Consider the following 57,671-nt stretch of genomic DNA (forward strand, 5'->3'; position numbering starts at 1 on the left):
TTACCATTTGAAGTAAGTGGAAACTTCTCTAATAAAACATACACACTCGGAACCATATACTCTGGTAATACTCCTTGCAAATACTCCTCTAATTCTCTCGACTCTATACCTGTTGGACTCGTGTAATAACAAACTAGGTACTTGTCATTTTCTGATCCTTGTACCTGAACCACACTCTGGGCTACCTTTGAGTAAGATTCTACCTGATTGATAATCTCTCCTAACTCTATACGGTATCCGCGAATTTTAACCTGTGTATCTTTTCTGCCTATAAATTCTATCGTACCATCTGCCAACCATCTCGCCAAATCTCCAGTACGATACATCGTTTCCCCTGCTCTGAACGGGTTTTTTATAAAACGTTCAGCAGTTAGCTCTGGTCTGTTTACATACCCTTTAGCAACTCCTAAACCTCCTATATAAAGCTCTCCTATTGAACCTTTAGGTACTAAATTCCCACTAGTATCTAATATGTAAACATGAGTATTGGATAAGGGGTATCCAATTGGAACATTACTTTTTTGATTTAAATTATAGTCATTTAAAAGTAAGCACGTAGAATCTATCGTTGCCTCAGTAACTCCATAACTATTATAAATCTTAATTTTATTTCCATACTTTTCTTGTAGACCTTTTGCATCATTCAAGCTTAAAATATCAGAACCAATAATGACCGTCTCTAAGCTTGAAATGTTTAATTTGTTTGTATCAGCAAACTCTAAAAAGGGAACTAAAACTCCTGGTGTAAACTCTACAATATTGATGTTGAACTTTTTAATTTGCTCACTAAGTCGTTCTGGTATAAAATCTTCCACTTTACACAATACCATTTGTCCTCCAAAAAGTAATGCTCTACAAAAATCTCCTATGAATACATCAAATGAAAAATTTGCCATTTGTAACAGCTTTGTATTTTCATCTATTTTATACAACTCCTTCCACATATATGCTTTTTCACAAAGTGCTCCATGAGTTATTTTTACTCCTTTCGATTTTCCTGTAGTACCAGAAGTATAAATGATATAGGCTAAATCATCTTTGGCAACTTCTTCTAGTCTTTCTGTTACTTCAATTTTCTTATTAACATGTTGCTCAAAATCTTCATCAATAACAAATGCTTGAAAACTTTCTGGTAGCTCATTTACACAGTCTTTAGTCGACAGTACCCAAGGTGTTTTTAACTCTTCCAAAATCGCTGCTATTCTTTCACTTGGAAGCATTTTATTGATAGGAGCAAAAACTCCACCTGCTTTCAATATTCCAAGCATATATATCAACGCTTGAGGGCTTTTCTCTACATAAACGGGTAAAATAGTTCCTTTTTCTACACCTTTCTGTTTAAGATATAATGCTAAAGCACTAGATTTCCTCCCTAATTCTTTATAAGTTAAAACCTCATCTTCATAGATTACAGCTATATTACCTGGGTGCAGCTTTTCTTGTTTTTCAAATAATTCCAATACGGAAGTTTCTTCATACACAATAGTGCTAACTCCTTCTCCTAAGTCTTTTATTAACGTACTCTTTTCCTCATTTGTTACGATATTTAACTCGCCTATTGATTTATTAGGTGCTGATAAAATTGATTTTGTTAGTTCTTTAAAATGTTCTCCAAACCTTATGATAGTTGCCTTATCAAACAAGTCGGTTGAAAACGTAATATTAAACAAGAGTCCTTTATCCCATTTTAAAGCTGTTAAATCTAAATCATACAAAAGAGAAGCAAATTGGTTGTTGTAACCAAGCACCTTATCGCTTTCCATACCCACTTCACTCTCAAAATCACTTTCTTCTTCTTCTTGAAGTGTTAACATGACTTGAAACAATGAAGTACGACTTTGGTCTCTTTCTTTTTCTACACGCTGAACTACTTTTTCAAAAGGCACATCTTGGTACTTAAACGACGTAAGAACTTGACTTGTTAGTTTTTTAAGGTAATCTTCATATGTACTGTTTTCATCAATATCACTTTTTAAAGCGATACTGTTTACAAAAAAGCCTATTAAATCTGCTATTTCTTCTTGAGAACGATTGGCAACTGGAGTACCTACACATATACTTTTTTGTCCTGTGTAACGATGCAGTAATATTTTATAAATTGATAATAAAATAATGAAAAGTGTTCCTCCATGCTGTTTAGCCAATGCTACTAGCTTTTCAGTCGTTTCTTTGTCTAATTGAAATTTATGATGGTCTCCTCGTGTACTTTGTATTAAAGGTCTTGGAAAATCGGTGGGAAGCGATAATGGCTCTAAGTTAGACAGGCTTCTTTCCCAAAACTTTAATCTTTCCTCCAATATATCATCTTTCAAGTAATTTCTCTGCCAAATAGCATAATCTGCATATTGAATAGGGAGCTCTTTAAACTTTAAAGAAGTACCTTCTGTATACTCTTTATAAAAAGCTTGCATTTCATTAGCCAGTACTACCATTGACCAACCATCTGATGCTATATGGTGCATGATTAAAACCAACATGTAGTCTTTTTGATCAATGTGAAGAACATTGGCTCTTAACATATAGTCTGAATCTAGCTGAAATGGCTTTTTCATCAAGTCTTTAATCAAACTTTCAAGCTGATCTTCCTGAGTACTTACATATGAAATTTCAAAACCATCTGCTTCCATTACTTCCTGATACCCTACCCCTTCTTCTTCTTTAAGAACTGTTCGCAATATTTCATGTCTATTTATCAGTTTTTTGAAAGCATACTCAATACCTTCTACATTTATTTCTTCTTTAAAACGAAGAATGATAGGCATATGATAATTCAATGTTCCTTGAAGCTTATCAATAAACCAAAGTCGTTCTTGAGAAAAAGATAATGGAATTTTGCTAGGACGAGTTCCTACTTTTATGGCATGATTCTGATCTTGTTTTATTTCAGAGATATCATCCATAAAAAATTGAATAATGTTTTCTTTATTAGAGCGTATATCATTCAATATTGATGCAGGGATTGTTGTATCTTTCTTTTTACGAAACTTTAATTCTCCATTATCTACAAAGAGTTTTATTCCATTCTCCTTAGCTTTATGAATAATATCAAGAACTATATTGCTTTCCATAGTGATAATTAGTGTTAATAGTTAAATACACTCTTATTTAGAATAAGAGTGTATTCTATGTAATTGTTTGAAGGTACTACAGTACTCCTTCTTCAAAATTTTCAGTTAGAGAGAAATCTTCCATATCATCCTCATTGTCTTTTTCTTCTATGGCTAGATTTAAAACTTTAGCAAGTTCATTTATTGTTCCATATTTAAAGACTGTATTAAAAGGAATATCTAAATCTAAAACTCTTCGAATTCTTGCTATAAATTTCATTATACGAAGTGAGTTAGCTCCTAGTTTAAAAACATTATCATGAATACCTATCTTTTCAATACCAAGTATTTCTTCCCAAATTTGAACAAGTTCTTTTTCTAAGTCTGTTTGAGGTGGTGAATACGTATTGGTTAATTGAGCATTCGGTTCTGGCAGAGCTTTTTTATCAATTTTACCACTAACTGTTATTGGAAATTCTTCTAAAACTACAAATGATTCTGGAATCATATAATCAGGAAGTTTCATTGTAAGATTGCTTTTAACCTTATCAACATCTATTAAATTTCCTTTTATATAAGCTATCAACTGTTCATCTCCGTTTTGTTTTTTAACCAAGACTAGTGATTGTCTTACTTCAGGAAAAGTATTTAACGTTGCTTCAATTTCTCCCAACTCTACTCTATTCCCTCGTATCTTAACCTGATCATCAATTCTTCCTAGAAACTTTATATTTCCATCTTGTTGCCATAAAACAAGATCACCTGTTTTATACATTTGCCCTCCATTTATAAAAGGGTTTTCTACAAAACGTTCTTTCGTTAAATCTTTTCTATTTAGGTAGCCTAAAGCCAAACCTTTTCCTGAAATACAAAGCTCTCCAGGAGTACCTATTGGTTGAATCGTATTTTGTTTATCTAATACATAAACATTTACATTAAACAATGGGGTTCCTATAGACACAGAGGTACTTCCTTCTTTCATATTTTCGGTAGAATACCACGTGCTGTATATGGTTCCTTCAGTTGGGCCATATATATTTTCTAAAGCTATCTCAGTGTTCAAGCTATTAAACCTTTCTACTAAATTTACGGGAAGAGCCTCTCCTGCTAAGAAAATATATTTAAGACTTTTAATGTTTTCTATTCCTATATTTTCTACTTCATCTAAGAATACCGAAAACAATGAAGGTCCAAAGTTTATGTGAGTAACTTTATGTTCGGCTATAATTTTAATAATTTTTGCTGGTTCTTTGCTCTCTGCTCTTGGAAGTATTGTTAATGAACCTCCTCCTTTATACCAGCCAAATATTTCCGAAATAGATACATCAAAAGAATAATTTGTTTGTAATAAATAAGAATCTTTCTCTGTAATTGGATACTTATGGTTCATTGCCGAAAGTAAATTCACCACAGCTTGATGGGATATCATTACTCCCTTTGGTTTTCCTGTTGATCCAGATGTATAAATAATATAAGACATCCCTTCTGGAACAGACTGATTCTCAAAGCTATTGTTCTGCTCATAAATTGTTTGTAAATCCTTTTCTAAGTTTACTATATTTATGCTAGGCTCACTTATACCTTTTACATACTCATTTCTTGTAATGATAAGGTTAAGTCCTGAATCTTCAATAATAGAAACTATTCGTTCGTTAGGGTGTTTTATATCTAGTGGCAAATAAGCTGCCCCAGCTTTTAATATTCCATAAAGTATTGGAATTAAATCCAATTCTCTATCAAGATATACTCCTACTACATCTCCTTTTTTTACTCCTTTCTCTTGAGTTAAATATACCGCTACTTGATTAGCTTTTTGATTAACCTCTTTATAGGTAAGCGTTTCTTCTTTGTAACGAATTGCTTCTTTATTAGGTGTTTTTAATACTTGATCTTCAAATAAAGATATTAATGTTGCTTCATTATCAATCGCAAGTTTCGTATCGTTAAATGCAGTAAGTAATTGTTCTTTTTCTTTTTTACATACAACACTATTATTAGACATTGGAGCATTAATATTACTTATAAACATTTGTAATACATTCGTAAAATGTGTTCGTAATTGCTCTAATAAATAGGTATCTACTATACTTGTTGAATAAGTAAGCACCAGCTTAAACCCTTGATTATGAGCAAACATAGAGAAATTCAACAACGTATTCTCATTCATATAGTTATCAAAACCTAATTCTACATCTTCTTTTCCTTTGCTTTCTTCATCTTCAATCATATCATTAAAGACTCTAAAATCAATATAGTTGAATGATGTATCATATATAGAATTACTTTCTTGACTATGCTCACCAATGGTATCCAAGATCTTATAAAAAGGCATACGTTCATGGTGTTTTAACACTCTTAATTTTTGTTCAATAAAGTGGATATAGTCTTTCCATGTCATTTCTTCTTTGAACTGTGCTCTGAAAGGAACCGTATTTAAAAAACATCCTAATAATTCTTCACCATCTGGAACAAGAGGCCTATTATTTGTTATAATTCCTACAGTAATATCGTTGCTATAACTCAGCATTTTCATTGTATAAACATAAGCGGCAAAACACAAATGTTTAAAACTTGTATTGTGTTCTTTTGCTACTTCTTCCAGTTGTTGTCTTAGAGCCACTCCCATATCATACTTGTTGTGCTTGTATTCATGAGGTAATCCTGTAGGTTCAAATTGTAAGCGAGTATAATCTTCTAGTTCTTCTTTCCAATAGTGCTGGCTAGCGGTACTCTCTAATGCTACCATTTCTCCTAAAATTTGATCTTTATATGTACTCTTTAGATTTTCAGGAGTAAATGTTGGATCTTTTAACAATTGAAAATATGTATTGTTAAGCTCAGTCATGAAAGAAGATAAGCTCCATCCATCAAATAAAGAATGGTGCAAATCAAAAAGTAAGAATTGGAAATCGTCTTTTATCTTTATGATATTCATTCTCCACAAAACAGAAAAAGATAGTTTTGTTGCTTTTACTCTTTCTTCCTGCATCTTATTGTGAATATAATTTTCCTGCTCTTCTGTTGATAGTTCTCTAATATCTACAAAATTAACTTCAGGAGTAATCTCTTTCTTTACAATATGAGCAAAGTGTTCTAAATCAAATATTTTCCTTAGAGTGTCATGCTTTTTTATTAAAAGATTAAGTGCTTGTTTAAAAACTTCAAAATTGAAGTCTTTGAAAGGAAAAGGATAAATATTTTGTTCATGATAAAGAATTTCATGAATATCGTCAGAGTTTCGCTTTAGAGAATGAAACACCATTCCTTTTTCTATTCCATTCATTGGATACACCTCTTCATACGATTCTAAAAATGTATTACGAGATTTATAATCTTCTTGAAATGAATCTAATTCTTCTATTGCTAATCTCAATGCTTCTTCTTGTTCTTTATGGTCTACATCTAATACCGCTTGTGACAATTCTAAAACCGTTTGATGCGTATATAAATCAGCGATGGTTAAAGAAGACTGCAACAATTTATTAATTTCAAAAATTAATCCTATCGCTTTTAAAGAATCTCCCCCTAGGCTAAAGTAATTATCATTCACTCCTACTTTTTCCACAGCTAATATTTGCTGCCAAACTGCTACAATTATTCTTTCAACATCATTAGAAGGAGCTTTATAACTAGCTTGTAACAAAGCCTTTGGTTCTGGCAATTTTCTTACATCTATTTTATTATTATGTGTTTGTGGAATCTCATCAATCTGCATAAAATAAGAAGGTACCATGTATCCTGGAACTCGTTGGCTAAGGTACTGTCTAAGCTTCTCTACATCTATTTGTGTTTTTGCAAGAAAGTAAGCACATAAAAACGTATCTCCTTGCGATTCTTTCATAATGACAAATGCATCTGTTACTTCCTCATGTGCTGTCAATTGGTACTCTATTTCACTAAGCTCAATTCTATGCCCTTTTAATTGTACTTGATGGTCTGTTCTTCCGATATATGATAACTCTCCATTTTCTTCTAATCGAGCCAAATCACCAGAGCGATATAATATATCATTAGCTTTGTAAGGGTTTTTTATAAAACGCTCATTGGTCAATTCTTTTTTATTCATATAACCTCTAGCAACTCCTAAACCTCCTACATAAATTTCACCTGTTACCCCTTGAGGCACCAAGTTTTGATCACTATCAAACAAGTACATAAGTGTTGTTGGTATGGATTGTCCTATGTTACTAGTTCTTTTAAGCATCTCCGCCTCTTTGATTTCTTTGAATGATGTATGAACAGTAACTTCTGTTATACCATACATGTTAATAAGTTTTGTAGCTGGATGTGTTGTATGCCAAGAACTCAATTTTGAAGGAGTTAATGCTTCTCCACCAAAAACAACATAACGAAGGCTTGATGCCACTTTTTTTGACAATTCACAAGCTTTTATAAAACTATAAAAGGCAGTAGGTGTTTGACTTAAAACGGTTACTTTATGCGCTAAAACTTTTTCTAAACAAATAGTCGGATCCTTTGTTTCTTGTGAAGAAAGTACGATTAGTTTTCCTCCGTATAATAATGCTCCATACATTTCCCAAACACTAAAATCAAAACAGTGATTATGAAACATCGTCCATACATCGTCCTTGTTAAACTCAAACTGTAACTTACTATTTATCAACAGCCTTATTACATTCTTATGCTCTAACATTACTCCTTTAGGCTTTCCTGTAGTCCCCGAAGTATAAAGGGTATAACAAAGATCATCTGGAGAATTAACATGCTTAGGATTAGCAACTAATTCACTAATATTTACTATGGTATCCCATACAACAAGGTCGCACTTTTCTGCAATTATCGAGGCATGTTCTGATTTTGTAACTACCAAGTTTAGTTCGCTATCCTCTAAAATATAGCTAGTACGATTTAAAGGGTAATTTACATCTATAGGTATATAACAGCCCCCTGCTTTTAAAATTCCTAACATTGTAATGATTGCATGATGGCTTTTCTCCATATACAAACCAACCTTATCACCTCTCTCAACCCCTTTTTCTAATAATGAATATGCTACTTTATTCGCTAACATATTTACCTCTTCGTATGATAGAGCTTCATCTTCAAAAACTATGGCTGTATTTTTGGGGTGTAAAGAAACTTGCTCTTCAAAAATAGATACAAGAGTTTTTTCTTTAGGGTATTCAATATCACTATCTACATAATCATTAACAGATAATAAGTATTTTTTTTCTTCTTTAGGTAGAATTGCATTTTTATCAATTAGGTCATCTGCATGAGAAATAAATTGATTTAGTATATTTTTATAATATAAAAATAAGCGTTCTGAAAGAAGTTCATCTAGTACTGTTGTAGAGTAACAAATAGTTAATAGAAACCCTTTTGATTCTGCATTAATATTAAAATCGAAAAGCGTGTTATTATTCATAAAACTTTCGAAAACATACCCTAACTTTTCAGTATGTTCTACTTCATCATCATTCATTAAGCCTTCTAAAACTCTAAAATCTGTGAAGTTAAATGATGTGTCAAAAATGGGATTACTTTCTTGACTTTCTTCCCCTACAGCCTCTAGAACCTTATAAAAAGGCATTTTCTCATGATATTTTAATTCTCTTAGTTTTTGTTCTACAAGCATTATATATTCACTCCAAGTACAGTTTGAAGGCACTTTAGCTCGAAAAGGAATTGTATTTACAAAACATCCTAGTAACTGCTCTCCATCTATGGTTAAAGGACGATTATTAGTAACAATACCTACCGTAATATCATTAGCGTAGGTTAACATACGCATTGTATAAATATAGGCAGCAAACGTAAGATGTTTGAAACTTGTTCCATATTTAACGGCTATGCGTTCTAATGAACTTCTCATTTCTGTACCCAAATCGAACTGGTTCATTTTGTATTCATGTTGCAACCCTGTACTTGGAAATTCTAAACGTTGGTACCCCGCTAATTCTTGCTTCCAATAAGATACACTCGCTGTTTTACTTACCGCAGAAAGTTCTTCTATAATATGATCTTTGTAGCTACTTTGTAATTTTCTAGGGAGGTAGTTTTTATCTTCAACCAGCCTAAAATATACACTATAAAGCTCTGATATAAAAGATGATAAACTCCACCCATCAAACAAAGAGTGATGAGAATTGAACATGAGTAAATGAAAACCTTCTTTTACTTTTATAATGTTTATACGCCATAGAAGTGACATGGAAAGAACAATTTCCTTATAACGCTCTTCATACATCTTCTCTTCTACAATCTTATACTTTTCCTCGTAAGATAATTTCTCGTTTGAAATATCCATATAGTTTATTTCTGGAGATACTTCTTTTAAAACTATATGTGCAAAATTTTTAAGATCGTAGATTTTACGTAGTGCATCGTGCTTTTCTAAAACCAGCTTTACTGTTTTTTTAAATGTGTTTAAATCAAAGTTCTCATACGGTATAGGATATACTTTTTGAATGTGATAAACATGTCTGTCAACATCTTTCATTGAATAAAAAACCATTCCTTTTTCTACCCCATTCATAGGAAATACTTCCTCATAGTTGTCTAAAAAACGGTTATGTTGTTTGTATTCTTGCTGAAAAGCTGATAGTTCTAATTCTGCTTGTGCTATAAACTTTCTGTTTTTTTCATCCTCTTTCTTGTCTAAAAGTAAACTTAGTTCTTTAATTGTTTGATGAGAATGCAAATCTGCAACTGTTAATGAACACTTAAATTTTTTATTAATTTTTGAAATAATTCCTATTGCTCGTATAGAATCTCCTCCCAACCCAAAAAAATTATCATTTGTTCCTATTTTGGATAGTGATAATACATCTGACCAAATATTTACCATAATTTCCTCTTGATAATTTTCTGGAGCCATGTAACTTTCTCCGATCATTTTTATCGGATCGGGAAGCTTCCCATAATCAACCTTATCATTTGCAGTTAAAGGCATAACATCTACTTGAACAAAAAGAGTTGGTACCATATAGTCTGGTAGCTTTTCTGATAAAAATTCTTTTAACTCTTCTGCTGATAGTTGAGTTTTTGCAACATAATAGGCACATAAATTTTGATCCGTTTCTTTATTACTTCCTCTCACCATAAGAGCAACTTGGTCGATAAAGTGATGCTCCATCATTTGGAATTCTATTTCTCCTAACTCTATTCTAAAGCCTCTAATTTTTACCTGGTCATCAATACGTCCTTTAAATATCATTTCTCCATCTCTTGACCACATTGCCAAGTCTCCTGATTTATACATGTAAGTTCCTTCTGAAACGGTATTTGGAATAAACCTCTGTGCTGAAAGTTCCTCTTTATTTAAATATCCGAGCCCTACGCCTTTTCCAGATATGTAAAGTTCACCAACAACTCCTTTAGGAACAGGTTTCAAATTGCTATCCAACACGTAAGTACTCATGTTAGCAATAGCTTTACCTATAGGAACTGAAACAGATTTTTTACCTGCGTTAAACTCATAAACCATACAGCCTACAGTTGTCTCTGTTGGCCCATATTCATTATAAATTTTCACACTCCCTCCAAATTTACTATCAATATCTTTTGCTAACTGATATGTGAGTTCCTCTCCTCCAACAACAAGCCTTTTTATATTACTGGTTGCTAAGCTTTTTGATAATTTATCACTGATATTTATAATTTTTAAATGAGAGGGTGTTAATTTGATCGTATCAACTTTATTATCAAGAATAATTGATTCTATAGTTGCCTCCTCTTCAACATCTTTATAAACTAACACCTTTCCTCCTGTAACAAGAGGAATAAAAATTGACGTTATAGTAAGGTCGAAAGAAAAAGAAGTATATAGAGGGAATGTCGCTGGTTCTCCATGCACATAATGTTCAGATGCCCATCCAATATAATTTAATAATGAGCTATGGCTAATCATTACTCCCTTTGGGTTTCCTGTTGAACCAGAAGTATAAATTACATAACAAAGGTCAGATAACGCTTCTTCTCTTTTAGGCAGCTCTTTAGACCAATCACTTTCTTTGAATTGATCTATAAATAAAACTGTTTTAGATTTCACTATCTCAGTAGTATTAGTACTAGTGGTTATTACTACTTTTATGTTACTGTCTTTTATAATATATTTTATTCTATCCTCTGGATAATCTACATCTATTGGTAGGTAAGTTCCTCCTGCCTTTAATACAGCTAAAAGACTTATAACAGCCTCTGTACTTTTATCTAGTAAAAGTCCTACTAAAACACCTTTCCCTACTCCTAATGCTTGTAGCTTATGTGCTAATTGATTAGAACGTTCATTTAACTCTTTATAGGTTAAAGTTTCCGTACCTGATACTAAAGCTGTGGCTTCTGAAAATTTTAACGCTTGATTTTCAAATAGCGAGATAATTGTTTTTTCATCAAAAAAATGTTTCGATTCTCCCGTGCTTTCACTTATAAGCTCGATACTTTCTGATGTTGATAGTAAGGCTACCTCAGATACTTTAAGTGAGGTATTAGTTGTTACTTGATTAATAACCTTTTTAAAGTACTGAGAAAATTCTTTTATTGTTTGCTCTGTAAATAAATCTAAAGCATATTCAAATTTAAACAGGAGTCCTTCATCTCCTTCAAAAGCAAATAAACTAAGGTCTACTTTTGAGGTATTATAATGCTTGTGCTCATATAATTTTATTTGTAATGAATCTATTTCCGAAGTGTCTTTTTCTATATTCTGAAGGATAAATAATGTATCAAATAATGGGTTATGGGCAGGGTTTCTTTCTAAACCTAAATCGTCAACCAAACGTTCATAAGGATAAGACTGGTTATCAAAACAACGTATCGTTTTGTTGGATACTTCACTAAGATAATCTTTAAAGCTTTTTTCTTGTTCAGGAAACAAACGCAATGCTAAGGTATTAACAAACACACCTATTATTTTTTGTAAATCTGCATGTGTTCTTCCAGCCACTGGAGTTCCAATGATAATATCTTCTTGATTACTTAATTTAGATAATAAAATACTATAAGCTGATAATAGCACTGAAAATAATGAAGTGTTATGTTGCTTAGCTAACTCTTTTAATGAGGCTGTTTCTTCTTTAGATACTTTAAAATAATAGGTACCTCCTCTATACGTCTTTTCTGTTGGTCTAGGAAGGTCTGTAGGAAGGTTTAGCAAGGGCAGAGTGCCTGAAAAATCATTTCTCCAAAAATCTCGTTGAGAAGCTATTGACTGTTGATTCTCTTCACTTAAATACCAATTGAGATAATCTCTGTATTTGACAACTACCTTTGGAAGATCATTCCCTTTATATAACTGTATGAAATCGTGAATTAGCACCTCTTGCGAAGTACCATCTGAAATAATATGATGTAAATCTACCAACAATATATGTAGGTTTGGATTAATTGTAATTAAACCTACACGTAATAAGGGTCCTTCTGAAAGGTCAAAAGATCTTACAAATTTTTCTATAATACCCCCTACTTCAGCTAAAGAAGCATCGTAATATTCTACCTCAAAATTAACTGTTTCTAAAATTTCTTGCTGAGGGTTGTGTGCTGAATCTAAACTAAAAACAGTTCTTAAACTCTCGTGGCGATTGATTAAGTTTTTAAATGCTGTTGATAACTTCAATTTATCGAACTCTCCATGAATTTCATAAGCTTGTGGTAAATTATACACCAATGAATCTCCAGTTAGATCGTCTGAAATAAACATACGCATTTGAGCAGAAGTAAGGTTAAATATCTTTTCTTCTGTACCCTTGGGAATACTAAATACCGCTGCTTTTTTCTCTTGAATACTATTTACATAGGCCATTAACTCAGATTTATTAGCCTTTATTTCTTCTATTAAAGAATTATTAGAAAAAGTTTTCGGTACACTTATTTTTAAGTTATCGTTAACAACACGTATATCTATGTTTTCTTGTTTTAGTTTTAAAATCAGTTCTTCCATAATAATTAGGTAAAGTGTTTATTTGGTATTTTAATAGGTAGTTTAGTTGGAGTAAAAAGTTATATGTCAATTTCTAGTTTTGACTCTTCTGACATGGTTGATGAGCTTTCTTTAAGCCATTGTTTAGCCTCTATAAATTTTGCTTGTTGTTGTATGGTTGCCTGTTGAAATGTTTCAACCAATGTAATTGGTACTTCAAAGTTTTTTTTGATATTATTGGCTATTTGTATTGCCATCAGAGAATGCCCTCCTAAAGTAAGAAAGGAAGCATCTGTACTAATTTTTTCTTTCTCTAGATTTAGAATTTCTGACCAGATAGTTAGCAACTTCTCTTCTGTTTTATTTTCTGGAAGCTTATGCTCTTCAGTTACATTTATTTCTGGGTCTGGAAGTATTTTTTTATTTAATTTGCCACTGGTTGTTAATGGCAATTCTTTTAATTCAACATAGTAAGAAGGAATCATATACTCTGGTAACTTGTTTGATAAGAAATCTCTTATGTTACGCATATCATTATTTTCCTTTACAACACAATACGCTACCAAACAAGGTTCGTTTTTATATTCTCTAAGATCAACAACTACTTCTTTTACCGCATGAAAACTTAAAATGCTATTTTCTATATCTCCAAACTCTATTCTATAACCTCTAAGTTTTATTTGATCATCTTTTCTTCCTACGAACTTAAGATTACCATTTGGTAACCACATGCCTAGATCTCCTGTTTTGTATACTTTTTCTTCTCCTCTAATCCAATTTTTTCTAAACTTTTCCCCTGTAAGTTTTTCTTCTTTGAGATACCCATGTGCTACACCATCTCCGGCAATTATAAGCTCTCCTATGATTCCAATTGGCATTAAATTTCCATATGCATCAGTAATATATACGCGTTCGTTAGGCAATGGTTTTCCTATAGGAATAAATGCTTGTTTTTCTATTTCTTTTTTAAGTAATGGATAATAGGTAGAGTCAACACAAGTTTCTGTTGGACCGTACATGTTAAAAATTTGTATTTCTCCATTTACTTTTTTGAAAAAGTGCGCTATTACTTTTTTAGGAAGTTCTTCTCCCGCTAATATCCAAACTTTAAATTCTTTGAATTGGTAGCCTTCCTCTAATTCTCTAACTAATAACCTAAAGTGTGTTGGAGTTCCGTCGGAAAGTTGGATGTTATTTTTTTCGTAAAAGTTTAATAAGTTATTCCCTGCAGAACATTCTTCTTGGCTTGCGATATATAAACTATGCCCTTGTAATAATGCTCCAAATATTTGCTGAATAGAAGCATCAAAAACATGAGAAGCTAGCATTGCAACTCTTAACTGGCTTGTTAAATTATGATATACTTTTTCTTTAAGTCCATTAACTAGGTTAATAACACTCTTATGAGATACCATTACCCCTTTAGGAGTTCCTGTAGACCCAGAAGTAAAAATACAATACGCTATCTCTTCTACCAATCCATTCGACTCTATATTATTTGGTGACTCGCTTGTTATTTCTGGCGTATTTATATCCAATACTTTTCCATGAAAACTAAACGAAGTTTTTAAAAGCTCTTGATGAGTTAATAGTATTTTAACTTCTGCTTTTTGCAGTATATAATCAACTCTTTCTTTTGGAAACTGAGGAGACATTGGAAGATACGTACCTCCTGCTTTTAAAATTCCTAATAATCCTATCATTGTCTCTATAGACCGATCTAGGTATACCCCCACCATTTCATTGCTACGAAGACCTTGTTTTAATAAGTAATTTGCTAATTGATTTGCCTTGGCGTTTAATTCTTCATAAGTTAACTCACTTTCCTTATATTTTATCGCTAAAGCCTTAGGCGACTTAGAAACCTGTTCTTCAAATAATTTATTTAATTTTTTGGTATAGGTTTGCTCTTTAGGCTGCTCATTAAACAATTTTAATTCTTGTAACTCCTCTTCTGTGGTAAGCAAACAATCTTTTAATTGTTTATCCTTTTGTACTAATATTGTCTTTAATAATATAAAATAACGCTTGGCTATCTCTCTTATATAATTAAAATTATAACAATCAGAATTACACTTAATTTCTAAAGAAAGTTCGTTGTTTGCACTAAAAATAAATTGCAAATCTGGGTAATTCGATTGACTAAAATTATCCACTTGTATTTGTTTTAAGTACATACCGATTTTTGTAGCATTCAACTTTTTATTCCAAACATCATCTATTAATGAATTTTCATTCTCAAAATCGGCCTTTAAACAACTTGTTAGCTGTATTAACAACGCTTTCAATGTTAACTTGTTTGTGTTTGAAATTCTAACTGGAATGGTTTTCTTAAATACCGAGCTTTCTTCCTTTAAAGAAAAGAGAGGAGTACAAATAAGAGCTTCACTTTTACTTGTTATTTTTTGAATAAGTACTCCCAAAACTGATAGTAATACCATGTATTTTGCTTTATCAGAAGGTGCTATATCATGTAGTAATTTTAACAGTTCTTCTGTTGCAAAAATCTTATCTTCTTTATACGTTGTTGCTTCTGAAAATTCTTCCTTGTTTTCTTCATTGAAATACGCTTCCAACTCAAAACCTTTTAATCGCTTTTCCCAGTAATTATTTGTATTCATTGTAGTAATTATCCTTAAAGGTTTTAGAAATAAAATATAGTTTTCTACCCTAACAATGAATTTTCACTGTTAGCGTACTTTTATTTTACTTAAATATTTTGTTTTTAAAAGTTGAACGAGATTTCGTCCATTATTTGATTGAGCTCAACTTCTTTCTTTGTATAAGCATGGATTTCTCCATTTGGATTGTTTCCTAATTGTAGTAGTATAGATTTAAATTCTTTTACCAATGCTAAAGCATCTTTTTTATCTAAATAGCTCTTTGCATACTTGAGTTTAAAGTTTAACGTTTCAGGCATTTCAAAGACTTTCATTTCTAAAGGGTAGTTAGAAATTTTTGTATTTATTTCATAAAAATTAATAGGATATTCTTCAGAAGATGCATTTACTTTTGTCATATCTTGATAATTAAATAAAACATCAAACATTCTATTATTATGTTCTTGTTTTTGTTTACTTAATTCTGCCTTGATATCAATTAAACTATATTGTTGTTTACTAGTTGCTTCTATAAAAAACTCTTTTAATTTCAACGCGTAGTTTATAAAAGGAAGGTCTTCTAAAATGGAATGTCTAATAGGTAGCATATTTACGAAAGTCCCCACTATATTTTCAGTTTCTTCTTGAACCCTTCCTGAGGAAGTTATTCCTATTACCATGTCTTTTTGGCCTGTAGCTTTTAACAATAGTAATTGCAGTGCTCCAAATATTCCTGTAAAAACTGTGATGTTTTCATTAAACAACGCATTTATAAAATGTTGAATTGCTTTCTTGTCAATATTGAACTCTATATGTTCTCCTGCTTTATCTGCTTCTTTCTCTGGTACTAAAGTTGAAAATAGATTTAATTTAGGAACTTCATCTTTAAATTTATGCAACCAAAAATCTTTTAATGCATCAAAATCTTTTTGATTTCTGAATTCGTTTTCCCATTCAGCATAGTCTTTATATGTATAATTTAATGGTGCTAGCTCTCCATTCATATATAAAGTCATAAACTCTTTATGAAGTATTTGTTGAGAAACCCCATCTGAAGCTATATGATGCAGATCTACAATAAGGTAAAAACTATCTTCTGTTTTAAACAACCCTGCTCGTAACAATGGTGGATTACTAAGGTTAAATGGCTTAATAAAAGCCTCTATTTCTTTATCTAGGTTTGCCTTTTTTATATCCTTCTGTGCTAAATGAAAAGCTATTTCTTCATGTATTTTTTGTCCAAATGTATTTCCATTTATTGCGAATGAAGTTCGCAAACTTTCATGTCTTAAAATTATTTTCTGTATGGTTTCTTCTACTTTCCTTGCCTCAATATCCCACAGTATTTCCCAAACCATAGGCATATTATAATCGATCCCTTGTTTGTTCAATTCATAGTTATAATAAATTGTTTTCTGCGAAGAAGATAAGTTATAATAATCTTTATGTGCTGCTTTTTTTATTGAGTAAACACTTTCTGTACCTTTACTTAAGCTAGCAATTAAAAGAGCTTGCTTTTGAATAGTTAAATTTTTAAACAAGTCTTTTAATGTCATACGAACACCAAATTCAGAATATAATTTTCCTATAAGTCGCATTAAAGTTAATGAGCTTCCTCCTGCACTTTGAAAGTTTTCATCTACAGAAATAGTTTTATCTCCTAAAATGGTTTTCCAAACCTTCAATATTCTTAATTCATAATCATTTTTAGGCGCGACAATTACTTTTTTCTCTTCATTCAATATCAATGTTTTAAAATCTATTTTCCCATTAGGCAGTAACGGGAACTCATTAACTTCAATAAGTGATGAAGGAATCATATAATTTGGCAGGTGATTTTTTACATAGTCATAAACCTCATCTTTTACCTCTTTTTCTTTAAAAAGTTTTTCCTTAATATAATATGCTATCAATTGCTCATCGTTTGATGTATCTTTTGTTACCACAACATTTTCTACTAGTGGACTTTCAACTAAGACATTTTCTATTTCATCAATTTCAACACGAATTCCTCGTATTTTAATTTGCCTATCCGTTCTACCTAATAGTTCTATTGTATTATTTATAAGTCTCCTTGCAAGATCTCCTGTTTTAAATGCTATTTTTTCTGCTGATGTTCCTTCATTTAAAACAATAAATTTTTCTTTGTTAAGTACTTCGTCTTTCAAATACCCTTTAGTAATATAGGGTGAACTAATATAAAGCTGTCCGGATACCAAGGGACCACAAGGCATAAGGTTATTATCTAAAATCAACACTTCTGTATCATCTATAGGACTTCCAATAGGTACTTTTCCTTTAGACACATCTGAAGGTTGAATCTCATAACAACAACGAATCATGGTTGTTTCGGTTGTTCCATAAAGGTTTACTAATGTAATTCTATCATCAAATACCTCATACCATTTCTTCAACTCGTATGGAATAATCTTTTCTCCAGACAAAAGTACATATCTAAGTTTTGCATAGTTTTCAAAAGAAAGGTTATGAGAGTTAAACACCCTATAAACACTAGGTACACAGTGTATAATTGAAATTTCTTGTGAATCTATCCATTTTACCATTTTTTCTGTAGTAAAAAAATCTTCTTCTTTAGGAGGTACGCAAATCGTTGCTCCATTGAATAAAGGAGTAAAAACATCTCTTAAAAAGGCATCGAAATACGGACTTATAAATTGACTAAATCTATCAGATTCTTTTATCGTGAATTTTTTTGTTTCCCATTGTAGGAATTGAAGTAAACTTTTATTCTTACCTATAATTCCTTTAGGCTCTCCTGTAGAACCAGAAGTAAAATAAACATACAATGCGTCTTCTGCATCGTACTGAGGTGTTGTTATCTCATACGTTTTAGCATAGACGGTCTTAAAGTCTGCTTTAGAAACTGTTTCGTATACTCTCGATAGGCTTGTTATGTCATTTGCTACTAAATAAGACAGTTCTAATTTTGATACCATGCCTGCCAATCGTTTCTCTGGTAATTCTCCATTCATCGGTACAAACACACAACGAGCATTCATTATTCCTAGCATTGCACTAACCATATCGGTTACTGTTGTTGCTTGGATTCCGATGTAGGCACCTTCTGGTACATTTTTATCTTGTAGATATCCAGTAATTTTATTGGCCTTATCTAATAATTCAGCATACGTAATAGTACTTCTATTTTCTTCAATAGCTATTTGTTGGCTATTCGTTAATAAGCTCCTACACAGTGCTTCTTGAATAATCATAAATTATAGTTTAGGTTGTTATAGTTTAAGTTGAAAAGAATTCTAATTCTCAATAAAATTATCGAGAAACATTCCAAAAGTGGTAACGATGAGAAGTAAGTCCATTTCAAAAGGTACATTAACAGTAAATCCTTTTTGACTATATATTTTTTTCAATCGTTCAATTTCATCAGGATTAAAAAATCCTTGTCTTTTAATTCTATCATAAGAAAGAATATCTGATACATATTCTTTGTTGTGTTGTAATAAATAGGGGCTTCCTGGGGCTACAAAACCAAACTTCTCTCTTTCACATACAGCTTTAGGAACAAACTTAGCTGCCATTTTTTTGAGAATATATTTCTCAACAAAATCTTCACTTAATTTTAAAGTATCAGGAACCTTAGTTGAAAATTCAACGATATTCTTATCTAAAAAAGGGAATCGAACTTCTATAGAATTTGCCATTGCCATTCTATCTCCATGATCAGAGATTAAATGATCTGTTAATCGAAGTTTGTAATCTATATACGCTCTTTTATTTAACAAGCTCCTATTTGCAATACGTTCTGGGTTAATTATAGGATGATTTAAACAGTTTACTTCTTCATAAGCTGTATTTAATGAGGATGAATAAAGTTGTTTTTTAACTTTATTATGCTTCATAAAATCCAACTCATAATAAAATGATTCATCTCCCCATAATTTTTTTCGTATAGCTTTTTCTTCTCTACTGGTATCATTTACCAGCATACTCATTTCTCGCATTTTATCAAACCTAAATCCTACATACCCTGCAAAAAACTCATCTGCTCCTTCTCCTGAAAGAATTACTTTAATTTTCTCATCACGCACTTTACTAGATAAATACAGAGAGGCTGTATTATAGGTTTCTTTAACAGGACATTCACTATGGTAAACAGATTTTTTCAATCTACTAGCAATATCATTAAAGTAAAACGTTTTTTTATTTAAGTTAGAATTCCCTGCATTGGCAACTATGTTTTGGTAAAATGATTCTGAAATTTTGGCATCAGGAAAATCAATAGAAAATGCTTCTTTTCGAATATTAGGAAGTAATTGGTTTATTTTCATTCCTATCATTGAAGAGTCCAACCCACCACTTAAATAATACCCCGTGGGTACATCTGAACGTAAACGTAAGCCTACCGCTGTTTCAAACAGTTCTTCTAGCTCTTCTAGGTATGAGGCTTCTGAACGTCCGTTCATTTTTACTTCTCCTTCAGGATAAATAAGGTCCCAATATTCTATATTTTTAATCTGCCCCTCTTTGGTAACTTCTAAATAATGACCATTCTCTAAGCTTTTAATTCCCTTAAACATTGTTCTTGGACTTATAAGCCCTGCAAAAGTCATTACCTGATCTAAGCCAACTGGATCAACCGATGTTTTTACTTTTGGATACTCTAGAATTGCTTTTATTTCTGATGCAAATACAAATGTATCATCAACAAAAGTGTAGAAAAAGGGTAAGATTCCTAAATGATCTCTTACACAAAACATCGATTCTTTTCTAGTATCGTATAAAGCAAAGGCAAATTGCCCATTTAGTTTATCTAACAGCTTCATTCCATACTCTTCATAAAGATGAACTATTACCTCTATATCTGTATTTGTACTAAAATGATGCCCTTTATTTCTAAGTTCTTCTCGCAACTCTACGTAATTAAAAATTTCTCCATTACAAATAAGGATTAAAGATTTATCTTCATTAAATACAGGTTGCATTCCGTTGTCTAACCCAATTATACTTAATCGGTTAAATCCAAAGGCGACATTTTTATAAAGTAATGTATTTTGCGCATCGGGTCCTCGATGAAATATTTTTTTATTCATCTGTTCAGCAACATACTTATCTTCCTGATTTAGCGCTCTCGTAAAGTTTATGAATCCGTTAATTCCACACATAAAAGGTGCTTTAAATTATATTTATTTTAGGTCTAGGTTAAATTGATGTGGTTGTGACATTGCTGTAAGAATGGTACGCTTTCCATCATAGGGACGTCTACTATGAGCAAACATCATATTGTCTAACAATAAAAAATCATTCTTTTGCCAAGGAAAACTTATGGCATGCTCTTTATAAAAGTCTTTGAATTCTTGAATTACTTCATCACTAATTTCGCTTCCATCTCCAAAATAAGTTACAAATGGTAAATCTTTTTCTTCGAAAAACTCCAACACCATTGGATCGTATAACGACTTATGACCAAAGTACATATGATTAAACCAAACTTCTTCATTAGTTATCGGATGTTTTTGAATAGCAGGAAGTACCCATTGAATTCTCAAGTGATCATCTCCTACCCATTCATATCCTATTCCATTATCATCTAAATATTTATTAACTTGATTTTTATCTTCTGTTTGATAAATCGTTCTCCAATCTAAGCCTACTCCTGGTATGGTATTTCTAACGTATTTTACTCCTTTTTTTCGAAAGGCCTCTAAAGTTTCTTCTTGTAAGTAATTAAATAACTTACGTTCATCTGCAATGGGGGTTTCTCCTTCTACATCTGGTGGTACTAAACAAAAAAATGCAATTAACCTATTGAATGTTTTTGAATATGAATTCTCTGTATGCATATGAATCTCTTGGTCTTTAGGGTGACTTGTAGAGGTATATACATTTTCATAAACTTGATCTCTTGGAGATGTTCTGTTTTTGTACTCTAACGGATCTCCTGCAAATACTTTAAACATTGTATTAAAATCTGCTGCTCCTTCTATAGTAAATCCTCTTAACAATACTGCCCCATTTTTTAACAGCAGTTCATTAACACTCTCCTTTGCTTTTTTTGCCCACTCAATACCATTTTCATTATTCTTTGCGGTTATTGTAACAGGACAAACTCCTATTTCAGAACTTATTTTCACCTCTGCTCCTAATGCAGTTGATAGATCTTCTGTTGACACAATGGTTACTTTCTCCATAATATTATTGACTTTTAGTAATTAATTTGTTCTTTAATAAAGCTTTCTGACTGTTCTAGTTTAATATCTTTAATCGCTTGCTGAGGATTGTTGATAATAGTCATTAAAATATTGTAATAGAAATTCATAAAAACTTCCATCGTACTATTACTATATAAATTGGGGTCATAAATAAATGCAATACCTATGGTTTCCTCTTTTTCTCTTACTTCTATTTTGAATTCATAATCTTTTCGTGAACTTCTTTTACTTTTAAGAGGAAGGTGTTCAAAAGCATTGGTTTTATCAGAAGCTATTAACAAAGTATTCATAAAAGCAAAGTGTACCTTAATCATTGCTCTTCCTCCAATACTTCCGTCTTTATGTAGTTCTGAAACTAATTGGTCGTATTGATAATCTTGATTATCATAAGCTTCTAATACTACTTTTTTAATTTCAGACAATAAATTAAGGTAAGAGGCTTCTGGCTGTATTCTAAATCGTAATGGTAAAACGTTCACAAATGTTCCAACTATTGTATTGAGTTGATTATGTGCTCTACCTACGATATCTGTTCCAATAATTATATCATGGTTTCCAGAAATTTTAGACAACAAGATGTAGTAAGCAGATAGTAACAACATGAATTCTGAAACCTCAAATTCTTTAGCTGCTTTTGTTAATTCTTGATACTTTTCTACATTAACATAAATTTCTTTTTCTTCTGCTTCTAAAAACGCTTTCTTCTCAGACGAATCAATATCAGTAGGCAGATCTAAATACGGTAACTCTCCAGAAAGCTGATTAAACCAATAATTTTTCTGTTGCTCAAGCTCAGCTCCCATATCTTGCATCCAATGTGCGTAGTCTACATAACGTAGTTCTAAATCTTCCAATGTATTTTCTTGATACATATCGATAAAATCATGAACTAGGATGTTTACAGAAGTTCCATCTGCTACAATGTGATGAATATCTATGAAAAGTAAATCTCCTAAATCACTATCTTTTAATAGACCTGCTCTAAAAAGAGAGTGACTTGTAAGCTCGAACGGACGGATAAAACTTAAAAATGCTTCTTGTGCGTTATCATAATTTTCTAGGTTCAGAATTTCCAGTTTAAATTCTTCTGCTCCATAAATTTTCTGGAAGATTCCTTCTTCTGATAACACAAAACCTGTTCTTAAACTTTCATGTCGCTTTACTAATTGTCGAAGTGTATTTTCTAACTTTTCTTTTACAACTTCTCCATTAATTTTAATTGGAATAGAAATATTAAAGGCTACGCTTCCTTCGTGCAGCATCTGCTGATAAAACATTCTATTTTGAGCAGGAGATAGTAAGTACAACTCTTTCTCACCTATGTTTTTAATTTGTTTTGTTTCTTCTTTTGGCTGAGTATTTTTTATTATTTGAGATAACTCAATAATCGTTGTATGCTCAAAAATATCTTTCAACTTTAGCTTTACTCCAAATTCTTTCTGAATACCAGACATTAAATGGAAAGCTTTAATTGAGTGCCCTCCCAATTCAAAAAATGAATTTGTAATCCCTATGTCTTCTGTTGAAATTTTTAATATTTCAGACCAAATTTCAATTAGTTTTTCTTGTGTTTCATTTGTTGCTACCTCTACAGTTGTATTAATTAACATAGGTTCAGGTAACATTTTTATATTTAGTTTTCCATTCACATTTAATGGAACGGTAGTTATAGGAATAAAGAAAGAAGGTACCATATAATTAGGTAGCACATCTCTTATAAAAGCTCTTAATTCAGCTACATTTATTTCTTCTTTTTCAATATAATATGCACAAATGTATTGCTCATTTTCAGCATTTTGCCTAACAACTACTACCGCTTCTGTTATCCCTTTATAATTGAGAATGTTTTGCTTAATATCGTCTAATTCAACACGTATTCCTCTAATTTTTACCTGTCGGTCTATTCTTCCTAAAATCTCAATTGTGTTTGTTCTGTCTTTTTTTCCAAGATCTCCTGTTTTGTATAAAATATCTTGTTCACCATCTCCATAAGGATTCTTTATAAATACTTTGTTATTTTCTTCAGGAAGATTTAAATACCCTAAACTTCTATAAGGTGTACGAATGTAAATTTCTCCAACAACTCCTGCTGGGCATACGTTTAAAGACGAATCAAGTATTACAAACTGAGCTCCTATTATTGATTTTATTGGAATATATTTCTTGTCCTTATCTTCTGGTTGAATTAAATAGTAGCCTTTTGCTAATGTTGTTTCAGTTGGACCATAAATATTTACTAACTGTACTTTATCTTTAAATTTATTGAACCAGTTTTGTAGTTCGAACGGAACAATTTTTTCACCTGCAAGTAGAATATACTTAAGTTTAGTGAATAATGACTTCTCTACGCTTTGGGTATTGAATATTTTAAAGAAACTAGGCACACAGTGTATTAATGAAATTTCATTTTCATCTATCCAAGAGCTCAATACGTCTCCTGTAAGGAGTAAATCTTTTTCTGGAATACATATAGTTGCTCCGGCACATAGCGGTACAAATACATCTCTTAAGAACACATCAAATCCTGGGTTTGTAAATTGGCTAAATCGGAAAGAATCATCTATACCAAAAGTGTTTATTTCCCATGAGATAAAGTGCTCTAATCCCTTATTTCTTCCTATAACACCTTTAGGTTTCCCTGTAGATCCTGATGTAAAATAAACATACACAGGGTCATTTAATTCGTACGTTCGTTTTTCTACCAGTGTTTTTTCTTCAGTTTCTAAAATGAATGGAATATCTAAATAAGTAGCCTTTGTGGTTCGTTGAAGCTTTTCAATTGAACCCATCTTTTGATCTGTTAAAACATATTGGCTTTGTGTTTGCTCTAAAATTGAAGATAATCGTTCTTGAGGCAACCCAAATTCCAAAGGAACAAACGCTAGTTTGGCCTTTAAAACTCCTATCATTGCGGCAATTAGAAGATGACGATCTTCACACAATATTCCTACATAAGTATTTTCAGGGATTTTAGCTTCTATTAAAGAGTTTGCTATTTTAGTGGACTCTTCTTCTAATAAAGCATAACTAATTTCCGCCCCTTTGTACACGATTGCACATTTAGTAGGGTTGTTATTTAAACCAATAGATAATGTTTCTTGAATTGTTTTTTCTATAATTCCTTTGCTAAGGTCTTTACGCAATTCATCTTTTACTTTTTGTAATTGATTACTTGAAAGTATCTCTAGATGTAATATTGGCTTTTCTTCCTCTTTAATAATTGCTTCTATACTATTTCTAAAGGCACTTATTAACTCTTTTATCAGAACTTCTTCATAAATATTCTCATTATAATCAAACAGAATTTCTGTTGTTTCAAATGGTAATATTTTTATGTTCAAATTATAGTTAATTTGTACTTCACTTTGTATGCTGGTTACCTCAAAGCCCGTTTGTTCTTTAGTATTATTGGCAACTTGTTTTCCTATGGGGAAGTTTTCAAAAATTAAAATATGATCTAAAAGGTCTCTTCCTAATTCACTTAATGCTTGTATTTCTGATAAAGGATGGTACTGATATTCTTCACTCTCCAAAGCATTAAGTTGTACCTTTTTCAATACATCCTCTATATTTTCTCCTTCTTCAAATCGAATTCTTACAGGAATTGTATTGATAAATAAACCAAGCATGTTCTCTATTCCTGCCAATTCTGCAGGACGCCCAGAAACTACTGATCCAAACACAACATCTGTAGTTGTATTGTATCTGCTAAGTACCATTGCCCAAGCTGTTTGTATTAGTGTATTAAGACTAACTCCGTATTTTCTCGATACATTATGCAATGTTTTGGTTTGTATTTCATCTAAAACAAAACCATCACTTACTTGGTTGTACCCTTCTCTTTTAACTTGCTTTTGAGGAAATGTTGTAACTGTATCAAACCCTGCTAAATATTTTTTCCAATAATTAGCTGATACTTCTTTTTCTCTTTTTTGTAACCATGAGATATAGTTTACATAAGGAGATATTTCTGGCAACTTTATTGGTTTACCATTTATGAATTGTTCGTAAACCTCTTTAAACTCATTTACAATGATTCCCATACACCATCCATCCATAAGAATATGGTGATAACTCCAAATAAACGCAAATGATTTTTCTGTAGTTTCAAGTACTGTTAAACGCATTAAAGCACCTTTTGTAAGATCGAACTTTCTAGCTTTGTCTTTTGTTTTGTACTTTTCTAACACTTTTTCTTCACTACTATTTGCAACCTCATCAATAATTTTCACATATGTAAAATCTAGTTGCTGATGATTCTTCACAAACTGTAATGGTTGGTCTAGACCTTCGTGAAAGAAATTTGTTCGTAAAATATCATGACGTGCTAGTAAGTACTCTAAAGTATCGGACACTGTTTTGATATTTACATCCCCCTCTATATGACATGTTACTTGTTCAAAATAATTTTCAGACAAATCATCATATATTGAATGGAAGAACATTCCTTCTTGCATTGGTGAGAGTAGATATGCATCTTGTAAATCATATCGTTTTTGCAGATTTGTTACTTCGGAAATACTTAATTTATTATATGTAAGATCTGAAGGGGTTACTTCTTTCGTTTCCAAATGCATACAATAAACAATCGTCTCTTCTAAACATTTTTGGTAAGACAGCATCAGAGATTCCATTTCAACAGCATCAAATTCTTCTTCTCCATATGTTAAGCGTATTTCTAATTGTTTTGATGTAACAATTCCTGTTATTTCAACATCGTAAGGTCTCTTGCTTTCTAATGCAACATCGTCACCTGAAAGTCCATCTACTATTTCAAAGCTTTTTCCTTCTATATCAGTATCAAATTGCCCTAGGTAGTTAAAGCTAATCTGAGCTTTATTTTCTTCAACACTATGCTCTTCTTCAAGGTATGTAAGTAAAAGATAGTCCAAACCACCATTTGGAACCCCGCGAAGCGTTTCTTTTGTTTCTTTAATATGAGACTTTAAATTTTTATGAACATGGAAACTTACAGGATATATAGTCGTAAACCATCCTACCGTTCTATCTATTTTAACATTAGATATACTCTCTTCTCTACCGTGGCCTTCTAGATCAATCTTTAATAAATCGATACCGAACTGGTTTGCGAAAGCTTTTGTAAAGCTCGCCAAAAGTATATCGTTAATTTGTGTATTGAACGGTTTATGAACATCTGTAAGTAATGTTTCGGTCAACTCTTTGTTAAGAGAAAAACGAATACTTTGAGCCTTTTTATAAGTATTAGAAACAGTATTGTTTTTGGGGATTTTCACAAAAGGTTTCTGCATAACTTCCTCCCAATATCCTTTTTGTTTTTTAAATTCATTAGACCTTTTATAAGTCTCAAGCTTATCTGCCCAAAGTTTAAAAGAATCGCTCTTTAATGGTAACGCTAATGCTTCCTTGTTTTTAATTTGCTGATGAAGCGTTTCCATATCTTCAAATAAAATACGCCAAGAAATACCGTCAATTATTAAATGATGAATAATTACAACTAAGTAGGTTCCTTCATCTGTTTCAAAGTATCCTACTTTAAATAATGGCCCTTCTTGAAGAATTATTTCTCTTTGAAGTTTATTACTTTCTGCTAATATTAACTCTTGGAAGTTTCCTTGACTCTTGAAGTTTTTCTCTTCTATCTCTAATGTTATTGTTTCTTCAATTACCTGTTTTTTATGTGCCCCATCATCTACAAATTTTGTTCTTAAAACATCGTGATGTTCAACTAACTTTTGAAATACTTGTTTTACTTCATTTAAAGTTATTCCGTCGTTGAACTTTAAGGCTACAGATTGATTGTAGTGTTGAGAATTAAAATCAGACTCCTTAAAGAACCATTGTTGAATACCTGTTAAAGGCACCTCTCCGACAATTTTTGATTGATCTGCTATAACCTCAATAGATTGAATGGCTCTTGCTTGTTCAATAATTGTAGGTAAAGTCATGATTGTTTTAACTGGTAATTCTTTTCCTAATGCTCTTAGACGAGAACTAATTTGTACCGATTTTATGGAATCTCCTCCTAATGAAAAGAAATGATCTGTTATTCCTACATGGTCTATTCCTAATACAGATTTCCACACATTAACTAATACCTTCTCTTCTGAAGATGTTGCTAAAACATAGGCTGATTTTATTGTTTTTGCTGTTTTTAACAACGCCTTTTTATCCAGCTTTCCACTAGCATTTAATGGCATTTCTTCTAGTGCAATGTATTGACTAGGGACCATATACTCTGGGAGGTTATTTACTAAATATTCTCTAAGATTTTGTTCATTTACTTCTTCATTTGAAACATAATAGGCCACTAAGTTTTTTTGTTCTCCGTGTTCTTGAACAAGTACAACTCCCTCTTTTATTGGTGAATATTTAACCAAATAATTTTCTATTTCTCCTAGTTCAATTCGATACCCTCTTAGTTTTATCTGATCATCAATTCTTCCTAAAAACTCTATATTTCCACTATCAGACCAGCGTACCAAATCTCCTGTACGGTACATTTTTTTACTAGTATCAAATGGATTTTTAACAAATTTACTTTCAGTTAAATCAGCTCTATTGAGGTAACCAAGTGCTACTCCTTCTCCTGCAATACACAATTCACCTGGAACTCCTATTGGTTGCGGATTATTAAAAGTATCTAAAACATAAAGCAACACATTGCTAATAGGTTTTCCAATAGGTACATTTACAGAATTTTCATTTCCTGTTGTTGTGTACCAACTACTATAAATGGTACCTTCTGTAGGCCCATAAATATTTTCTAGTGAAATATTCGTTTTTAAAGCATAAAAACGTTTTATAAGGCTTAATGGAAGTGCTTCTCCTGCTAAGAAAATATGTTTTAAGCTTTTTATTACCTCTAGAGAGTTATTCTCTATTTCCTCAAGGAAAACAGCAAATAATGAAGGCACAAAATTAACATGAGTAACTTGATTTTCTTGTATGGCTTTCATCATTTTTAACGGTTCTTTTTCTTCGCCTTTTGGTAAAATGATTAATGTACCTCCATCAAGATACCATCCAAATAACTCAGCTACAGACACGTCAAAAACATAATTTGTTTTTAATAAATAACTATCTTTAAATGTTAGCGGATACTTCTCTTGCATAGATTGCACTAAATTCACAACTGAATGATGTGCAACCATAACTCCTTTTGGCATTCCAGTTGATCCTGAAGTATAAATCACGTATGCTAAATCATTTGAAGACACCTTCAGTTCTATCGTACAAGCCTGATTTAAAACTAAATTTTCTATTGTTTCATAGTATATTTTCTCTGTAGAAACAGTAGCTAACTCCGCTTCAAACTTTTCTATAGAAAGTAGCAGTCTAACTTTCGAATCTTTAATAATTGTTTGAATTCTTTCTATAGGATTATTGGTGTCTAAGGGTAAGTATGCTGCCCCAGATTTTAAGATTCCATACAGTAAGGGTACAAGAAGTAAATCTCGCTCTAAATACACCCCAATTAAGTCTCCTTGATTTATGCCTTTTTCACTAATTAAATAATTGGCTATTTGATTTGAAAGAGCATCCAACTCACCGTAAGTCATCTCTTTACCCTTATAATACAAGGCAGTTTTATTTGGATTTTTTGCTACTTGCTCAACAAATAGCGACATAATTGTTTCATTTGGAGTGAACTCTAAATGAGTATTGTTAAAACCAGTAGTTAGCTGTAACTTTTCTTCATTAGACAAAATTTCAACTTGCCTTACTTTACTGTTTTTAGAACTCGTTAAAATTTCATGCAACACATTTGTTAAATGCTCACTAATTTTTGAAATAAATTCTTTTGAAAATACAGCATTGTTATATAAAAACTTAAATCGTAGATCTTTTCCCGGTACAACTACTAGCGTTAAGTCATAATTGGTTTCTTCAAAAACCTGAGATTCTTCTATCGTAAAAGGAGCTTTCTCATTACCTAGATTATTTGGTAAGTCTTTATTACTTACGGGTAAATTTTCAAAGACTATGATATGATCTAATAAGTTTCTTCCTAATTCACTTATTCCTTGAATTTCTGCCAGAGAATAATGTTGATATTCATCGCTTTCTAATGCTTTCTTCTGTGTATTTGCTAGAAGTTCACTAACTGTAGTGTCTTCATTATAACTAATTCTAACAGGAATGGTGTTGATAAATAATCCTATCATATTTTCCACGCCCTCTATTTCCGAAGGACGTCCAGAAACCACTGTTCCAAATACTACATCTCTTGTATTGTTATATCTTGACAATACAATACCCCAAGAAGTTTGAATTATATTATTTAACGTAACTCCCTGTTCTCTAGAAAGCGTTTGTAACGATGTTACTACTTCTGAACTTATATAGTGTTCATAAACTGCTTGTTTATTTTTTTCTTGAGATTCATTACCTTTTTTCGGAATAGTTGCTAAGGTGTCATAACCTGCTAAGTAAGTACTCCAATAGTTAGATAGTTTAATTTTATCTCTTTTTTCTATCCATGAGATGTAATTTGAATACGGCTTAACAACAGGTAATTCAATACTCGTTTTATTTGTGAAGTGTTTATACACTTGTTCAAATTCTTGTAATAAAATTCCTATACACCATCCGTCCATTAATATATGATGATAACTCCATATAAATTCAAATGATGTGTTACTTATTTGTAATACAGTTAAGCGAATTAACGAGCCTTGTAAAAGGTTAAATTTATTGTTTCTGTCTTTAATTCTATACGCTTCTATTAGCTCTTCTATTTTTTCTCCATCCACACTTTGACGCATATCTATTAGAGAAAAATCGAATTCTTCTTGATCTAAAACTATTTGCAGAGATCTATCAAACTCATCTGAAAACACCGTTCTTAAAACATCGTGACGCTTTAACAAGTAGTTGAGTGTTTTGCGTACTACTGATATATTTAATTCTCCTTCTATTTTACAACTTACCTGTTCGAAATAATGAGATGTTTTTGGGTCTAACAAAGAATGATACATCATCCCTTCCTGCATAGAAGATAAAGGATACACATCTAAGACTTTGAACTTACTTTGTAGATGATTAACATCTGTAATGCTTAACTTACTGTAAGTTAAATCTGACGGTGTTAATTCTCTTCCCTTATAATCACAGCAATAATTAATTACCTTTTCTAAAGAAGCTTGATACTTACTCATTAAACGAGAAATCGTAGCATCGTGAAAATGGTTTGTATTATATAGTAATTGAATTTCTAACTTTCCAGAAACAACCATTCCTAAAATATCCCAATCATAATCTCTTTCATTATGAAGATGAATATCTTCTCCTTTCAAATTAGGTACAATTTCAAAACTTTTGTTCTCTACATCTGTATCGAACTGCCCTAAATAATTGAAACTCACTTGTGAGGTTCTTCTTCCTTCTACTGTTGTACTTTCTAAATTATTGTACAGCAAGTAGTCTGCTCCCTTCATAGGAATGCTTCTCAGTCCTTCCTTAACCGATTTAATTAGTGAAGAAATCGTATTATGTGAAGTAGAGAATGTTACAGGGTAAATACTTGTAAACCATCCTACTGTTCTACCAATATTATTATTAATAAAAGACTCTTCTCGTCCATGACCTTCCATATCCATTCGGATATGATTTATATCGTACTCAGCGGCTACTGCATTGATAAATGCGGCTAATAATAAATCGTTTACCTGTGTATTAAATGCTAAATGAGCTTTAGTTAATAAACGTTTTGTTGCTGCTTCATTTAAATTAAACGCAATCTTCTTAGACGTTAAATAACTATTGTTGCCTTCTTCTCGATCTCTTTTTATGTGTGATGTTTCTTTTTTGTCTTCCTTTTCCCAATATTTAACACTGTTAGTAAATGCGGCTCCCTGTAGATATTCTTTTACTTTTTTTGCCCAAAGCTTAAAAGAATCTGTTTTTAACGGTAACTCTAGTTCTTTATCTGTTTTAACCTGATTATATAGCGTTTCAAAATCTTCTAATAAAATTCTCCAAGAAATTCCATCAACTATTAAATGGTGGATTGCTATAAACAAATAACTCTCTGACTCTAAATGATAAAGACCTATTTTTAACAAGGGACCATCTGTGAGATTAATTGTACTTTGAAGTTCATTAACTCTACGAATTATTTCTTCCTCATAGTTCATTGATTTCTCAAAGCTATGTTCATCAATAAATATATCCATCTCTGGAGAAACTATTTCTTGAATCACTTCCTCTTCTAATCTAAATGTTGCTCTTAAGACATCATGATGTGTTGTAATTTTAGATAAAATTAACTGTACCTCTTCTACACTTAGCGTTGTGTTAAATTTTAACATCACCGACTGGTTGTAGTGTTCTTTGTATGCTTTATTCTTTTTGAAAAACCACTCTTGTATGCCTGTTAACGGGATTACTCCTGTTACCTCCGATTGGTCAGAATAAATTTCAATAGGTTTTAATGATTTTGCTTGTTCTTTTATTGTAAAAACAGACATTAAAGTACGAACAGGAATATCATATCCTAAATTTCTAAGTCTTGAACTTATTTGAATTGATTTTATAGAGTCTCCTCCAACAGAAAAGAAATTATCATAAATCCCAACAACCTGTATTCCAAGTACCTCACACCAAACTTTTGTTAATAATTTTTCTTCAGGAGTTTCTGGCAACTCTAAACTCATTTCCCTATTACCTTCTGGAATAGGTAGTGCTTTTTTATCTAATTTTCCGTTAGGTGTTAATGGTATAGCATCTAATTTATGATAGTAATGAGGAATCATATACCCTAACAGTCTTGTAGATAAAAATTCTCTGAAACGAAGGGGTTCTATATTGTCGTTTGCTATGTAATACCCCACCAAGTGTTCTGTATTCCCTATACTTTTAAGAGTAACAACAGCATCCTTAACTTCAGGAAATTCCATTAAGTTATTTTCTATATCTCCCAACTCTATACGATAGCCCCTTAACTTAATCTGGTCATCTATACGTCCTACAAATTTCAGTGTTCCTTCTTTTGTCCAGCAAGCTAAATCTCCAGAACGATACATTTTCTGACCCTCTATAAATGGATTAGAAACAAACTTTTTATCTGTAAGTTCTTGTTGATTATAATACCCCTTAGCCAATCCTAAACCTGCTATAAACAATTCTCCTACAACTCCTATTGGCATAGGCTGAAGTGCTTCATTCAGTATGTATATTTCTGTATTTAATATTGGTTTTCCAATAGATACCGATACTGCTTTTTCAGTTACAGAAAACTGATGGATTGTACATCCTACAGTTGTTTCAGTAGGTCCGTATTCATTATAAATAGTGACTTTTCCTTTAAATTTATCGTATACTTCTTTTGCTAAAGCATATTCAAGAGCTTCTCCTCCTACAATCATTATTTTTAGCTTACTTTTTTCAAAGTAAGAAGTTAACTTACTACTTGCAACAAGCATACGTAAGTGAGAAGGAGTTAGTTTTATACCCTCCACCTTGTTATCTATAATAATATCTTCTATTAAGCTGTTAGATGTATTCTCTGGGTAAATAACAACACTATCTCCTTTAGTCAAAGGAACAAAAATAGTTACGGTTAAGTCGAAAGAAATTGTTGTATAGAAAGGGAAGTTACCTAGATTTTCTTCAAATGAACAGACATAATTAGCTAGTGATTTATGTTGTATTGCTACTCCCTTTGGAATACCAGTTGACCCAGAAGTATAAATAATATATGCAAGGTCATCTAATTGAACATGCTCTTTGAATTTTGTAGAATAATTGAGTATTGTATTCCAATTTTCTTTAATATTAATAACAATCAACTCTTCCTCTACTTCTTCTATAGACTCACTCGAAAACAAGTGTTTTACACCACTGTTTTTTACTATATTTTGTTTCCTTTTTAATGGATAATTGATATCAATTGGCACGTAAGCGCACCTCATTTTTAATATCGATAACAAAACAATAACCATTACATCGCTTCTCTCCATTTGAATACCGATTAAGGTTCCTGGTGTAATGCTATGATTCTCTACACAATAGTTAGCTAAAGAATTCGACATTTCATCTAGCTCTTTGTATGTTATAGATTTGTTATTAAAAACTAATGCTTCTGCATTTGGGGTTAATGCTACCTGTTTGGCAATAAGATCTAACAGCGTTTCATCAATATCTTTCTTTGCGAAACCTGGATTGTTAAACTCTTTTAAAAGAGTGTTTCTCTCTTTTGTAGATAAATAATTTATTTCATTTATCTGTTGTTGAGAATTTAGAATAGCATTTGTTAAAAAGGATTCTAAATGTGTTAACATTCTACTTATGAAAGACTCTTCATAAATATCTGTATTATATTCTAACAGTACAAATAGCCGCTCATTTTCCTCTTTAAATGAAAAAGTAATATCAAATTGACTTACATTTCTAAGATGTTTTTCATAAGGCTTTACTGAAATATTTTCTAATTCAATAGCAATGTCTTCCTGATTTTGTAGTACTACCATTACATCGAATAATGCAGCTCTAGAGGTATCTCTATTTAAATTTAATTTTTCAACTAAATCATCAAATGGGTATTCTTGATTTTCATATGCTTCTAAAAGTGTTCTTTTTTGTGTTTCAACTAAATCTTCAAAATTCCCCTCTTTATTGAAGGTTGTTCTGATAGCCAAAGTATTTAAAAACAAACCTATCTGGTTTTCTAAATCTGCATGTGTTCTTCCTGCTATTGATGTTCCTAAAATGATATCCGAATTATTAGTATACCTATAAAACAATCCATTAATTCCTGCTAACAAAGTCATAAAAAGAGTTGACTTCTGACGCTCATTAAACAAACCTATGTTTGTATACAACTCATTACTAAAAACATGTGTTAATGTATGTCCTTGATACGTTTTTATTAAAGGTCTTATTTTTTCAGTAGGCAACTCTAAAACAGGTAGGTTACCCGATAATTTAGAAATCCAATAATCTTCCACTTTGCTAAACTCAGGGTTCTTTTTCTTTTCAATATTCCACAATACGTAATCATGGTATTGAATATTCAGATTTGGAAATTCTATTTTATTACCAGTAACTAATTGGTTATATAAATACATTAGTTCTTCAGATAATACTTGCATTGACCAACCATCACCCATAGTATGGTGAAGACTCAATACTAGGTAATATGTTTTATCTTCTTGCTTGAGTAATTTTATTTTTAAAAGAGAAGCTCCTGATAAATCTATTTCTTCTTCTAAGAATGTTTTAATTTCTTTATCAAGATTTTTGTGGTCTACTGCTTGTTTTTCTAATTCAAATGTAAAGTTCTTAGCATTTATTACTTGTTGTACTATCTCTCCATTCACCTCTAAAAAACTTGTTCTTAAACTACTGTGACGTTGAAATATTAATTTAAATGCTTGTTCTAATTTAGGAATGTCTAAATTTCCTTCAAGCTGTAAAACTCCTGGTATATTATACGCTTTACTACCTCCTTCGAACTGACTAAGTATCCACAATCTTTTTTGAGCTGAACTCAAAGGATAATACTCTTGACTTTCCGATTTAGGAATTGGTTTATAAGTATCTTCATTTATTATTTTTACTAGCTCTTCTATAGTAGGATATTCGAACACTTGTCTTATTTCTACAGTACTAGATAGTTCTTTATTAATATTATTAATAAGCTGCGTAACTTTTAAACTATGTCCTCCTAACTCAAAGAAATTATCTGTAATTCCTATATTTTCAATATTCAATACATTTTCCCAAATGCGAACCAGTATAGATTCTACTTCATTTCTAGCCGGCACATATTCATTTCTTATAATATCCTTTTCTGAAAAAGTTAAAAGAGCTTCTCTATCTATCTTTCCATTGGGTGTTAATGGCATAGATGACAACTCCTTAAAGTAACTAGGAATCATGTGTTCAGGAAGACGATTTTTAAGTGCTTCCCTCAGATTTTTTGATTTCAATTCAGAATCAGATGTATAATAAGCTACCAAGTATTTATCTCGTTCCGAAGTTATTATTACCACTGCTCCTTGATTTATTGAAGGTAATGAAATTAACGCATTTTCAATTTCTCCTAATTCTATTCGATATCCTCTTAATTTTACTTGCGTATCCTTTCTTCCAATAAACTGAACGTTTCCATCTGGTAACCATCGTGCTAAATCACCCGTTTTGTACATTTTCTCTCCGTTTACAAACGGATTTTTTATAAACTTTTCATTTGTTAAATCGGGTCTATTCAAATAGCCTTTTGCCAAGCCTGCTCCTCCTAAATATAACTCTCCAATTGCTCCAATAGGTTGAAGATTATGAGTCTCATCTAAAATATACATCGCTGTATTTGGAATAGGTTTTCCTATAGGAATTATTTGGTTTTTTATTCTTTCTTTATTTTCTATTTCATAAATAGAAGAAGTTACACTCGCTTCTGTAGGCCCATATGCATTGTAATATCTTACATATTTTATAATTTCTGTAACTATCTTATAACTTGGTGCTTCTCCACCTGTCATTAATATTTTTGCTTTGGCTAACTTAGACAAGTCTAACTTGTCAAGATAGGAAGCAGGTAAAGTCACTATTTCTATATCATTATCAAAGATATACTCTCCAAACTGTTTGGGATTTTTTCTGCAATCATCACTTAAAATATGCAATGTTCCATTAAATAATAGTGTAGCATATGTTTCCCAAGCAAAAGCATCAAAAGAATATGAGAAGAATTGAATTGACTTTTTCTCTCCAAAAATTTCTTTTTGGAAATAAATAGTGTTGAGAATTGACTGATTTTCAATCATAACTCCCTTTGGATTTCCCGTACTTCCTGAAGTATATACTACATACACTAAATCTTTAGAGGTTGATTTGATATGTACGGGCTTTGATACTGGAGTTGTATTCTTGAAGTCTAGTAAAACCTCTTCATTTATACTTACTTTACACTTTGAATCGGTTTCTAAATACTGAATACGTTCTTCTGGATATGCTATATCAATTGGTACGTATGCAGCTCCTGTTTTTAATATTGCAAAAATTGTTATAATTATCCATTCACTTCGCTCTATTTTTATAGATACCAAATCTCCTTTTTCTACATGATATGTATCTAATAGATAATTAGCTAGCTCGTTAGATTTTTCATCTAATTCTTTAAACGTAATTTCTTTCCCTTTAAAAACTACTGCTACTTTAGTAGGATTTCTTTTTACTTGTTCAGTGAACAATTCTACAATTGTTTTTCCTTCAGGATATTTAACAGGGTGATGATTAAATTTTTCTAATTGGATTTTCTCCTCAGCAGGCAAGAAGCTAAACTCTTTAACCTTTTTATCTAAACTTTTATGTATCGATGCGAAAATTTGCCTTAAATAAGAACAGATATTATCTATTAATGCTCTCTCAAAATGATTTTCGTTATATTCAAATTTTATCGCTAGGTTTTTTCCGGGAAATACACCTACTACTAAGTCGTAATTAGTTTGTTCAAAAGCTTTTATATCTTGAATATTAAACGCTCTTTTTTCATTTAACGATTCTGCTGCTAGGAGTCCCTCATCTAAAGCATAGTTTTCAAAAGCTATAAAATGATCAAATAAATTATTCCCTAGACTACTTTGAGCCTGAATTTCTCCAATTGATTCGTAATGGTAAGCTTCACTTTCTAATGCTTTTTCTTGAATTTTAGTAAATAAGGAAACTAAAGAGGCATCTGAATCAAAAGTAACTCTGACTGGAATGATATTCATAAACAAACCTACCATATCTTCAACTCCATCTAATTCTAGTGAACGACCAGAAACGATAGACCCAAATACCACATCATTCGTATTGTTAAACTTGGCTAAAATTAGCCCCCAAATTCCTTGAATTATTGTATTTACAGAGACTCCTAATGAAGTAGAAACCTTCATTATATTCTTCATTTCATCATCTGTCGTTACAAAATATTTAGAGTTTAATTTAAAATTATTATTCTCTTTTTGCTTACTAGGAAGTGTGACTATTTCCTCATAATTTTCTAAATACTTTTTCCAGAAATTCAACCCCTCATTTACTTCTTTTGATTCCAACCATTTAATGTAATTTTTAAATGGTTGTATGGTTGGTTTTGTTTCTGTAATGTTTTTAAGTTTATTTTCATAAATATGAATAAAATCTTTCAACACCAGTCCTAAACTCCAACCATCAAGGAGTATATGATGGTAGCTCCAAATAATATGATACAATTCGTCCTCTAACCTCAGAACAGTTACTCTTATTAAAGTATCCTTTCCTAAATCAAATTTTTTACTTCTATCTTTCTTTTCATATTTTTCTATGACCTCTTCATCCTTTGTATTAGCACATTCACTTCTTACATCTAAGTACTGAAAATCACTTTTTCTTTCTTTCATTACCAGCTGCAACGTAGCATCGTATTTATCATAAATAAATGCTGTTCTCAGAATATCGTAGCGTTGCATGAGCTCTTGAATACTTTGCTCCATGATCTCCGTATTTAACCTATCTGTAATTTTATGAGATATTTGGTTAAAGTAATGATCTGAATTTGCATCGCGTAGCGTATGAAATAATATTCCTTCTTGCATTGGAGACAGTTTATAAACATCCTGAACTGTTGGATATTCTAACTTCAATGCTTTTAACTCTGAAAGAGATAAGTCGTTAAATGTAAAATCTGAAGGAGTTAATTCTATGGTGTCTTTTGCGCTACAAAAAGCAATAATCTGTATCAATGAATTTTCATACAAACTCATGAGTTCAGTTATTGTTTCTTCTTTGTACTGCTTTGAACTATACGTTAGCTTCATTTCTAAACAGCCATCAGCTATTAACCCTAAAATTTCCCAATCGTGATGTAATGTTTCTTCTGGAGAAATAACATTTCCAATACCTTCAATAGCAACGTCAAATGATTTATCTTTTACATCTTCATCAAATTGTCCTAAATAATTAAAGAAAATTTGAGCTGCTTCATCTTTAAACCCTTTATTGCTTTCTGATTTGAAATATTTAGCTATTAAATAATCAAACCCGTTGTTTGGAATTTTACGGAAACTTTCTTTGGTTTCAATAATGTTTTCAGTAAGACTTGTACTTTGACTGTTTAAGTATAATGGGTAAATACTCGTAAACCACCCTACTGTTCTATTTATGTTAACATTTGGTAAAATTTCTTCTCTACCATGTCCCTCTAAATCTATTTTAAGGTTGTTAATTCCATACTTTTCTTTTACACTTAACATTAATGCGGTTAATAAAACGTCATTAATTTGTGTATTAAAAGGCTGATGAACAGAAGTTAAAAGAGCATCTGTCAACCTTTTAGTTAGTTTGAATTTTACTGTTTTTTGCTCTTGAACTTTATGATTTCCTTTTGGAAAATCTTTAGGTATTTTCGAATAAGAACAGGTTACTTTATCTTCCCAATAAGTTTTCGCTTTTGCAAAACGACTGCTTTGCATATATTTCTTTATAGCATCTGGCCAAGATATAAACGCATCTGTTTTTAATGGTAATGCTAGAACTTGCCCATTACTTAATTGTTTAAATAACGTTTCTATATCTTCAAATAAAATTCGCCATGAAATTCCATCAATTACCAAGTGATGAATAACAATAAGTAATTTACTTGTTTTGGTATTATTAAAAAGTGCCAATTGCATAAGCGGTCCCTCTTCAAGGTTGATGCCTGACTGAATTCCCTCCGCTATTTCTAGTAATTTTGCTTCCTTATTTTCTTCTTCTGTAAGATCAAACTCTTTAAGCCCTAAAGGTAAATCGACCCCTTTATTCACCGCTTTTAATTGCTCTTCTTTTTTCTTAAAAATTAAACGTAAAGCGTCGTGATGCTCTTGAAGTTTTGTAAAAACTTTAATTATTTCTTCTTTGGAAACCTTTTTAGGGAAATTAAGTAGTACCCCTTGGTTATAATGATGAGGATGAACGGTAGAATGATCGAAAAACCATCTTTGTATAGGAGATAATTCTTGAGCTCCTGTAACGAGTTCCTGTATCGAAGCTGTTTCGGTTTTCTTTAACTTTAAACTTAATTCTTTAATTGTTTGACTTGTAAAAATATCTTTTACCGAAACTTCGTATCCAAGATTACGCATTCGAGAACTTATTTGGATCGATTTTATTGAGTCTCCTCCTACTGAAAAGAAATTATCCATTACTCCAATAGAATTCACTCCTAAAACTTCCGACCAAACATTGATTAATATTTTTTCTTCTTTTGTAGTAGGTGCAATATAATTTTCACCAGCCTCTACTGTTGGTTCAGGCAGTTTTTTCTTATCAACTTTACCATTAGGAGTTAATGGCATTTTATCTAGAATCGTAAAAAATGTTGGTACCATAAAACTTGGTAACCTATCTGAAAGATATGCTCTGAGTTTAAGAGAATCTGTGTTTTTATAAAGTACACAATATCCTACTAAATGTTTTTCTCCTTCATATTCTTTAGCTACAACCACCGACTCTTTTACGAACTCATTTTCGTTTAATAAGCTTTCTATTTCACCCAACTCAATTCTAAACCCACGAATTTTAACTTGATCATCAACCCTACCTAACAATTCCATTTCTCCATTAGGTAACCATTTCGCTAAATCTCCAGTAAAATATATTTTCTCTTCCGGCTTGAAAGGATTGCTAATAAATCTTTCTTTAGTTAATTCCTCACGATTCCAATAACCTTTAGCAACTCCTTTTCCTCCTATGTAAAGATTTCCTATGACTCCTTGAGGCAATAATTTCAAATTATCATCAAGTACATATAATTGGGTATTAGCAATAGGGTTTCCTATGGTAACTTTTGTTAAGTTCTTTTCAAAATGTTTTACACTTGACCAAATTGTTGTTTCCGTAGGTCCGTACATATTGTACACCTCAGCCTCAGTTTTCTGTCTTAAGCTATGAATTAATGTAGCCGGTACAGATTCTCCTCCAACCAAAATAGTTTTAAGTGATTTTAAGAATTTTTCTGATTCTTTATCACTTTCCAACAGCTTTAAATATGAAGGTGTAGCCTGAAATGCAGATATTGGTTTTCGTAAATTATTCTTTTGTATAGAAAATACATCTTTAAGCTCTTTTAAGTATTCAAGGCCTTCAATTATTTTCTTTTGTTCTACGCCAAAATCTATCAGACACCCTATTTCATTTACGCCAGCTGCCGATAGCTTTTGAACCATGTTTATCGCTGTACTTTTCGTTCCAATTAAAGAGCTTGTTTTATAATAGCGTTTAACAGCATTTTGAAGTATTTTATCTTCAAGTTCTTTGGTTAATTCTCCTTCTATATAGCCAGCTTCCTGATATACAATTTTACTAACCCCAATAGCAGTTCTTAAGTATTCTTTAAAAGGTTTTTCTACAACAGCTTCAACTTCTTCCATAGTTTTTCCTACATAGGTATGTAACATCACTGCTACTTTTCCTTCTCCTTCATATCCAGCTTCCTTTCTTGCTTGTCTGTAAACACGTATTTTTTTACTTAATTCTTCAATGTCTTGTCCTAACAGATGTGTTAATAAGTTAGCCCCCATTTGCCCTGCAGATCTAAAAGAAGCTTCATTTCCTGCTGTTGTTAGCCAAATAGAAAGTTCTTTATTTGTCTTATTCTGGGCTTCTTTACGCTTTCTCCATAATTCTTTTATTTTATTGATATTTTCATGTGTTATTTTGTGCCTATCTGCATAACTGTATTGAGATAATGAAAAATCATCATGATTCCACCCAGGAGCAAACGACAAGCCTATTCGCCCTCCTGAAATTTGATCTACGGTATCCCATTCCTCTACGATTCTTTCAGGTGAATGAAGAGGTACCACAACACTACCACTTCTTAATTCAACATGTTCTGTAATTGTTGATAACATTGCACTGGTAACGGAAGGATTTGGAAACAATCCTCCAAATTCATGAAAGTGTCTTTCTGGTGTCCAAATTGCATTAAAACCATTCTGATCAGCATAATTAACTGTTTCTAAGAATAAATTATATTTTCCATCTTCAACCCCATGGTTATAACTAGCAAAAAAGAAGAGACCAAAATCCATAGTACTCACCTCGTTTTCTACATAACGATCTAACTCGTTATGAGAAGCATCTGAAGGGTGAATTGTAACTTCAACTCCTCTACATAAGGTCCATAAAAGCTCTAAAATTGAAATATCAAAAGAGATACTGGTCATTGCTAGCATTCTCTCTTCTGTTGATATCGGTAACCTTTCATCCATTCCTATAAAGAAATTGGCTAGGTTTTGATGTGAAATCATCACCCCTTTTGGATTTCCTGTAGAACCAGAAGTATAAATCATGTAACACAAATCAAGAACAGTATTGGTGTTAGGTTTTATGAGGTTTTCTGCTGGTTGCCAGTTTTCAGTATTAAGTGCTATTAATGCACCGTTATAATTAAAATCTTGATCTGTAATTAATAGTGTAGCCTTACTATCTTTCAGAATATATTCTTTTCTTTCCTTTGGATAGGATGGGTCTATAGGCAAGTATGCTCCTCCCGCTTTTAAAATTCCTAAAATAGTTATTATGGTAAATTCAGACCTGTTAGTCATAAGTCCTACTATATCTCCATTTTTAACCCTATAGTTTTCTATTAAATAATTAGCAAAACCATTAGACAACTCATCTACCTCTTTGTATGAAAACTCTCTTCTTTCAAAAACAATTGCTGTTTGATCTGGTGTCTTCTTAGCTTGTGCTGCAAACAATTCTACAATTGTAAGTTTAGGGGTCTCTTTTTTAGTGGTATTAAACTCATTTAGTAATTGATTTTTCTCTTGACTTGATAAAACATCAACATTAAACAACTGAATAGCCGGATTGTTTGTTACTTCACTAATTATTCTTTTAAAATAATATGCAAAACGCTTAATTGTTTTCTTCTTAAATAATGCAGCATCATAATCAAATTGTAATTCAATCTCTCCTTCTACTTGAGCAGCGGTAAGTACAATATCAAATTTTGATGCTTTATGATCAAACGTGTAAGGTGCTAAAATTAAACCGGGAATTTTAAGCTCTTCTGTTTCGAAATTTTCAAAGAAAAAAGCAACATCATACAATGGGTTATGACTTGGGTTTCTTTCTATATTTAGCTCTTCAATTAATTGTTCATACTGATACTTTTGGTGCTCAAAACATGCTAACAATGTAGCTTTTACAGAATTTAAAAATTCTGTAAAAGATGCTTCTTCCTTAATTTTAGAACGAACCGATAGCATATTTAAAAATATTCCTATAATATTTTCAAGTTCTGCATGTGGTCTTCCAGCTGAAGGAGTTCCGATTACAATATCTTTTTGATTACTTAATTTATTAAGTAAAATATTAAATACTGCCATCAATATCATGAACATTGTCACTTCTTCTTCTTCTGCAATTTTATTTAGTTTGCTAACTTCAGACTCATTAATTTTAAACTTAAGATTTTCTCCTTGATATGTTTTTACTAAAGGTCTTGTAAAATCAGTAGGTAAATTTAACGCCTCGACTTCTTCATTAAATTCAGTCATCCAATAGGCTTTATCTTCAGCAATCATTTTTTTATAATCATCATGCTGTTGCCATTCTGCATAATCTTTATATTGTACTTCTAGGTTTGGAAGCACTTCTTCTTTATATAAAGAAATAAATTCTTTTATAAATATAGCATGAGATAATCCATCATTTACAATATGATGCATGTCAACCATAAATATATATTCTTCTGCATTTATTTCAAATAATCCTGCTCGTAATAAAGGACCTTCGTTTAAGTTAAAAGGCTGTACAAATTCACTACACAAGTATTCTAAATTATCCTCTACTTTAGTATGTTGTAACTCAAAGTTAATTTCATCTGAAATGATTTGTACAACATTTCCTTCTATAATATCAAATTGAGTTCTTAACGTTTCATGTCTATTAATTAACGCTTCAAATGTTTTAGAGAATCGCTCTTTATTTACATTCCCTTTAATCTTAACAGCATAGGGCATATTATATGCTGTAGAACTCTTATCCATTGTATAGAGAAAATACAAACGCGTTTGTGCAGAAGAAGACACATAATAAGGCTTTGACGATGCCTTAGGTATTGAAATAAATTCTGTCGTTTCTGTATTTGGTATTAGAGATGCCAACTCTTTAACCGTAGGATTATCAAAAATTTCCTTAATTGTTATCTTTATCTCAAATTCTTTAAATATAATATTGGCAAACTTGATTGCATTTAATGAGTGCCCTCCTAACTCAAAGAAGTTTGATTTTAATCCGATTCTTTTTTCATCAACTTTTAATATTGAAGACCAAATAGCAATAATCTTTTGTTCTATTTCAGTTAATGTTTCGTTTATAACAAGCGTACTTGTTTCTATCTCAGGGATTGGTAATGATCTTTTATCCAGCTTTCCATTATGAGTTAATGGAATTCTATCTATATGAATATAGAATGTTGGAATCATATAAGACGGAAGTCTTTCTGCAAGAAAAGAACGAAGTGTTTTTTGATTTATCTTTTCTTCTCCAACATAATACGCTGCTATGTGTTTTTCTTCTTCATGAACAACTTCAACAACTACAACGTCTTTTATTGCTTTAAATGTTGATAGTTGATTTTCAATTTCTCCTAACTCTATTCTATACCCTCTTAATTTTATTTGATCATCAATACGTCCTAAGAACTCTATTGTGCCATCGCTCTTCCAACAAGCAAGATCTCCAGTACGATACATTAATTTTCCCTCAGAAAAAGGATTGGAAATAAATCTTTGATTTGTAAGGTCTTCTCTGTTAAGATATTTTAAAGCTAACCCTTCTCCTGATATGTATATTTCTCCTTTAGCTCCTTTGGCTACTGGCTTTAAAAATTTATCTAATAAATAAATTTGAGTGTTAGCTATGGGTTTTCCTATAGCAACAGATGCCGTATTTTTTTCTTTTTCTGAAAATTTATGAATCATACAACCTACTGTTGCTTCAGTAGGACCATATTCATTATATATTTCTATTCTTCCCTTATATTTTTCAGAAATAGATTTTGCTAATGAATAATCTAAAGCTTCACCACCTACAATAAACTTCTTTACATTACTATGTATAAACTTTTCTGTTAAAGACTCACTTATATTAATAATTCGTAAATGAGAAGGGGTTAGTTTAATTATATCTACTTTATCATCTAAGAGTACTTGCTCTATTAATAAACTATCATCTGTATCTTTATATAAAACAACTTCTCCTCCATTTATAAGAGGAACGAAAATAGACGTAATAGTTAAATCAAAAGAAATAGAAGTATATAAGGGAAAGTTTCCTTTTTGGTCATTTAAATAATACTTTGAAGCCCAAGTAATATAATTTAAAAAAGAACGGTGTCCTATAGCTACACCTTTTGGAACCCCAGTAGAACCTGAAGTAAAAATAACATAGGCTATTTCAGATTGCTTGGTATTGAAAAGATATTCTTTTTCTTCTTCAAGAATAAGGTGGTATTCTTCACTAAGATTTAGTACGCTTTTAGGTAAGGCTACGTCTAATGGTACATATTCTTTTCTTGTTATAACAGTTTCTAAACAAGCACTTTTTATAATTGTGTTAATTCGTTCAGCTGGGTATTTTGGATCTATAGGAACATATCCAGCTCCTAGTTTTAACAAACCTAATAATACAGGGATGAATACTGGTTCTCTCTCTAACATCACTCCTACCAAATCGCCTGATTTTACATCTTTCTTAAGAGAAAGATAGTTTGCTATTTGATTTGAAATCATCCCTAACTCATTATATGTCATAAGGAGTTCTCCATCTCTAATTGCAATAGCATTGGGAGTCGTTTTTCTTTGTTTTTCGAAAAGAGATACAACTGTTTCGGTATCTGATAAATCAACTAACGTATTATTAAAATCGACTAATAACTCTTTATAGTTTTCTTCAGACATTAAAGAAACTTCTTCTGAATTTTTAGAGGAATCTGTGATTATTGCACGAAGTAAGCCTTTATAATGTTCTGCAATGGTTTGAATTTGATTTTTGGTTCCATAATGTTCATCATAATCAAATTCAATTTCTAAATTTTCATTAAAAAACACTGTTATCGTTAAAGGAATACTATTGTTCTCATAGGTAGACGCTAAGTGTAATGAGAATTGTTTGTTTTTCCCTAAAACATTATGATCTAATGGATAATTTTCAATTGCAATTACCGAATCAAATAAGCCTTCATATGATTTTAGTCCAACTATTTCCTTTATTTCAGAATATGCTGTTCCTTCAAACTGCTTATCATTGTCTATAAGTCCTCTATGCGTATCTTTAACTAATTGCAACAAAGATGTTGTAGTGTTGCTTTTTATACGCATCGGTAAAATATTGATTAGATTACCTATAACATGTTCTATTCCTCTTAACGAAGGAGGACGGTTAGATTGAGATCTTCCAAAGATTACATCTTTAGTTCCTGAATATTTTTGAAGCAATAATCCATAAGCAGCATAAATTACTGCTGCTTTGGTTACTTGGTTTTTATTAGCAAAATCATCAATAGGTGCTAAATCAGCTTTAATTACAAACTTGCTTCTATTGGTTACTTTTCTCTTCTCTTTGGTTGTAAACAACTCACAAATGGTATAGTCTTGCAAATAAGACTTCCAGAAGGTTTCTTTTTCTTCTTTTAACTGTATTATTTCAGTTTTCTTATATACTTTTTTTAAATCTGGTTTTGCAGCAAAATGAGGTATTTCTCCATCCTTTAAAGAATTATAGGTCTCAAAAAGCTCTTTTAATATTACCCCTGTACTCCATCCATCGTAAAGCACATGATGATGTGAAATTGTAAGTACGTATTCATCTGTGCTTTTCTTTATCAAAGCTATTCTCAAAGGAAGTTCCACAAGATTAAATCCAATCTTACGGTCTTCATTAATAAGTGTGTTAAGTTTGGTTTCTCTCTCTATTGAATTTAGTGAAGAAAGGTTTATAAACTTATAGGGAGAAGTTGTTTCTTTTAAAATAACTTGTATTGGATTACTTATCCCTTCCCAGCGGAAAACAGACCTTAAAGCATCATTATTTAATTGAACTAAATTTGTAGCTTCTTTAAATAACGATTCATCAAGGGTACCTGTGATTGAAAATGAAATTTGAACTGTATATAAATCTTTGGCACCTTTAATCCACTCAATTAATATTCCTTTTTGAGTATTATTAAGCGCTACAATATCTTGAATATTTGCTTTGTTTAGTTTCTGTTCCATTATCGGTTTTTTTAATCTTTGGGTTGGGTTATATAGATAATTCACAGTGCTTAGATGAAAGCACTATGAATCAATAACTTATTATTTTACTATTAGGAAGAGCTTTTTAGATAATTACTTAAACAGGAACAACTGAAAGTTTCTGCTTTACTTTTTTAATGAATTTTTTAAGAGGATCTATATGAATTGATTCTTTCCAAACCGCTTCTAAGTCTTCTATAATATGAAACTCTTCCATTAATTCATCTCCTTTGTAGTAACGAATTATTGGATGGATAAAAGCACTGTTTTGAGCGTTTTCATAATCGTTTCGATGTACACGATTTACCGAAGTATGTTCACCTGTTTCAATTTTTTTCCCAAACTCCATGGTTAAAATAAAGTAGTCATCTGTATCTTTTACAAACTTCTCCTTAATATAATCTACAGGTAAACTATTATAATAAAGCAACTTATCATCTTTAATTAAAACTAAATCCCCAAGATATCCGTATTGATTCCATAACGAAGAATTAGAATTGATACGATCTATTATTTCTTCTCCAATTACATCAACATTCCATTCAATTTCTGATGATAATAAAGAGGCATCGTGATTCTTATAGGCTAATATTCTGGCTAAACAGGCTGCATTGTACCTAAACCCATGTACAAATCCTGAAGCTTGTTTTTTATAGTCTCGCATATGCGTAATTGTTCCTGCATAATACAGTCCTTCTATATTGGTAGATTGGTAATCGCTTTCTTGGTTAGGAAAACGATTTTTAATTGTTAATTCAGGTTTACAACTTTCATCAAAAATAGAATCATCAAACCTAAATCCTGTACAAAGGATAATAGAGTCGTATACTAACTCTTCTTCTTCAGATGCATTGTTATTGTAAGTAATGCTTACCTTGTATTGGTTTCCTTCTTTTACTATTTTATTTATACTTGCATCTAATACAGCATTTTGAGCTTTTAATTGATACGTATCTAAGAAATTGTTGTTAACAGCTCTTAAGTTACCTACATAATGTGAGTTCCAAGCCATTACTAAACTATTTTCACTACACACATGAGTAGTAGCTGTCGTTGCTATTAAATCATCTGCTGTCTCAAAAGCAGAATTGCCTTTTCCTATGATTAAAACTTTTTTGTTTTCATACGCTTTTTTGTCTAGAGACATAGTCATATAGTGTTCTCCATGATTTATCCCCGGAATCTCTGGAATGTATGGTTTTACCCATCCTGTAGCGACTATTAAATGATTACAGGTGTACACCTCTCCTGTTGAGGTAGCCAAGGTAAATACCTCTTCTTTTTTAATATTTTGAATCTCTACTCCATAATCAATTGGTAATGCATATGCTTTCGCAAAGTCGTTGAGATAATCGACAAATAAATCTGCATTTGGAAAATACTCTTTACTATACTCTTTGAATAATAATTCATCTTTATCACATAGTAACGAGTTCCAATCAAATCTTAAGTCCAAGTTTTTATCTTCAAAACCTGTATGAACTTTGTTTATAGAGATTAATGTTCTATGTCTAGGGTAATCTTTAAAATAAGACCCTGCAACGTTATTTTTTTCTACTAGTAAAAAATCTAGGTTATATTTTTGAAAAAAATACCCTAATTGCAATCCAGCTGGACCTGCACCAATGATTATATAATCTTTGTGTTTAGTTTTCATATTAATTTGCTTTATAGGTTATAAAAAAGTTTTACGCACAATAAGCTATTATGAGGCGAGTACCCCCTATCAATTATGCTCGTGCCAACTTATGAGTGGTTACTTTTTTTTAAAAAAGAGAGTAGTTCTAATGTTTTATTAGGAGAGGTTTTTGGAGATAGTATTCCTACAATTTCATTTACGCCAATTGAGCTTACTTGTTTAAGAAAATCTGAGCTAGACTTCTTTGTCGCCACTAGTGAATTTGCATATGTTAAATATTTTTTTTCTTTTTCTAAATCAATATTACAAACTGTTTTATAAAAAGAATTAACATAATCTAAGTATGTTATTAATTCTGTACTCTCAGCCGCTTTTAATTTTTCTTCTTTGTCTATTAAATAAGCTGGTAATATTAATGAAACTATACCTTGAGTGTGATCTTGATTTCCATAAGCTTTTCTATAAGCATTAATTTTTTCTGCTAAGCTTTCAACGGTTTCTTCTAAACAGTAAACAAGTATATTGGCTTTCATAGCTCCAGCCATTTTATACATTAGTTCATTATTATTTTTTATAGAAACCCACAATGGTAATTCTTTTTGAATTGGTTTAGGAAATGTTTTTAGCTCTACATCTATTTCCGCTCCATTCTTCCGAACAACACTCCCCCCTTGCCACAGCGTACGAACAGCTTTAATCTTTTCTTCTATTCTTTTTGCTGCTTCATCAATAGTGCATGAATCGATAGATAAACCAACTCTTCCTTTTGAAGTATTATCAATTACTGACCACTCTTCTGTAATTCTTAAAGGGTCTTGATTCCCTGCAATAGAACTTTCTCCTCTTAAACCTATTTTAGAAGTAATCATAGATAATGCTGCGTTTATAACAGAAGGATTGCTATTAGAAGAGTTCATCGCATGTGCTTCAATATCTACTGTCCAAAAAAAATCTAATTCATTACTATCTGCTTTCTGTACAGTTTTAATTACATTATCATACCCATTAACATCAGTGTAATTCTTTAATAATGGATAAAAAGTTCCTATTCTAGAGCTCATCATTTTTTCTTGTTTTTATATTGTGGTTAGGAGTTAATTACAATGTGTGTAATGTTCTTACTTCATTATTTTTTGTATGAACAATGGAAGCTTCTTGTACCAGAGCTCTCGCCAATGACATTGTTGAATCTATAACTTTAATTCCTGAGGTATTTTCAGAAAACACCAGAGATAATTCAGTACAACCAAGAATAATTGCCTCAACATTATTTTTATAAAAAAAATCTAATGTTTTGTTTTTTAATTGTTTTACTTCCTTTGTTCTGATATTAGGGCTGGCCTTTATTCCAAAATCTACGTCATATATCATTTTATGAATCACGTTATCTTGGAATTCAAAATTTGGCAGAATAACTTCGTAACCTCTTTCTTTTAAAGCACTTTCATAAATCTTTGACTTATAAGTTCCGTTGGTAGAAATTACACCTACTCTTTTAACTTCAGGGTATGTTTTACCTAAAATATCACAAGTAATTTGCGGCATGTGTAATAGCTTTAATGTACTTCTTCTTTTATTTAAGTCTTTTTTAATTTCATCGAATATTACACTCGAATGAGCTGTATTACATGCTATACCGATAATTGTAGCCCCTGCGCTTTCTAGTTTTCTAACAACTTTAGATATCTGAAATGCTGGATTTACTCTTATTTTCCCTTCTAGAAAAGCTGTTCTATCAACTATGTGTTTTGGGAATGACATCAATACCATAGAAAGGTGCTCTTGATCTTTCGTTACTGGAGTCAAACTATTAATGTAGTTACATAACATTATACCAGATTCTGGTCCCATTCCTCCAACAATCCCAATTACTTGTTCCCCAATCATTATTTAGTTAACCAACGTGAATACAAAAAATCAAGATTAGGGTCTGGATATGTAGTCGTATATTTATCTGCTATATACTTGGCAATTTCATACTCCCTATCTTTTAAATAATATACTAAGTCAATAATATCATTGGAAGTAAATACCTTTTCTTTTTCATTAAAAATTTTAGTTAACTTTTTCTTAGTTTCTTTCGCTCCTTTTGTTCTGTACAAACTAAAAATCTCATTTGCTTTATTAGGACTTTGATTTGTATACACTATTCCTTTATAATACTCAGAAATTTGGCTCTTAATCGTCAATTCATTAATTGCTACTCCTAACATTTCCGCTCTATCTGAATTTGCAAAAAAGACAAAACCGCAATCTTTAGTTAGTGAATAACATGCCAATCCTTTGAACCCATTGTTATTTCCCCCTTGAAGTAATAATGTATCGTTACTCGTATATAAAATTTCGAATCCTGGCCCATAAAACAACTCCCGATCATTTCTCATTCTAGTGGTTGGACTTAACATGCGCTCTTTTGTTAGGTTTTTTTTCACAAATAGCTGACTCATTAACATTGCATAATCATGAGCATTTGAATGAATTCTTCCTGCTAAATCTGGTTTTTTATTTCTTCCTTTATTTATAACCTCTCCAAATACATTATGTGGCTTTGCGTAATTTATATTTCCGTCTCCAACTGCAGTTGTATAAGTTCTTTTAAGTCCTAATGGCTTATACACGTAGTTTTTCATAAGATCTTCTATTGATTCTTCTTCAACAAGTTCTTTAATTACATTAGCTAGAAATGTATACCCTTCTCCTGAATACACAAATTTTTCTCCTGGGTTAGCTACAATTTCTAATACCTCTGGATCGTTTTTTCCTTGGTGGTTTTCTATTCCTGAATTATGACTTAAAACCATTCTTGCCGTTATCTTTTTATAACGTTCATCGTGTTCTAAAGGTTTGTATTTATAATATTCATATAAGGGCTTATCTAAAGCTAACAATCCTAAATCAACCATTCTATAGGCTGCATAAACTGTGAAACTCTTAGATAATGAACACGCTTCAAAAATTGTTTCTTTATTTATTTTTTCTCCTCTTTCTTCAAGAGATTTTTCTCCAAACGCATTGTAATAAACTTCTTGCCCTTTATTTATAACTGCTAAAGAAAGTCCTGCTATACCAACCTCTTTCATTAAACGCTTTATTTCACCTTCTAAAGTGTTGATGTTTACTTTTTCATTATCAACAATAAAATAAGGTTTTGCTTTTTGAGCTTGAGTACATACAATAGTCAAAAATGTAACCAATATTGTTAATACAATTCTTTTGTTAAAATTTCTCATCTGAATTTCGTTTTTAATTTATCTTAAGTATTTTATTAAACCTATTAGTTACTTTATATTAGTTTAAAAATATCCCTACCTTGTTTTTCATAGCTCTTCTAACATAGTTTTGTGATATGGCAATATCAAATGCAGCCATCCCCATAGGATTAAACATTACTGCTTGGTTTTCTTCTAATGTTAAAAAGATGTTTTCACTTACTAGGTCTAGAATAGATTTTGTATCTTCTTTTTGTAAGCCTTTTTCTAGGTGAAAATTTTCAATATCTGTATTCTCTCTACAAATTTCCTCCCAGTTATCTACAATAATTGCTTTTGCAAACCACTCATAAGTTTCTGCTTTATAATCTCTTAATGAAATATTTAAATGCAAAGAACCAGGTTTAGGCTGCTTGTTAATGTAAGTTGCTTTAGACACTGTACAAGTCATAAAAATATCTGCATCTAAATATGCTTCTTCCCATGAGTCTACAACCACTATTTTAGCTTTAAGTTCTTCATTATTTATGAGTTCAGTATTGACACCTTTCAAATCAAAAATTCTAATTTCTTCACACTTATCTTTTAAAAGACTGTAACACATATCTAAATGATATTGTCCAATAGGTCCAAAACCTATAATTCCCACTTTTACACTCTTCGGATTCTTCGCTTCTAAATAATGTTTTGTTATCATTCCACTTACAGAAGCTGTTCTTATTGCTGAGACAGAACCGCTGTTTAAAATTCCTGAAGGCACCCCTGTATCAGCATCGTTTAAAATTACCACACTATGAGCTCTAGGTAATCCATTCTTTATATTTTGGGGAAAACTTGAAATCCATTTTATTCCTGCTTTATTAATTTCTCCTCCTACAAATGCAGGCATGGCTATTATTCTATTTGTTTTTTCTTTATACCGTAAATAAGGCTTAATAGGTTGTGCATAATCATCATTAATCATACATTCAACAGATTTTTTAATTGTTTCAATATTTTCTTCCCAATTGAATCCTAATTCTTTTATGTGACCTTCATTTAAATAAACCATTGTTCTTTCTTTTGTTTTATATAAAATTACATTGTTCCTTTTTTTAACTTTTCAAACCATTCATCACTATAAATTGTACTGTTATAGCGATCTCCTCTGTCTGCCATAATACACATTACATTTACAGGAGAAGTAATGTTTTTATTACTGAAATATTTTTTTATCCCGGCATATACGGAGCCAGATGATCCTCCAGAATAAATATTATAATTCTCTAAAAGTTCTCTACTGCTTGTTACTGTTTCAACTTCATTAACCCAAACTACTTCATCTATCATTGCTCTTTTTAAGATTTCTGGCTTCATACTTGACCCAATACCTGGTATATATCTTTTTTGTGGAGGACTATCAAACACTACTGATCCATAAATATCAACTGCAATCACTTTGGCTTTAGGAAAGTGCTTTTTTATCCTAGTTGAAACTCCCGTTATTGTTCCTCCCGAGCTAACCCCCATAAAAAGATAATCAATACCATCAGGAGCTTCTTCACACATTTCTTTTCCCAAAGAATAATAGTACGCTTCAGCATTGAGTGGATTTCCATATTGATTCACCCAATACATATTTTCTTTCTCTTTTAAAATTTGTTTGATCTTTTTTATTCTATTTAATAAGTATCCTCCATGTGCATCAGGAGTATCTATCTTTATAATCTCTGCTCCGTTTAACTCTATTAACATCTCGTTAATGGGGAGAGTGTTTTTATCGATTACACAAATAAATTTTAAATTGTGAAATTTCGCATAAGCAGATAAGGCTACACCAAAATTACCTGAAGAAGACTCTATAAGTGTCGTTTCTCTATTAATAATCCCAGTACTTAAAATCTTATCAATAACATATGATGCCGCTCGATCTTTTACACTTCCAGTAGGATTGTAAAATTCTAATTTCATACAAATGTTGATGAGATTATTTGCTTCTAATTCAATGGACATCATAGGAGTTTGACCTACTTTCTCCAAGATATTTGTTAGCACCATATAGTGACTTTTTTAGGTTAATGTAGTGGACAGGTATTCGGGCATTCTTATTAAAGAATGTTCTTAATTGTACTTTTCTGCTCTTGTAGCAGTTGTTATCTTTTTTACACTATTTTTTATCTAAAGATTTTTAAAGACTAATCTTTAAAACATTGTTGTTCGGCTACAGTAAATAGCTCCTTTTATAAATCTCTTTAAATAATTTAATATGCAGTTTTGCTTGCTAAAGCCTGGAGGTATTATGTAAAAGTAACTTCTCAGTTATTTTTATCTAATACATTTATTAATTTGTACTTATATGTATTAACCTGTAGTAGAAATACTGTAATAAAGCTATTAACTTACAAGTTCTTTAATAGGAATTTTTTTAAGTTACCTCCCATTATCATTTCAATTTCTTTTTCTGTAAAATTTTGTTGTAACATTTCATCTACCAAATACGAATAACCTGTAACGTCTATCGGAGTTGTTACTGAACCATCAAAATCAGATCCTAATGAAAGGCACTCTACTCCTATAAGCTCTTTTACATACTTCATTGTTTTTACTATGCCCTTTATTTCGGTATCCCCTATTGCTTCAGAAAAAAAAGCTATCCCTATTAAAGCTTCTTTTTTTGCTAAAGATTTTAATTGTTCATCAGATAAGTTTCTGTATGATTCCTTAACTCCATCCACTCCTGTATGAGAACTTACAATCGGGCCTTTATACAGTTTTAAAATATCACGTATCATTTTATCAGAAGTATGTGCGATGTCTAAAATCATGTTTCGCTTCTCCATTTCTTTTAAAACCTGTTTTCCAAATTCGGTTATTCCTCCTTTTTCAATTCCATGTGCCGAACCGCCTAATTTATTGTCAAAAAAATGAGACACTCCAAACATTCTCACCCCCGAATTATATAGTTTAGACACGTTTTCTATCTTTCCTTCGAGGCAATGTCCTCCTTCGATACCTATTAAGCCTCCGATGGTCTTTTTATCTTTTTTTCTCTTATTTAATAAATTGACCAAATCTTTTTTTTCTCTAAGAATAATGAAGTTTTTATCATATGCATCAGCATAGCTTTTTAGCTTATTGCATTGATACACTGCCCTATTAAACAAACTAAACCAATTAGTAACAGGTTTCCCTTGTAAAATAGATAACAATGTTATGTTATCAAAAGTATTACCGTCGGTACTCTCAAAATTATGGCCTTTTGGTGATTTTGTTACAATTGTAAATGCCTGAAAAGCAACATTGTTCTCACTCATTCTATGAAAATCTACATGACCTCTTTTACTTTTTTTTGATAAATCTCTATCCCATAATAGAGCATCGCTATGTAAATCTCCTACAAAATCTAGTTTTCCATACAATTCTTTAGCTTCATTTGACAACTCAGCTACATTCCAAGTTGTCTTATTTTGTGATGTATCTAAGAATGATGGGGCTATTAATACTGTTACAAAATAGGCTAACAATAATACAACTGAGGCTATCATTATTTTCTTTTTCATGTTTCCTTATTTTTCTATTCAAATAAGACCTTTAAATCTTCATTATCTAAATAAGCTGCTTCAAAATCTGAAGATGTAAAGTGAATGTCTTCCTCATTTTTAAGGTAATTAAGTACTTCAAGTATATTTGCTTTGAAACTGTTAACTATCTTTTCCGTTACATACTGTGTTTCTTCATTGTGGATATAATGTGCCTGTATTTTTAAAGTATTATTAAGTACTATAAGGTTAAACTCTAACAATGCACTTGTTTCATTTTCTGGATCAGATTCTACACCTAAATATTCATTTACTATTGAGAAGACATCATTTGAAGTCTCATTTGAAAACTCTCCTAAATAATTAAATAAAATATTATTCTTTGTTTTTTCTTTACTCAGTTGGTTATTTAAGTATTTTAAAATTCCATAATGCATCCCCCCATCTGGTAAGCTTTTTATAAGGTCTTTCGTATCTTTTATAGATTCTTTTATTGAAGGGTTCCTTTCAAAACACAGGGGAAACAATGAGGTAAACCATCCTATTGTTCTCGAGGTATTTACAGCTTCTAAGTCTCTTCCATGTCCTTCCAACTCTATTGTTACCTTATTCGTTTTATATTCTTCTGTCAAGGTTTTTGTCAATGCTACAATTAATAGTATCTCAGCATTCGTATTGAAAACAGTGTTTGCTTCTTTCAGCAAAAATGAAGTATCCTCTTTTGATAATTCGGCCGTTATTATTTTTTGCTCCCTTACTTTATTTTGAATTATTTCAGTTGGATATATAGTAAAGTCATTCTGTTTTATTTCTTTCCAAAAATGAATTTCTTGCTCAGATAATTGTCTTGATAACTCTTTTATCTCATTCTGATAAGTTATTAATGATGCCGATTTTTTTGGTAGTCTTAAATCAGCTCCTTCTTTAACAGCTTTATATGTTTGGTAAATGTCGTTTAACAAAATTCTCCAAGAGACTCCATCTACAATTAAATGATGAGCGGTTATAAATAAATAATCTACTGCTTCAATTGTTATTATTGCTACTTTTAGTAGGGTACTGTTTATTTTCATCGAACTTTTAACAGATACCAGTACTTTAGGTATTTCTTCTTTTATCAGGTCTGCAAACTTTCCTTTTAGTTCGAAATTCTCTAATTCGAAAGGTAAATTTTCATTTCGCTCTCTATAGTAAAGAGTTTGTGCTTTTTCATTGTAGCTTAAACGAAGTGTATCATGATAATTAAATAATTCTATAAATGTTTTTGATATAAGTTCTTCTTCTATCTTATCTTCCCATCTTAATAAGACTGATTGAGTATAAAAGTTAGGATTTTGCAATTTTCTATCAAAAAACCAATGTTGAATAGGGTTCTTTTCTACTAACTTTCCTGTTAACTCTTCTTCAGTATCAGCCTCTTTTATAATCTCAACATAATTCATCAACTGTTGTATATTAGGATAGGTAAGTATGTCTTTAGCATTAACTTTTATATTCTTTTCATACAACCTAGAGGCTATTTGTATTGCTTTAATAGAATCTCCTCCTTCTTCATAAAAATTATTTGTTATTCCTATTCTAGAATTCCCTAATATTTCTTTCCATGCTTCCACTAATAGTTCCGCTACCTTTGAAGTTGGTGCTATCGATTCTTTATTGGAAGCTTGAATTGGATTGGGCAATTGATTATATGCTATCTTACCATTTATAGTAAGAGGAATTTCGTCTATTACTATAATTTGTTTCGGAACCATATAATCTGGAAGCTGTTTTCTAAGTTCTAATTTGATCTCCTCTTGAACTTTTTCTACCTCTTCTTGATTACTTAATGTAAGATAAACCCATAACGGTTTTTCTTTTTTATAAACAGCTACTACATTTTTAACGTTCTTATTTGTGTATACTACCTTTTCTATTTCTCCGAGCTCTACTCGATGACCATTAATTTTAACCTGATCATCTAATCGCCCTAAATATTCAAGATTACCATCTAACTTTCTTTTTACCAAATCACCTGAACGATACATTAATTGCTCTGGTATGAATGGATTGGGAATAAATTTTTCCTTTGTTAGTTCTTCTCTATTTAAATAGCCTTCTGATACCCCATCTCCAGATATATATAACTCGCCTGCTATCCCTAAAGGAACAGGTTTTTGGTACGTATCTAATACATAAACTTGAGTATTCGCAATTGCTCTTCCTATTGGAACATTATTGCTTTTATCTACCAAAGGGTTATATTCGTGTACTACACAACCAATTGTAGTTTCAGTAGGACCGTATTCGTTAAATAGTCGAATCTTACCTTCAAAAAAGTCCATAATATCACTAGCTAACAGAGAATCTAAAGCC

The 57,671-nt window shown here is 31.3% G+C and carries 15 protein-coding genes (1 of these 15 running past the window's edge); all 15 read right to left on the minus strand.

What is annotated here, in order from left to right; translation table 11 throughout:
- Positions 1-3,068 (minus strand): non-ribosomal peptide synthetase (locus tag V1T75_RS10885; protein WP_330488571.1); only part of this gene is annotated, 3,068 nt, incomplete at its 3' end.
- Positions 3,069-3,144: 76 nt separating this feature from the next.
- Complete coding sequence (locus V1T75_RS10890; protein ID WP_330488572.1) at positions 3,145-12,948, minus strand: amino acid adenylation domain-containing protein; 9,804 nt, start codon at positions 12,946-12,948, stop codon at positions 3,145-3,147.
- 59 nt (positions 12,949-13,007) lie between these two features.
- On the minus strand, positions 13,008-15,548 hold the full coding sequence (locus V1T75_RS10895) for a non-ribosomal peptide synthetase (protein WP_330488573.1): 2,541 nt from the start codon (positions 15,546-15,548) through the stop codon (positions 13,008-13,010).
- Between the two features lie 104 nt (positions 15,549-15,652).
- Complete coding sequence (locus V1T75_RS10900; protein WP_330488574.1) at positions 15,653-18,760, minus strand: amino acid adenylation domain-containing protein; 3,108 nt, start codon at positions 18,758-18,760, stop codon at positions 15,653-15,655.
- Positions 18,761-18,802: 42 nt separating this feature from the next.
- Entirely contained in the window at positions 18,803-20,668 is a 1,866-nt protein-coding gene (asnB, locus tag V1T75_RS10905; RefSeq protein ID WP_330488575.1) for an asparagine synthase (glutamine-hydrolyzing), read from the minus strand.
- Positions 20,669-20,689: 21 nt separating this feature from the next.
- Complete coding sequence (locus tag V1T75_RS10910) at positions 20,690-21,694, minus strand: TauD/TfdA family dioxygenase (RefSeq protein ID WP_330488576.1); 1,005 nt, start codon at positions 21,692-21,694, stop codon at positions 20,690-20,692.
- 14 nt (positions 21,695-21,708) lie between these two features.
- A complete protein-coding gene (locus V1T75_RS10915; RefSeq protein ID WP_330488577.1) occupies positions 21,709-46,929 on the minus strand; it encodes a non-ribosomal peptide synthase/polyketide synthase in 25,221 nt (8,406 codons plus the stop codon).
- Between the two features lie 118 nt (positions 46,930-47,047).
- Positions 47,048-48,607, minus strand: a complete 1,560-nt coding sequence (locus V1T75_RS10920; RefSeq protein WP_330488578.1) for an NAD(P)-binding domain-containing protein — start codon at positions 48,605-48,607, stop codon at positions 47,048-47,050.
- Positions 48,608-48,696: 89 nt separating this feature from the next.
- Positions 48,697-49,653, minus strand: coding sequence for an LLM class flavin-dependent oxidoreductase (locus V1T75_RS10925; protein WP_330488579.1), 957 nt, complete (start codon positions 49,651-49,653; stop codon positions 48,697-48,699).
- A 34-nt stretch (positions 49,654-49,687) separates the two neighbouring features.
- On the minus strand, positions 49,688-50,476 hold the full coding sequence (locus V1T75_RS10930) for an aspartate/glutamate racemase family protein (RefSeq protein ID WP_330488580.1): 789 nt from the start codon (positions 50,474-50,476) through the stop codon (positions 49,688-49,690).
- On the minus strand, positions 50,476-51,819 hold the full coding sequence (locus V1T75_RS10935; RefSeq protein WP_330488581.1) for a serine hydrolase domain-containing protein: 1,344 nt from the start codon (positions 51,817-51,819) through the stop codon (positions 50,476-50,478). Before V1T75_RS10935 ends, V1T75_RS10930 begins: the two co-directional genes overlap by 1 nt.
- A gap of 58 nt (positions 51,820-51,877) precedes the next feature.
- Positions 51,878-52,849 carry a 2,3-diaminopropionate biosynthesis protein SbnB gene (locus tag V1T75_RS10940; RefSeq protein WP_330488582.1) on the minus strand — a complete coding sequence of 324 codons (972 nt, stop codon included), beginning with the start codon at positions 52,847-52,849 and terminating at the stop codon, positions 51,878-51,880.
- Between the two features lie 26 nt (positions 52,850-52,875).
- A complete protein-coding gene (sbnA, locus tag V1T75_RS10945; RefSeq protein ID WP_330488583.1) occupies positions 52,876-53,835 on the minus strand; it encodes a 2,3-diaminopropionate biosynthesis protein SbnA in 960 nt (319 codons plus the stop codon).
- Positions 53,836-54,176: 341 nt separating this feature from the next.
- Entirely contained in the window at positions 54,177-55,337 is a 1,161-nt protein-coding gene (locus V1T75_RS10950) for a dipeptidase (RefSeq protein WP_330488584.1), read from the minus strand.
- Positions 55,338-55,351: 14 nt separating this feature from the next.
- A protein-coding gene (locus V1T75_RS10955; RefSeq protein WP_330488585.1) for an amino acid adenylation domain-containing protein crosses the window boundary here: on the minus strand, positions 55,352-57,671 show its 3' end. Its footprint extends 4,133 nt past the window's final position; the window shows 2,320 of its 6,453 coding nt (coding positions 4,134-6,453); its start codon lies beyond the right edge, outside the window — the gene reads right to left on this strand; its stop codon occupies positions 55,352-55,354.

Origin of the sequence: Tenacibaculum sp. FZY0031 (assembly GCF_036350695.1) — a bacterium.
Lineage (GTDB): Bacteria > Bacteroidota > Bacteroidia > Flavobacteriales > Flavobacteriaceae > Polaribacter.

What these genes read in the sequence shown, in the direction of transcription:
- V1T75_RS10890 (WP_330488572.1), bottom strand. Translation starts at nt 12,948, where the DNA reads ATGGAAGAACTGATTTTAAAACTAAAACAAGAAAACATAGATATACGT.
- V1T75_RS10895 (WP_330488573.1), bottom strand. Translation starts at nt 15,548, where the DNA reads ATGAATACAAATAATTACTGGGAAAAGCGATTAAAAGGTTTTGAGTTG.
- V1T75_RS10900 (WP_330488574.1), bottom strand. Translation starts at nt 18,760, where the DNA reads ATGATTATTCAAGAAGCACTGTGTAGGAGCTTATTAACGAATAGCCAA.
- asnB (WP_330488575.1), bottom strand. Translation starts at nt 20,668, where the DNA reads ATGTGTGGAATTAACGGATTCATAAACTTTACGAGAGCGCTAAATCAG.
- V1T75_RS10910 (WP_330488576.1), bottom strand. Translation starts at nt 21,694, where the DNA reads ATGGAGAAAGTAACCATTGTGTCAACAGAAGATCTATCAACTGCATTA.
- V1T75_RS10915 (WP_330488577.1), bottom strand. Translation starts at nt 46,929, where the DNA reads ATGGAACAGAAACTAAACAAAGCAAATATTCAAGATATTGTAGCGCTT.
- V1T75_RS10920 (WP_330488578.1), bottom strand. Translation starts at nt 48,607, where the DNA reads ATGAAAACTAAACACAAAGATTATATAATCATTGGTGCAGGTCCAGCT.
- V1T75_RS10925 (WP_330488579.1), bottom strand. Translation starts at nt 49,653, where the DNA reads ATGATGAGCTCTAGAATAGGAACTTTTTATCCATTATTAAAGAATTAC.
- V1T75_RS10930 (WP_330488580.1), bottom strand. Translation starts at nt 50,476, where the DNA reads ATGATTGGGGAACAAGTAATTGGGATTGTTGGAGGAATGGGACCAGAA.
- V1T75_RS10935 (WP_330488581.1), bottom strand. Translation starts at nt 51,819, where the DNA reads ATGAGAAATTTTAACAAAAGAATTGTATTAACAATATTGGTTACATTT.
- V1T75_RS10940 (WP_330488582.1), bottom strand. Translation starts at nt 52,849, where the DNA reads ATGGTTTATTTAAATGAAGGTCACATAAAAGAATTAGGATTCAATTGG.
- sbnA (WP_330488583.1), bottom strand. Translation starts at nt 53,835, where the DNA reads ATGGTGCTAACAAATATCTTGGAGAAAGTAGGTCAAACTCCTATGATG.
- V1T75_RS10950 (WP_330488584.1), bottom strand. Translation starts at nt 55,337, where the DNA reads ATGAAAAAGAAAATAATGATAGCCTCAGTTGTATTATTGTTAGCCTAT.